Genomic DNA, 49,930 nt, shown 5'->3' on the forward strand with positions numbered 1-49,930 from the left:
AGCCGGTCTACCGCGGGCGTGCGGCCACCACCCTGGCGGCCGAAGGGGCCACCCTCGAAGACGTGGCGCGGCTGTTGTGGCAGTTCGGCCCGAGCGACCCGTTCGCCGGCCCGGCGCCGGAACTGGGCCCACCATGGCTCGACGGTGTGCACCACACCGCCGCATGGCCGCTGTCGGATCGCGTGCTCGCGCGATGGGGTGCCGCCCTCGGCGGCCTGCATGGCCCCGCCTGGCTGCCGGATGGCGAAACACTCGCCCGAGCCTGTGGCCAGCACCTGCGTGCCGCCCTCGCCTGTTTCGTGGGCGTGGCGCCGTCGGCGCTGCCGGCGCACGAACTACTGGCCCGCCATTGGGCGTTGCCAGAGGGGGCGGCCGATCTGGTGCGCCAGGCCATGGTGCTGACCGCGGACCACGAGATGAACCTGATCGGGTTGTCGAGCCGGCAGTTGGCCTCCGTCGGTGCGACCTTGGGCTCAGCCCTGATGGCCGCGCTGTGCTACGTGAGCGCTGCGTTCAACGGCGGTGACTGTGCCCGCGTCGAGGCCTTGTGGGACGAGGTGACGGCGCAGCCCGATGAGGCCGCTGCCCTGAGCGCCCGGCTCGACCGTGGGGAAACCTTGCCCGGCTTCGACCACCTGTACTACCCGGCCGGTGATCCACGGGCGATGGCCTTGCTGGCGCTCGTCGAGCGATGGGGCGCCGCGGCGCCGATGGTGGCCACCGTCGACCGGCTGACCGGCTGGAAGCCGTCATTGGACTTCGGCCTGGTGGCCTTGCGCCGGGCGATCGGTGCTCCCCGCGAAGCCGCGACGGTGCTGTTGATGGCGCCGCGCTGCGTCGGCTTCCTGGCGCACGCGCTCGAGCAGCGGCGCAGTGGCGAGCGCATGTGGGTGCGCTCGCGCTACGTGGGGCCCTGACAGCCAGGGCCGCTGAGCTCAGGCGGGCACGGGCGTGCGGATCAGGTGGTCGAATGCACCCAGGGCCGCCTTCGCGCCATCGCCAGTGGCGATGATGATCTGCTTGAAGGGCACCGTCGTCACGTCGCCCGCGGCGAACACGCCCGGCACGCTCGTCTGGCCCTTGGCGTCGACCACGATCTCGCCGAAGCGGCTCAGTTCGATCACGCCTTTGAGCCACTCGGTGTTGGGCACCAAGCCGATCTGGACGAACACGCCTTCCAGCGCCACATGGTGCTTCTCGCCCGTGGCCCGATCGGTGTAGCTCAGGCCGTTGACCTTCTGCCCGTCGCCGGTGATCTCGGTCGTCTGGGCCCGCGTGTGCACCACCACGTTGGGCAGGCTGTTGAGCTTGTTGACGAGCACCGCATCGGCGCGCAGCGCATCGGCGAACTCGAGCAGGGTGACGTGTTCGACGACGCCGGCCAGGTCGATCGCGGCCTCGACCCCCGAGTTGCCGCCACCGATCACCGCCACGCGCTTGCCCTTGAACAACGGGCCGTCGCAGTGGGGGCAATAGGCCACGCCCTTGTTCTTGTACTCGGCCTCGCCGGGCACGTTGACATTGCGCCAGCGGGCGCCGGTGGAGATGACGATCGAGCGGCTCTTGAGCGACGCGCCGTTGGCCAGTTGCACCTCGACCAGGCCCCCGGGCTGGCTGGCGGGCACGAGCTTCTCGGCCCGCTGGTTGTTCATGATGTCGACGTCGTAGGTGCGCACGTGCTGCTCGAGTGCGGCCGCGAACTTCGGCCCCTCGGTCTCCTTGACCGAGATGAAGTTCTCGATGGCCAGCGTGTCCAGCACCTGGCCGCCGAAGCGTTCGGCCACCACGCCGGTGCGGATGCCCTTGCGCGCCGCGTAGATCGCCGCCGCCGCGCCCGCCGGGCCGCCGCCGATCACCAGCATGTCGTACGGGGCCTTGTCGGCCAGCCGCGCCGCGTCGCGCGCCGCGGCACCGGTGTCCACCTTGGCCAGGATCTCGGCCAGTTCCATGCGGCCGGTGCCAAAGGGCTGGCCGTTGAGGTAGACCGACGGCACACCCATGATCTGGCGCTCTTCGATCTCCGCCTGGTAGAGCCCGCCATCGATCGCCACGTGGCGCACCCGCGGGTTCAACACCGCCATCAGGTTGAGCGCCTGCACCACGTCAGGGCAGTTGTGGCAGGTCAAGGACATGTACGTCTCGAAGACGAAGTCCCCTTCCAGCGCCTGGATCTGCTCGATCACCTCGGCCTCCACCTTCGGCGGGTGGCCCCCGGCCTGCAGCAGGGCCAGCACGAGCGAGGTGAATTCATGGCCCATGGGGATGGCGGCAAAGCGCACGCCCAGGTCCACGCCGACGGGCTGAACGGAGAACGACGGCCGGCGCGTGTCCTGGCCGTCATGACGCACGTGGATCTTGCTCGGCGCCAGTTCGGCCAGCTCGTCGAGCAGCTCACGCATCTCGGCCGAGGCCGGACGGTCGTCCAGGCTGGCCACCAGCTCGATGGGGCGGGTGATGCGCTCGAAATAGGCCCGCAGCTGGGATTGGGTGGCAACGTCCAACATGGTCGATTCCTCGTGTTCGGGCAAGGCTGCGCCCAGGCCACCCATGGTAGGGCGGCATTCGGTTCGCAGTGGGGGGAGATCAGGGCCCGCGACAGGCAGCGCGGGCCGGAGAGAGAAAGGAGGAAAGGCTTAGATCTTGCCGACCAGGTCCAGCGACGGGGTCAGCGTCTTCGCGCCTTCGTTCCACTTGGCCGGGCAGACCTGGCCCGGGTTCTTGGCGACGAACTGGGCGGCCTTCAGCTTGCGCAGCGTTTCCTTCACGTCGCGGGCGATGGCGTTGTCGTGCACTTCCAGCGTCTTGATCGTGCCTTCCGGATCGATGATGAAGGTGCCGCGCAGGGCCAGGCCTTCTTCGGGGATGTGCACGCCGAAGGCGTTGGTCAGCGCGTGGGTCGGGTCACCCACCAGCGGGAACCTGGCCTTGCCGACGGCCGGCGAGGTTTCATGCCACACCTTGTGCGAGAAGTGGGTGTCGGTGGTCACGATGTAGACCTCGGCACCGGCCTTCTGGAACTCGGCATAGTTGTCGGCGGCGTCTTCCACTTCGGTGGGGCAGTTGAAGGTGAAGGCGGCCGGCATGAAGATCAGCACGGACCACTTGCCCAGCAGCGACTGCTCGCTCACGTCGATGAACTTGCCGTTGTGGAAAGCCTGGGCCTTGAACGGTTGGACCTTGGTGTTGATCAGCGACATCACGTGTTTCCTTCTAGAAGAAAGGGTGGTTGAGTGGATGGGTTGAATGTTAGATGCGCCGCAGCATTTAGATGATTGATTGATCCGATTTCCCTTATTGAGTGCCTCTATTGAGCCCCGATCCTGTCCCCGGTCTCGACCGCTGCCCTCGCTGCGGCGGCGGCTTCCATTGCGGCGCAGCCGGCCCCGCCCCCTGTCCCTGCGGCACGTTGAAGCTGAGTGAGGGCTTACAGTCCGCCCTTCGGCAGCGTTACACCGGCTGCCTCTGCCTGCCTTGCCTGCAGGCGCTCAGCCTGGGCGCGCCCATCGATCCCCCGATCGATCCCCCCGTCGGCGAAGCCTGGGCGTCACCTTCTGCACGCTGAAGCGGGTCAAGGCCCGGCGCGTGGCGTCGATAAGCCGACCAGCAGCACCGGCGACGGTGGTGCTCGTCTGCCCGCCCACCGACCCGATGCCCCGCCCCTCACCCCAAGACCACGCCGACCCGCGCGGCGCGGTCTCCGCCAACGAAGCCCTGGCTGCCGCCCTGGAGCGGCTGCCGCATGCCAGCGGCGCGGTGTGGCTACGCGGTCTGCTGGGCGTGGTGATCACCGTGCTGATGCTGGCCGCGTGGGCCTTCGTCAACACGGCGGACGGCCTGGCCGTCTCCAGCGCAGGCGACGCCGAGGCTCTGCATCTGGCGGGCCGCCAGGTCTTCCTCGCCGAACGACTCGCCGCGCGCGCCCTGTCGGCCGGCAACGGCATCGACGACACCGCCCCGCTGAACGACACCCTGAAGGACATGGTGGCCGACGCAGGGCGGCTTCATGAGCTGAGTGGCGTGTGGGGCGACGCAGAGGACGACCGCGGGCATTGGACCCATCGCCGCGAGCAGCTCTGGGGCGCCACCCGATCGTTGTTGATGGCAAGAGAGCGCGGCGAAACGGCCCTCGAGCCCTTCGTGGGCCAGGTGCAGGCCGAGGCCCGGCAGTTCATTTCGGCCATGGAGCCGGCAGCGAAAGACCTGCAACATCGCGCAGAAGAACGTCACGCCGCGAGCCGTGAGGCCCACGCCGTGTTGGTGGGCCTGCTGGCGCTCGGCGTCACCGTGTTGCTGCTCGGCCTGGGCGAGCCACTGGCGCGCCGGATGCGGCAGCACCACCAACGCCTGTGCGACCAGACCGAGCAGTTGCAGCGCCTGGCCCTGGTGGCAGACCGCACCCAGAACGCGGTCGTGCTGACGGACGCGCAGGCGCGCATCGTCTGGGTCAACGCCGCCTTCACCCGCATGACCGGCTACACGCTGGCCGAGGCGGAGCAGCAGCGCATCGACACCCTCACCGCCAGCCACGATGGCGACGCTGCCGGCCCGGTGGGCGACGAAGCCCAGCGAGCCGCACTCAGCCAGGCCCTGGCCCAGGGCACGCCGCTGCGCGCCGAGATGCTCAACCGCTGTCGCGAGGGCCGCAGCTACTGGGTGGACGTGGACGTGCAGCCGCTGCGCCAGCCCGATGGCACCCTCACCGGCTTCGTGATCGTTCAGAACGACATCACCGCCCAGGTAGAGCGACGCGATTACCTCGGCGCGATCCTGCGCGCTCTGCCCGCCGGGCTCATGGTGCAAGACGCGGAAGGCCGCATCGTCGATGCCAACCTGAAGGCCGAGCAACTCACGGGCATCCCGCGCGAGCAGATGATCGGGCGCCGTTCGGTCGACCCGCAATGGGCCATCGTCAACGCGGCGGGCGCACCGCTGCAACCCGAAGAGCTGCCCTCGGTGATCACGCTGCGCACCGGCGAGCCGCAAGTCGATCAACCGATCGGCGTGCACACCGCCGACGGCCAACGACGTTGGCTGCGCGTCAATACCCAGACCCTGCCCGGCCCGGGCGGGACATTGCAAGGCGTGGTCACCTGCTTCCTCGACGAAACCGAGGTGCGCGCCCAACGGAACCTGCTGCAGACGACGATCGACGGTGCCGGCGTGGGCACCTGGGACTGGAACATGCAGACCGGCCGCATCGACTACAACGATCGCTGGGCCCGCATGTTCGGCTTTGCCGCCGACGAGCTGCCGCGCACGCTCGACGAATGGCAGGCCCTCGTCCATCCGGAAGATGCCAGCGCCAGCCGCGCGGCCCTCAAAGCCCACCTGGCCGACGACAACGTGCCCTACCGCACCGAATTCCGGATGCGCCACCGTGGCGGCGAGTGGCGCTGGGTGATGGCTGCGGGCGCCGTGATCGAACGCGGGCCGGACGGCCGCGGCCGACGCATGGCCGGGGTGAACGTGGACATCCACGCCCGCAAACGGCTCGAGCAGGCGCTGAGCGACGCGGCCCTCACCGACACGCTGACCAAGCTGCCCAACCGCGCCGGCATCCAGCAGGCGCTGGCCCGCTGCGTCGAGCGGGTGCAGGCGGTGCCCGGCGCGATGTTCGCCGTGCTGTTCATGGACTTCGACCGCTTCAAGCTGGTGAACGACAGCCTGGGCCATGACGCGGGAGACGAGTTGCTGCGCCAGATCGCCGCCCGCGTGAAACAGACGCTTCGCAACAGCGACGACGTGGTGCGCGCCACCGAGTTGCCCGAGATCGCAGGGCGACTGGGCGGCGATGAATTCGTGGTGCTGCTGGACCGCATCTCCCGGCCGGCCGATGCCACCCGCGTGGCGGGGCGCCTGCTCGAAGCGCTGGCGGCGCCCTACCAAGTGGCCGGCCGCGCGGTCCAGTCGACCGCCAGCATCGGCATCGTGACCAGCGATGTGTCATCGGCGAATGTCGAGTCGGTGCTGCGCGATGCCGACACGGCCATGTACGAAGCCAAGCGGCGCGGCCGAGGTCGCTACGAGGTGTTCGACCCGGAGATGCACCGGCGCATCCGCCATGTGCTGGAGCTGGAGGCCGATCTGCGCCTGGCCTTGCAGCAAGAACAGCTGTACGTCGTCTACCAGCCGATCGTCGATCTCGTCACCCACCAGCCCGTCGGGCTCGAAGCGCTCGCCCGCTGGCACCACCCGCAGCGCGGCCCGGTGTCGCCGGCCGAATTCGTGCCCATCGCCGAAGAAGCCGGCCTGATCGAACAACTGGGTGAGCAGGTGCTGCGCCGAGCCTGCGCCGATCTCGCTGCATGGCAGCGAACGATGGACGCGGGTGCGCCCGAATCGGTGGCGGTGAACCTGAGCCGCGCCCAGCTGCGGCCGGGTCATCTGGCGGCGGCCGTGAGTGCGGCCTTGCAAGACAGTGGCCTGGGCGCCCAGGCCCTGCGGCTGGAGATCACCGAGACGCTGGCCATGCAGGGTGAATCGGCCCATGGCGTGCTGGCCGAACTGCGTGAGATGGGGGTGAGCCTCGCCCTCGACGACTTCGGCACCGGCTACTCGTCGCTCGCCTCGCTCGATCAACTGCCGATCGACACGGTGAAGATCGATCGGGCCTTCGTGGCCAAGATGGTCCACAACCCATACCAGACCGCCCTGGTGAAATCGACGGTGCAGGTGGCCGACGCGCTGGCGCTGCGGGTCGTGGCAGAAGGTGTCGAAACCGAGGCACAGGCCGACGCGCTCGCCGCGCTGGGTTGCCACGCCGCCCAGGGCTACCTCTTCGGCCGGCCGATGTCGGCCGCCGATTTCGCTGCGTGGTGGACAACACACCAGAGCGCAGTGCGCACGCGCCCGGCCGCCTCGCTGCCAGCCGCCGCAGCTGAGCCTTCGGCCGCGGGGATCGCGGGGCACGCATCCGCCGCCAGCGCCCCGCCCGCCAGCACCCAGCCCGCCGAGACCGGCGCGGCCGATGCCGTCGGTGCAGCCAGCCAGTCGGTGCCCGCCTGAAGCACCCGAGCGCGGCAGCGGTTCGACGCTGGTTCAACGGCTGGTGCGGCCCTCGACAAGCGCTCCGACGTCTGACGACACGTCTGAAGGCCCCGGTGAAGGCGTCTTCTTGCCGTGCCCATAGTTCACCAGGCCCGATTGACCCGCGTTGACGCGCTTGCCATTGCGCTCGGCGTAGCCGCTGTAAGGCTGGCTGCCTTCATGCCAGACCCAGCCACCGATCAGCTTGTTGTCGACCGCCTCCGCGGCACCGCTGTCGCGCCACAGCGTCCAGTGGACGTGGTCACCGCTCGCGCTGCCGCCGCAGGGCAGCTCGACACCGTTTTGGCCGATGAACTGCCCCTCGGTCATCGACTGGCCGTTGCTGATGTTGGCCTGGTTGCGGGTGTGGTAGTAGCCGGTGGACCAGCCGTTCTTGTGCATCACCTTGATGTAGGGCCAGCGCGCGTTGGTGCAGTACTTGTAGGCGGTTCCCTTGCGTGAGGTGAGCACCCGGGCGTCGCCACCCCAGAAGTCGATCGCGTTGTAGGGGCGGCTCGATCCGCTGTCACCGTGCACGCCGGAGGTGCCCCACACCGGCCCCATGTACTTGAAGGGCAAGGACAACCCCACATCGACCGCCAGCGTGGACTCGCCCGTCGCGAAGGCGCCGGTACGGCGCGCCTGGATGGCGCTCAGCCGCTGGGCGAACAGTTCGCGCTCGTCGCGGCTCACGATCCCCACCGGCGCCGACTGCGCCAGCGCGTTGAAGCGAACGCTGTCCTCCAACGCCACCTCCCAGCCGCCCGCCGAATGCCGCGCGATGAAAAGCACCGCCACCGGGCCCGCATGCAGCCCATCCGGGATCGGAAAGTACGCGCCGCCGAACAGCCAGCGCCCATCGGCCGACTGACGGTGCGGCTCAACCACCGGCGTCGTCAACGCGCCATAGGCCTCGCGCGCCTGCTCGCCATGACGGCTCAGCACCGCCTGGCGAATCGCAGCCTCCCAGCCCGCCAGGCGTGGCGTGACGATCGCTTCGGCATTGGTGCGTCCGTCGTCCGCTTCGGGCCCGCCGCCTGCCACGGTGGGGGACACGCTGTCGTGTGCGAAGGTGGCCGTGCACATGGCGATGAGCGCCATGGCGGCGGCATGGCGAGCGAGGCGGTGAGCGGGGCGGTGATAGCGCCCGGGCCCTGGCCATGTTGATGGGGGTTGCATGACTGTCTCCTGAAGTGTTTGCAATCGCAGCGCGACCATAGCGGCATGCCGACGGCCGGCGCGTGACCTTCGGTTTCGTGGGCTCTCCAGGTGTTGCAGGCGTCTGCGGCCCCAGCCCGCTCGCCCCGCCGCGATCAGTTGTCGGCGCGGAGGAACCGGCGCAGATCGGCGCCCAGGCGCGCCAGGTTCAGCGGCTTGGTCCAGTACTCCACCGCACCGGCCGCCAACGCGGCATCGACCGCATCGGGCATCGCACTGGCGGACAGGGCCACCACCGGCGCCATGTTGAGCAGCGCCTGCTGGCGCAGTTGCAGCAACAGGTCAATGCCGTGCATGTCCGGCAACTGCATGTCCAGCAGCACCAGGTCGACGCCCTGGCCGCGGGCGCGAAAGCCGGCCAACTGCTCCACGCCATGGGCACCGGTGGACGCGCTGCTCAATTGCACCCCCGGCCAGCGCAGAAGAAACTGCTCGACCAACATCAGGTTGACCGGGTTGTCTTCGACGTAGAGGATGTGCCCTTCCAGCGCACCGTCGCTGCCCGGTGTCAAGCCTGCGGCGCCCCCGACCACCACGGCAGCATCTTCGTCGAGGCGGGCGCGCGGCAGCCGCACGCTCATTCGGGTGCCGAGGCCCGCCGCACTCTCGGCGGTGATCGTGCCGCCCATCTTCAGCACCAGTTGGCGGGTCAGGTGCAGGCCGATGCCGGTGCCTTCGACAGGGCCGCGCTCACGGCCGAGGCGGTTGAAGGGTTCGAACAGGTGGGCCTGCTGCGACTCGTCCATGCCGAGGCCGTTGTCCACCACGTCCAGACGCACCGTCTCGCCATCGACCGCGACCTGCACCACCACTTCACCACCCGCACGGTTGTACTTGCAGCCGTTCGACAGCAGGTTCAGCACCACCTGCCGCAGCCGCGTGGCATCCGCGCGCACCGCCAGGTCCTGCAGATCGCCATCGAGGGTGTGACGCAGTTGAACCTGGGCCCGCGCCGCCAAGGTGGCCGACACCGACAGTGCCGACTCGACCATCGGCCGCAGCGCCACCGGCTCCAGCTGCATGTCCAGCTCGCCGGCCTCGATGCGGGAGACATCCAGCACATCGTCGATCAGGGCCAGCAGGTGCCAGCCTGCCTCACGCATGAGGCCCAGGTGCCGCAGTTGCCTTGGGCTCATCGGCTCGCGCGGGTCGTCGCTCAGCAACTGCGCAAATCCCAACATGGCGTTCAGCGGCGTGCGCAGCTCATGGCTCATGCGCGACAAGAACTCGGTCTTCGCCTGGCTGGCCACCTCGGCCAGAAGACGCGCTTCCCGCGCGGCCTCGGCGGCGATGCGCTCGGTGAGGTCGTGGATCACCGCGGTCATCGTCATCTCGTCGCCGTCGCCCTGGCGCGTGATGGCGGCCTCGAAGGCGAAGCGCTCGCCGTCCGCGCGCACGCCATGGAGCCGGCGCTCCCGACCCAGCGTGACCTGCTCGCGGCCGCCGTCGACAAAGGCCTGCATGCCGTGCTGGTGCCGCGTCAGCAGATCGCGCGGCACGAAGGCATCGAGCGGCCGCCCCAGCACGTCTTCAGCGCTGACCCGGAACATCTCGCACGCGGCGCGATTGAACATCAATACCCGCTGGGACGCGTCGACGGTGATGATCGCGTCCATCGCCGATTCGACGATGCCGGCCAGTTGCCGCTCACGCGCCTGCAGCGCTTGCTCGGCGCGGCGGCGCTCGGTGATGTCGTGGCTGATCGTCAGCACGGCGGGCTGGCCGTCGTAGTCGATCAACTCGCCATTGATGAGCACGATGCGCTCGGCCCCGTCGGCGCCGCGCACCCGGGCCTCGAAATCGCGCACGCCGGCGTTCTGCTGCATCGCCGCCATCAACCGCTCATGGTCGTCGAGCGACATGCCCAGTCGGTCCTCGTGCAGTTTGCGGCCGATCAGCGCCTCTCGCGGGCGCCCCACGCGCTTCGCGAAGACCGCGTTCACATCAAGCAGGCGGCCTTCGTGCAGGGTGCGCACGGCCATGCCGGTGGGCGAGGCATCGAAGATGGTCTTGAAGCGGCGATGGTCGGTGGCGGCCTGGCGCTGCGCCTGCAGTCGGGCCTGCTCGCGCTGCAGGTTGTCGAGCGCGAAGGCCAGGTCGTCGGTCAGCTGGTGCAGCAGCTCCACCAACGCATCGTCGAACCAGTTCGGCTCGTCCATGTGCAGCAGCAGCACCCCCACGATCTCGCCTGCGCAACGCAGCGGGAACACCGCCTGCGCCCGCACACCCGCTTCGTCGGCATGGCGCCGCCAATCGGCGGCCCGGGGGTCGTGCACGATGTCGTTGCACACGCCGGTCAGACCGGCATGCAATGCACGCCCGGTCAGCGTGTGGACAAAGCCCTCGGCGCGCAGGTCGCAGTGGGCCGGCATCCCGCCAAAGAGCCGCTCTGCCGGCCCGGACCAGGCCACCGCCACCAACTCGTGCTCAGCCTTCAGCCACGCGCTGGCAATGCGCGCCTGGCCTGCGCCCACGCAGGCCTCGCAGGCCTCGCGCAGCAGTTGGTCGCGCGGAGCCCGGTGGATGATGGCGCGCTGGGTGCGTGACAAGGCCGTCAGGAAGCCCTGCAAGCGCAGCACCTGCCGCTCTGCCAGGCGCTGCTCGGTGATGTCTTCGCCGATGCTGGCGCGCCCGAGCACCAGGCCACGCTCGTCGCGCAGCACCGTGCTGCTCCAGCGCACCCATCGCGGCTCGCCCCCGCGGCTGAGCAGCGGCGCCTCGTTGTGCGCGGGCAGCGTGCCGTCTCGCAGGGCGCGCAGCCAGGCATCACGCTCCCCGTCCAGACCCGGCGGCATGCAATGGTCGCACCAGCTCGCACCGATCAGCTCATCCAGGGGCCAGCGGGTGCGCTGCAGAAAGAATCCGTTCGCATAGGTGATGCGACCCTCTCGGTCTACGGCCATCGCGAACAGCTCCACCGTGTCGAGCATTTCGCGAAAGCGGCGCTCCGACTCGGCCAGCCTCGCCTGCGCACGGTCGCGCCCGTCGAGCATGCGGTTGAACTCGATCGCCACGGTGCGGAACTCACCGGGCAGGTTCTCGTCGGCCCGAGCCTGCGGATGGCCCTCGGCCACGGCCCGCGCCGTGCCGGCCAGGTGAGCCAGCGGCGCCACCAGGCGTTGCGACAGGCGCCAGGCGAGCCACAGCACCAGGGCGGACAAGGCGACCAGCGCCAGCAGGGCACGGCGCACCTGCTGCCGCACGGGGGCCAGCACGGCTTCTTCCGGCAACCCCGCGATGACCACAAGCCCTTGCGCCTGGACTGGCGCCAGCGCGTAGAAGCGCCGCACCCCATCGACGCCGCCTCCGACGCCACGCCCCTCCGGCCAGCGCTGCCTGAACGCCAGCAGCCGCTCGGACTCGTCGCGCCCAATCCACGTGGCCGCGTCAGGGTGACGCGCCAGCACGATCCCCTCGCGATCCTGCAACGCTACCGTGCTGCCTTCCGGATCGGCATAGCGCCGCCAGCCTTCCGACCACTGCACCAGGTCGAGGGTCACCAACAGCACCCCGACGACTTGGCCGTCCGGCGCATGGACGCGGCGAAGCAAGGGCAGCACCAACCGCTGCGCGACCGGCCCCCAGCGCGGTCGGCCATAAACCAAAGCGTCGGTCGTCAAGGCCTCGCGGAACTCGGGGTAGTCAGCCACGGTGGCGGGCATCCGGGGTGAGTCGACCGACACGCACAGCGGTCGCCCTTCGGGGCTCAGCATCGCGACATTCATCAGCAAGGGATCGATCGTCACCATGCCCACCATCAGCAGGCGGCAGGTCTCACCGTCGGCGCGGCGGATCTCGGGCCGGGTGCTGAGAAAGTCCAGCAGGCGCCGGTTTCGCTGCAGCGTGATGTCGACTTCCCAGGCGACCAGCTCGGCGCGGCGTTGCGCGCGGTCGAGCACGCGCTGCTCGGCGACGCGTTGCTCCTGCATGATGTCGAGCACCCACGCCAGGACCCAGGGCAGTGTGACCACCCCGACCAGCAAGAGCAGTCTTCCCAGGAAGGTGCGCGCGGGTTTCATGGAACGCTGAGGCTCGCCGGGCGTGAAGCCGCCCGTTCGGTCCGCAGCCGGGCAAGGGTAGTGCACGCCGGGCGCGACGACAAGGCTGCCCCTCGCGCGGTGAGGTTCTCAGGTTCTCCGGGGGCGTTGGGCGGCGTGCACCAGCGGGGCGAACTGGACGGCCATCCAGTATGCTGGCGGGGTGTCTGCCATCACCACGCCCGCCACCCACGCCGCCGCCGCGTCGGTGGCCGCGCGTGTCGACCCGCTGGCCAGCCTGAACGAGCCGCAGCGTGAAGCTGCCGAGCATGGCGACGGGCCGCTGCTGGTGATCGCCGGGGCGGGGGCCGGCAAGACGATGACCCTGGCCGCCCGCGTGGCGCGGCTGGTGCTGGGCGGCGCGGACCCGAACCGCCTGATGCTGCTGACCTTCTCGCGGCGGGCTGCGGTGGAGATGCAACAGCGCGTGGCGGGGCTGCTGCAGGCCTCGCTGGGCCTGCCCGCAGGTGCGGCGCCGGTGCTGCCTTGGGCCGGCACCTTCCACGCCATCGGCGCCCGGCTGCTGCGCGAGCAGGCCGGAAGGCTGGGGCTGTCGGACGACTTCACCATCCTCGACCGCGCGGATGCCGAAGACCTGATGGGTTGGGTGCGCGAGGCCCAGGGCCTCGCCCGTGCGGCCGAGACGGGCTCGGCGCGCTTTCCGCTGAAGGGAACCTGTCTGGCGATCTATTCGCGTGCCGTGAACAGCCAGGCGCAGCTCTCTGACGTGCTGCGCCAGGCCTTCCCCTGGTGCGCACACGCCGAGGAGGGCCTGCGGGGCCTGTTTCGAGCGTACGAGGCCACCAAACGGGATCAGCACGCGCTGGACTACGACGACCTGCTGCTGTGGTGGGCCGAGTTGATGCGCGAGCCCGATGTGGCCGCCTGGCTGGGCGAACGCTTCACCCATGTGCTGGTCGACGAGTACCAGGACACCAACCGCTTGCAAGCCGCGATCCTGTTGGCGCTTAAGCCCCAGGGCCGGGGCCTCACCGTGGTCGGCGACGATGCGCAGGCGATCTATTCGTTCCGGGCCGCCGAGGTGCGCAACATCCTCGACTTTCCGGGCGCGTTCTCGCCCCCCGCCCGGGTGGTCACCCTCGATCGCAACTACCGCTCGACGACGCCGCTGCTGACGGCGGCCAACGCGGTGATCGCACTGGCGCCGGAGCGCTTCAAGAAGGCGTTATGGACCGATCGTGCCGGCACCGCACGGCCTCAGCTGGTGGCGGTGGATGACGAGACCGCGCAGGCTCGATGGGTGGTGGACCATATCCTCGCGCGGCGCGAAGGCGGCCTGAAGCTGAAGTCGCAGGCGGTGCTGTTCCGTACCTCGTCTCACAGCGCGGCGCTCGAGCTGGAACTGGCGCGGCGGCAGATCCCGTACGTCAAGTACGGCGGATTGAAGTTCCTGGAGGCGGCGCACGTGAAGGACGTGCTGTCGATCCTGCGCTGGGCCAGCAACCCGAGGCTGCGCCTGGCGGGCTTTCGGGTGGCCCAGCTGGTGCCGGGCATCGGCCCCGCAACGGCACGCCGCCTTCTGGACGCGATGGACGCCCACGCGGACCCGGCCGCGGTCTTGCAGGCCTTCGAACCTCCCGCCGCGGTACGCGGCGAGTGGGAGGGGCTCGCCGCCCTGATGCAGCGGCTGTCGGCCCACAGCGAGTGGCCCGGTGACATGGCCCTGGTGGCCGACTGGTACGGGCCACATCTGGAGCGGCTGCACGACCACCCGGTGCCACGGCGTGCCGATATCGAGCAATTGGCCCGCCTGGCCGCGGGCCACGCCAGCCGTGAGCGGTTCCTCACGGAGCTGACGTTGGACCCGCCCCAGGCCACCAGCGACGAAGCCGGCGACCCGCACCTGGACGAGGACTACCTCATCCTCTCCACCATCCATGCGGCCAAGGGCCAGGAGTGGTCAGCCGTGAGCGTGCTCAACGTGATCGACGGCTGCATACCGGGCGATCTGTCGACCGCCACCCCCGCGCAGCTTGAAGAAGAGCGCCGGCTTCTCTACGTGGCCATGACTCGCGCACGCCACCACCTGTCGTTGATGGTGCCGCAGCGCTTCTATGTGACGCAGCAGCGCCGCTTCGGTGACCGCCATCTCTACGGGGGGCTGTCCCGGTTCATCACGCCGGAGGTGGCCGAGCACTTCGACAGCATCGGGCCGGCCACGCCGAACTGGGCTATCGGGCCACCCACCCCGCCACCCGGCGCCGTGCTGGACCTGGCCCGCCGGCTGCGCGAGCGCTGGTGAAACGCCAGACGCCGGCACCGCCCCATCGGTGCCGGCGGGCACTGCCGCGTGGGCGGCCGTGCCAGCGGCCTCGCAGCGCAAGCGCTATCGGCCGCGGCTCAAGGCGTCCACCAGTTGCCCGAGACGGTGATCAACACATGCATGCGGATCGCATCGCCGAAGTAGTCGACCTTGGTGCCGTAGTCGCCACCGGTGATCGACGACCACAGGCTGTTGAGCCAGCTTTGGGCGCCGGAGCCACCGAGCATGGCATTGACGGCCATCGGGGCGGTGAACGAGAGATCGTCGTAGTTGACGTAAGAGCTGCCGTTGGTGCCGTTCTTCACGTAGTAGCCGGCGCGGATGCCGGTGGGCGAGCCGGCCTTCGACTTGATCCACGAGGCCATTTTTTGCTGCGGCGCCAACATGTCGGTCTTGCCGTTGTTCAACCAGCTCATCGCCAGGCGCCACGGCGTGCGGCACGAGTTGTAGTTGAAGTCACCGTCGTGCTTGCTCTCGAGGTAGGTGCCCGACACCGGCACCCAGTTTGAGCCCGAGCGGACCATGAAGTCAGGCATCAGGCCGGTCGAGCCGCTGCCGTGGGTGTACTGGTAGTTCACCGCCTGCGAGATCGTGTCGTAGACCTTGTTCCACTTGGTGGTGTTCGCGGTGTCGTACTTCGCGAAGGCGAGGATGTGACCGGTCATGAAATCCGACGGCCGGGTGTGGTTGGCATCGCTGCCGGAAGCCCAATCGCCTGGCGTGAGGTTCCAGTAGGTCTGGTTGACGTCGTAGTCGAGGATGTCGTGCATCACCTCCAGCGCGCGCGCCTTGTAGTTGATGCTGCCCGACGAGCCCCACTGCACATGGGCCAGCAGCAGCGAATACGCGATGTCCAGGTCACCATCGGTGGCCGAGTCATTGCCCTCGACGTTCTTCATCACGCCGCCCGAGTACGTCTGCTTCCACGACATCAGGTGCGGGCCCGCCCCGCTGTAGTGCTTGGTGAAGTAGCCATACATCGAATCGAAGGTCGACTTGTCGGCCATGTAGGCGGCCAGCACCATGCCGTAGCCGTGCGCCTCGGACACGGTGGAGTTGCTGCCGTCGTACTTCACCCAGGTGCCCTGGCCGCCGAGCGTGCGCAGGTAGTTGGTCTTCCAGGCGTTGTAGTGCGCCGTCACCTTCGAATCCATCGCCGATTGGCTGACGTTGTTGGGCTTGATGGCGCCGGCGGTGTAGGTTACGTGGTAAGGGAACGGGCGTGCAGCCGCCTGCGGCGCCACGCGGTCGACCGTCTCGTCCACGGCAGCGGCCTGCTGATCGCTTGCGTCGGCGCCTTCCGCCCCTTGAGCCCGCGCGCCGGGTGTGCTGAGGCCATGCTCGGGGCGCAGGCCGACGCGGGCGCTGGTCTCCACCCCGTCGGCGGCCAGGGTGTCTTCTTCTCCGCCGCCGCAGGCGACCAGCAACGAGGCACTGAGTACCGCCAGCGCCATGCCGGCCACCGACTGTGATCGAACCGTCTTCATGATGCGCTCTCCTCGACGTGGGTGTTGATGGGTGGAGCCGATCTTCGGCGGAGCCACGCTCGGCGTGAATACGGCAGCTTGCTGTATCGGCTCGGGCGATCTACCTAGGGGCAAACGCTTCCGAGGCAACCAGACGTTTCCGCGTCGGCGTTTCCGCGTCTGTAGGGCCCGGCCGTCCGCGGCCCCTATGACAAAGGCCGCACACCTTACGATGTGCGGCCTCTGGTGCGCCACTCGTCAGCGTCTTCGCGGGGCCGCCGGTGCGGCCGCCACCACGATCAGGCCACGTTGGGCCGCTCGTAGCCGAAGCGCTGGATGATGAACTTTTCGCGCCGCGCGACGATGTCGATGCTCTCGACGTCGTAGTAGTGGGCGAACGGGAACGGGCGAACCGACTTGTTGGTCGGCTTGGCTTCGTAGATCTTGGCGCGCTGCTGGTCGGTCAGCACGATGTTGCAGTTGTCCAGCGCATGCACCAGGTCATCGGCCAGCGTGTGCTGGCGAACAATGTGCTTGACCGCGACCCGCTCCGCCTCGAAGGCGCGCAGCTGCTTCAGGGTGTTGATCGTCGGCGGGATCTGCTCCGAGCCCGGCACGAACAGGTTGAAGTAACGGAAGGTCATCAGCCCGCCGAGCTTGCCGATCGGCGACTTGGAGAAACCGTCTTCGACCAGGCGGCGGGCCGCTGGTGAGCACACCAGGCGCAACCACTCGCGGAAGGCCTCCGCATCGCCCGGGTCCTTGTAGTAGAAACCTTTGGCGCGATCGACCCCCAGGCGGTCGGGAATGAGGATCGGCTTCCACTTCTTGTCGCTGCCCTCACCGCGGCCCGCGGCAAGCGCCTTCATCTTTTCCTTCTGGGTCTTGCGCACCTCGACGAGCTTGTCGTGCACGCGGTCCCAGCGCTTCGGGTTCGTCAGGCGTTGGTAGAGCTTGCCCTGCTGCTGGCAGCCGTATGACCACAGCGACAGGTACCAGCCCCACGGGTCGCGCACCGAGCCGAGGAAGGTGCGCCCGCTGGCCAACAGCTCCGGCGTGGGCACGTTGTGCTTGCCGTCGCTCTTGCCACCCACCGTCTCCTTCAACAGGTTCTTGATGTGCGTGGAACCAGTCTTTTGCAGTTCGACGAAAACGACTTTGTCGGAGATCAACACGGTGGGCCTCGACGATGCGGTGGATGGGGCGGACGCAAGTGTCCTCCGCGTGCGCGAAGACATGTAACTGATGAATATGGGGGGCAATCCCCCCTACCGGGTTTGCCCCAAGAGTCCGGGTCCGTCGCCTATCTCTATGATGTCGCGTCGTGTAAACGTTTCCACGGAAGAAAAAGCCGGCTACATGTCTTCATCAATCTTCACACCTGTCGAGTTTCCCGTTGACTTTTTGTGGGGAGCTGCGACAGCTGCTTACCAAGTTGAGGGTTCTCCCCTGGCGGATGGGGCGGGCGTGAGCAGCTGGCACCGCTTTGTCCGCACTCCCGGAAGGGTCCGCGATGGAGATACCGGTGACGTGGCGTGCGATCACTACCGGCGCTGGCCTGAGGATCTGCAGTGGATGCGACGCATCGGCCTGGGCAGCTACCGCTTCAGCATCTCGTGGTCGCGCATCCTGCCCGAAGGCCGGGGCCGCGTGAACCCTGCCGGCCTGGCCCACTACGAGCGGAAGGTCGACGCCCTGCTCGAAGCCGGCATCCAGCCCAACATCACCCTGTACCACTGGGACTTGCCCGCCGCGCTCGACGACCGCGGCGGCTGGCTGAACCCGGACATCGCCGACTGGTTCGCCGATTACGCCAGCGTGTTGTTCAAGGCACTCGGTGACCGCGTGCCGATGTGGGCGACCTTGAATGAACCGTGGGTCATCACCGATGGCGGCTTTCTGCACGGCACGCTGGCGCCCGGGCACCGCAGCGCCTACGAGGCGGCGATCGCGGCGCGCCAGCTGATGCGAGCGCACGGTCGCGCGGTGCAGGCCTTTCGCGCCCTGGTGCCGGCGGCGCCCGATCGGCGCATCGGGCTGGTGGTCAACATCGAGCCGAAGTACCCCGCCAGCCATGGCGCGGCCGACCTCGCGGCCACGGCGCGCGCCGACGCCTACATGAACCGGCAGTACCTCGACCCCGCGCTGCGCGGCACGACACCCGCCGAGCTGCCCGAGGTCTTCGGCGAGGCGTGGGTGGATTGGCCGGCAGAGGAACTGGCGCTGGCCCACCAGCCGCTGGACTTCATCGGCATCAACTACTACACCCGGGCCGTGGTGCGCGACGACCCGGCCGCCTGGCCGCTGCGCGCTTCGGCCGTGCGCCAAACGCAGGCCACGCACACCGAAACGGCGTGGGAGGTGTACCCGCCCGGGCTCACCGACACGCTGCTGTGGTTCAAGCAGCACTATGGCGACCTGCCGATCTACATCACCGAGAACGGCTCGGCCTTCTACGACCCGCCGAGCGTGGAAGCGCCGGTGCTCGACGACCCTCTTCGCACGGACTACCTGCGCCGCCATCTGCGGGCGGTGCATGCCGCCCGCGAGGCGGGCGTCAATGTGCGTGGTTATTACGCCTGGTCACTGTTGGACAACCTCGAATGGGCGCTCGGGTATTCCAAGCGCTTCGGTCTGCTGCACGTGAACTACGCGACGCAAAAACGCACGCCGAAAGCCACTTGCGCGCTCTATTCGCAGGTGATCTCGACGCGTGGGCGTTGCCTGAACGACACAGCATCGGCGCCCACGGATGGGCTGCCTCGCCTGTCGAGCTGACAACAGTCGCCGAAGGGGATGATCGATGGCGTCTAATGCCATGAACGTAAAACTCCGGGGCCTCGTGGTCGCCTCGCGAGCCGGGGCGAAGCGGGCGGCATCACCGCTTGCCGACGCGCCGGCGCGCGGGCGGCAACATGCCCTGCCATCGCATCCATAGCCCCATGGCCACCACCATCAAAGACGTCGCCCGCGAAGCCGGTGTATCGGTCGCCACCGTGTCGCGGGTCATGAACGGCCACGCCGCCGTCACCCCCGAAACGCGCGAACGAATCCAGCGCATCGCCAAGGAACTTCGGTTCACGCCATCGAGCGCGGCCCGCAGCCTCATCACCCGGCGCACCCACACGGTGGGCGCGCTGCTGCCGGATCTGCACGGCGAATTCTTCTCCGAGCTGATCCGCGGCATCGACGTGGCGGCGCGTTCGCGCGGCCTGCACCTGCTCGTTTCCAGCTCGCATGGCAACACCGCCGAGGCCACCTCGGCGCTGCGTGCGATGCACGGCCGCGTCGACGGCCTGCTGGTGATGTCGCCGCACATGGACCCGGAAGAACTCGTGGGCGCCATGCCCCCGGGGGTGCCGGCCGTGATCATGAACGCGGGCCGCGAAGACGCCCCGCACGCCAGCTTCCGGGTCGACAACTTCGGCGGCGCCCAGGCGATGGTGCGCCACCTGGCCGACGTGGGCCACCGTAGCATCGCGTTCATCGCCGGCCCAGACGGCAACCATGAAGCGCAAGAGCGGCTGCGCGGCTACCGGGCCGCCCTGGCCGAGGTGCTGCCCGGCACGCCCGAGCTGGTGCTGCCCGGCGACTTCACCGAACAAAGCGGCCAGCGTGCAGGGCAAGAGCTGCTGGCGCTGTCGCAACGCCCGAGCGCCGTCTTCGCCGGCAACGACATGATGGCACTGGGCTGCCTGTCGGTGTTCCTGCAGCGCGGCGTCGCCGTGCCGAAGGACATCGCGCTGGCCGGCTTCGACGACATCCCGATCTGCCGTTATGTGCAACCCGCATTGACCACCGTGCGGGTGCCCATCGTCGAACTCGGCGCCCTGGCGCTGGCCGAGCTGGCCTCGGCCATCGAGGTGCCCGAACGACCACCGGCTGGCGCCCGCACTTTGCGGGCCGAGCTGGTGGTGCGCCAGTCGAGTCTTCGCCCGGCCTGAGCCGGGCGGTGCCGACGGCTCTCTCGCTTCCGCAGGAAACAACGCCAAACCGAACACGGAGACAGTCCATGATCACATCGCGTAAACGTTTTCAACGACATGCACTGGCGGCCGCCGCGGCTTGGCTGCTGGTGGCCGGCAGCACGCCGCTGCACGCCCAGGTCAGCACCGCCACCCTGCGCGGCGTGATCAACTCCGGCAGCGCCGCCGCCCAGGCCGGCACCCCCGTGCAGGCGGTCAACAAGGACAACGGCACCACCTACCGCACCACCACCGCCAGCGATGGCAGCTACTCGCTGGTGGGGCTGGCGCCAGGGCGCTATGAGTTGCGCGTGGGCGGCGCAGCCAGCGAGGTGGTGACGCTGCAGGTCGGCGAAACCGCGACGCTCGATCTCGCGGTGGGCACGGCCCAGCAGGTGACGATCGTCGGCTCGCTGAACCGCAAAGACGTGAAGGATTCGCAGCTCGGCACCAGCGTGACACGGCGCCAGATCGAGAGCCTGCCGCAGAGCACCCGCAACTTCCTGAGCTCGGTCGACCTGGCGCCCGGCGTGGCCTACAACGAATCGGCCAACACCGGCCAGGTGAACCTGCAAAGCGGCGGGCAGGACCGCAACAACATCAACGTCTACATCGACGGCGTCGGGCAGAAGAACAACATCCTGCGCAACGGCGCATCCGGCATGGATTCGAGCCGCGGCAACCCGTTCCCGCAGTCGGCGATCGCCGAATACAAGGTGCTGACGCAGAACTACAAGGCGGAGTTCGACCAGGTCAGCGGCGCGGCCATCACCGCCATCACCAAGTCCGGCACCAATGAATTCCATGGCGAGGTCTACGTCGACCGCACCGGCACCAACTGGACCGAGAAGAACCCGTTCCAGGAAGAAGCCGAACGCAGCGGCGTGCCCCGCCCGTCGTCCACGCAGATCCAGGCCGGGGTCGCGGTGGGCGGCCCGATCGTGAAGGACCAGATCCACTTCTTCGCGGCCTACGACGGCAAGCAGATCGACAGCTCGCGCCAGGTGATCGCGCAGAACACCAACCTGCTGCCGGCGGACAAAGGCATCGTGCCGGCGCTGCTGGCCGAGGCCGGCGCCACGGTCGACAAGTTCCACGAAGACCTGTTCCTCGGCAAGATCGATGCGCAGCTCAACGAAGACCAGCGCCTGACGTTCAGCGCCAAGATCCGCACCGAGACCGACCGCGTGCCGGAAGACACGCGGTTGAGCGTGCCCGGCAACGACAAGGCTCGCAAGAACGACGAGACCCGCATCGACCTGAAGCACGAGTGGACGTGGGGCAACCTGCTCAGCGAGGCGCGCATCGGCTGGGAGGAGTACACCTACAACCCGAAATCCGCTGCGACGACGCCGTTCATCAAGTACAAGGGCTCGACCTCGGGCACCAAGGACGGCTGGCAGGACGTGCTGTTCGACGGCGGCTCGCCCGACGCGCAGTTCCGCCGGCAGCAGGGCACCTTCATCTCCGAGGAGCTGACCTGGACCGGCGCCAAGGGCCACGTCGTCAAGGGTGGTTTCAAGCTCAAGGACATGAAGTACCGCCTGTCGGGCACCTCGCGCAGCGTCGACGTCGTGCAGGCGCTGATCGACCCGACCGCCGGCTTCCTCTACTACGACGGCAGCAACTGCACGGGCACCAACGTCTCCAACACCGGCGACAGCTCGGACCAGTGCCAGATCGACCGCGCCCTCGCGCCCGCCTCGGTGGGCTACAGCAACCAGCAGTACGGCCTCTACCTGCAGGATGACTGGGCGGTGTCCAAGCAGCTCGAAGTCAACGTCGGCATCCGTTGGGACTACGAGACCAACATGCTGAACAACGACTACGTCACTCCCGAGGACCGCGTGACGGCGCTCTACGCCGAAGACGGCCGCACCATCGCCGGCATCACCGCGCCCGCCGGTCAGACGTATGCCGAGTCGCTGGCGCTGGGCGGCATCAACATTGCCGACTACATCGCCGACGGCCGATCCCGCAAAGCCTACAAACAGGCCTTCGCACCGCGGGTCGGCGCGTCCTATGACCTCTTCGGTGACCGCGCCTCGGTCATCTTCGGTGGCTGGGGCCGTTCGTACGACCGCACGATGGCCAACCACGCGCTGGACGAGCGCCAGAAGAACGCGCAGGCTGGCGGCGAGATCTGGCTCATCAAGAACGACTTCAAGATGCCGTTCGCCGACCAGTTCACCCTCGGGCTGCGGCAGGCGCTGGGCACCTGGAACGCCGAGATCGCATACAGCCACGTGCACGCCAAGAACCAGTTCATCTGGTTCGGCGGCAACCGCGACCCGCAAGGCGGCTACGGCAACCAGAGCCCGATCGATCCGCTGTGGGGCGGCCCGAACGGATACGGCACCCTCGTGCTGGGTGACTTCGTCGGCGAGAACAAGACCGGCTCCGTCTTCGTCAAGGCCGACAAGCCGTACAGCAGCGAATCGGGCTGGGGCCTCACCGTGGCCTACACCTACACCGACGCGCAGACCAACGCCCGGAACTGGGACGACGACATCTTCAACTGGACCTACGGCCGCGACACCGCCGGCTTCAACACCTCGCGCCTGGTGGACAAGCACCGCGTGGTGGCCGCGCTCGTCACCGACGGCCTGCTGCCCTGGGGCATCCAGGTGTCGGCCAAGGCGGTGTGGGCCAGCGGCAAACCGCGCCAGATCACCGACTGCCGCGCCGGCTGGGACCAATGCGTCTACGTCGAAGGCAAGAGCCGCGACTTCAGCCAGTTCGACCTCGGCCTCGCCAAGGACTGGAGCGTCGCCTTCGGCAAGGTCAACACCCGGCTCGATGTGCTGAACCTGTTCGACACCAAGAACTACGGCGGCTACAACGACTGGGCGGGTGGACAGGGCGAGCCCCTCAACCCCGACCTGGGCAAGCCCAACTCGATGCGCGGCCCGATGCGCACGCTGCGCGTGGTGCTCGGCTACAAGTTCTGATTCAGCGCGCCGACGCTGCTCCGCGTCAGCCCCCTGCCACGGCCCGCCCGGTCGTGGCAGGCTGCGGCCTTCACGACCCATGCCACCACCGGCGGGCCCACCGCCGGGCCCGCCGGCGGCCTCGCCCCTGACCACCTTCTCTGCCGCGCTGCCCTTCTGCCATGACGCTTCTGACGCACCGCCTGCGCCGCCGCCACCTGCTGGCGGCAGGCCTCGGCACCGCGCTCGCCACCGGCCTGCCCGGCTGCAGCCGCATGGCGCCCCGGCCCATGGCCTTTGGCGACGGTCGCCCGCCCGCACCGCTCAGCGACACCGGCTTGCTCGACGACCTCGAGGCCCGCACCTTCCGCTTCTTCTGGGACACCGCGCATCCGCAGACCGGCCTGGTGCCCGACCGCTGGCCAGCCTCGCCGACGATGGCGAGCGTGGCGTCGGTGGGCTTCGGCCTCACCGCCTACATCGTGGGCGCCGAGCGGCAGTTCGTCACCCGGGCCGAAGCCGCCGAGCGCGTCCAGCGCACGCTCGACTTTCTGCTCCACGCGCCGCAAGGTGATGCCCAGCGGGGCATGGCCGGGTACCGCGGCTTTTTCTACCATTTCCTGCACATGGCCACGGGCGAGCGGTTCGACGATCGCGTCGAGCTGTCGACGATCGACACCGCCTTGCTGATGGGTGGCGTGCTGGCCGTGCAGTCGTTCTTCAACGGCACCGGCGCCGTCGAGACCCGTATCCGTGAACTGGCCGAAACGCTCTACACCCGGGTCGACTGGCGCTGGGCCCAGGTGAGGGGCGGCCACATCGTGATGGGCTGGGTGCCCGGCGCGGGCTTCGGCCCCTTCATCGATTACCACGGCTATGACGAGGCGATGCTGCTGTACCTGCTGGCCCTCGGCTCGCCCACCCACCCGGCGCTCGACGACAGCTGGATTGCCTTCTGCAGCAGCTACCCGCGCACCTGGGGCTCGTTCATGGGCCAGCTCCACCTGGGCGGCGCGCCGCTATTCTGGCACCAGTACTCGCACGTCTGGGTCGACTTCCGCGGCCTGCAGGACGCCTTCATGCGCGAGCGGCAGCTCGACTACTTCGAGAACAGCCGGCGCGCCACGCTGGCCCAGCGGGCCTACGCCATCGCCAACCCCGCCGGGTGGAAAGACCACGGCGACAACATCTGGGGCCTGACCGCCTCCGACGGCCCGGGCACGATGCGCACCCCCGACCACAGTGGCCGGCCGCGCGAGTTTTTCGACTACCGGGCACGGGGCGCCGGCCTGGTCGACCTGCTCGACGACGGCACCATCGCCCCCACCGCCGCCGCGGCCTCGCTGCCGTTTGCGCCGGTGGAGGTGACCGCCGCCGTACAGGCCATGCACCAGCGATTCGGCGAGCACCTCTACGGCCGCTATGGCTTCCTCGACGCGTTCAACACCAGCTTCGTCGACAGCAGCGCGACGCTGTCGAACGGCCGTGTGGTGCCGGGCTTCGGCTGGGTCGACACCGACTACCTCGGCATCGACCAGGGCCCGATCGTCGCGATGATCGCCAACCACCGGCAAGACCTCGTGTGGCGCACGATGCGCAGCAACCCGCACCTGCGCCGCGGCCTGCAGCGCGCGGGCTTCCAGGGGGGCTGGTTGTCGTGAAGCCCCCCGTCGCTGGGCGCAGGCGGCTGTTGGCGGGTGCCGTGGCAGCGGCCGCCTGGCCGCTGGCCGCTTGTGACCGTTCGGGCGGCCGGCGGCCGCTGCGCTTCTGGGCGATGGGACGCGAAGGCGAAGTGGCGCATGCGCTGCTCGCCGGCTTTCGCGCAGAACACCCGGACATCGACCTGCGCATCGAGCAGTTGCCCTGGACAGCCGCCCACGAGAAGCTGCTGACCGCCTTTGCCGGCGACGCGACGCCCGACGTGGCCCAGATCGGCAACACCTGGCTGCCAGAGATGGTGGCGCTCGGCGCGGTGCAGCCGCTGGATGCACGGTTGCCACAGAGCCCCACCATCCGCCCCGACGACTATTTCGACGGCATCTGGCGCACCAACGTGATCGATGGCCAGGTGCAAGGGCTGCCGTGGTACGTGGACACCCGGCTGCTGTACCTGCGAACCGACCTGCTGGAGCGCGCCGGTTTCACCGAGATGCCGACCACCTGGGCCGGCTGGCAGCAGGCGATGGAGGGCCTGCAGCGCATCGGCGTCGCCCACCCTCAACTGCTGCCGCTCAACGAGTTTGAACCGCTGTTGGCGCTGGCACTGCAGCAAGACAGCCCGCTGCTGCGCGAGGGCGGGCGATTCGGCCACTTCGCCAGCCCCGGATTCGAGCGCGCGCTCGGCTTCTACCTGCGCATGTTCGAACGAGGCTTCGCGCCGAGCCTGACGAACAACCAGGTCGCCAACCTGTGGCAAGAGTTCGGGCGCGGCACCTTCGCGCTGTACATCTCGGGCCCGTGGAACCTGGGCGAGTTCCGTCGCCGCCTCCCGGCCGAGCTGCAAGGCCGCTGGACGACCGCGCCGCTGCCCGGCCCGGAAGGCCCGGGCGCGTCGATCGCCGGGGGATCGAGCCTGGTGATGTTCCGCCGTTCGCACGCGCAGGCCGAAGCCTGGGCGCTGATCGACTACCTCGCCCGCCCCGCCGTTCAGCAGCACTTCTACCGCCTGACCGGCAACCTGCCGCCCCGCCGCGAAAGCTGGGCCGAGCCCGCCTTGCGCCAGGACGCCCAGGCCCAGGCCTTTGCCCGCCAGCTCGAGCGGGTTCAACCCACACCTGCGGTGCCCGAGTGGGAGCGCATCGCCCAGGAGATGCAGCTGATGGCCGCGCGCGCCGTGCACGAGCGCACCGCCCCCGCAACGATGGCCCGGGCGCTCGATGCGCGCGTCGACGGCTTCCTCGCCAAACGCCGCTGGATGCTCGACCGCGCCTCACGAAAGGGCGCTGCATGACGCGCCCGTCCGTCGCCTGGGCCTTCGTGCTGCCAGCCCTGTCGGTCATCGGCCTGTTCTTTGTCGTGCCGGTGCTGGCCGGCCTGTTGCTGAGCTTCACCGACTTCGACCTCTACGCCCTGGCCTCGCTGGACAACCTGCGCTTCGTCGGTCTGCAGAACTACCGCGACACGCTGACCCGCCCGCTGTTCTGGCAGGCGCTGGGCAACACCGCGTACTTCGTGGTGCTGGGGGTGCCGCTGTCGATCGCGCTGTCACTGGGCTGCGCGGTGTTGCTGCAATCGAAGCTGGTGCGCTTCAAGCCGCTGTGGCGTACCGCCCTCTTCGCGCCGGTGGTGACGACGCTGGTCGCGGTCGCCGTCGTGTGGCGCTACCTGTTCCATGTGCGCTATGGCTGGATCAACCAGTGGCTGGGTTCCATCGGCATCGAGCCGATCGACTGGCTCGGCGATCCGCACTGGGCCATGCCAGCCATCATCGTGTTCGCCGCCTGGAAGAACTTCGGCGGCAACATGATCATCTTCATCGCCGCGTTGCAGGCCATTCCAGACGACCTGTACGAAGCAGCGCGCCTCGACGGCGCGCGCGCCTGGCAGCAGTTCCTGCATGTGACCTTGCCGATGCTCGGGCCCACCTTGCTGATGGTGAGCATCCTCACCATCACCGGCTACTTCCAGCTGTTCGCCGAGCCGTATGTGATGACGCAGGGCGGCCCCCTGCAATCCACCGTCAGCGTGCTCTATCTGATGTACGAAGAAGGCTTCCGCTGGTGGAACCTCGGCGCGGCCTCGGCGGTGGCCTTCGTGCTGTTCGCGATCATCATCGTCGTGACGCGCGGCCTGCTGCGGCTCACCCGCGCGCGAGGTGAGGCATGAAGGGGCAAGGCCTGAAGGCCATCGCGCTGCACATGGCGCTCGGGCTGGTCACGCTGCTCACGGTCGCACCGCTGGTGTGGATGGTCTCGGCGTCGCTGATGCGCAGCGGCGAGGCCAGCAGCTACCCGCCGCCCTGGTGGCCGAGCGCGCCCACGCTCGACCACTACCGGGCGCTGCTCACCCAGGGCGGCCTGGGCCGGCAGTTCTTCAACAGCCTAGGGCTGGCGATCGCGGCAACGCTGCTGTCGACCACCTTCAACACGCTGGCCGGCTACGCGTTCGCGAAGCTGCGCTTCAAGGGCCGCGATGCGATCTTCGCGGCGCTGATCGGCGCGCTCGTGATCCCCGGCCAGGTGGCGATGCTGCCGCTGTTCCTGATGCTCAAGGGCATGGGGCTGGTGAACAGCTACGTCGGCGTGCTGGTGCCCTCGCTGGCCGGCATCTTCGGCATCTTCCTGGTGCGCCAGTACGCCCGCGGCATCCCCGACGAGCTGATCGAGGCCGCGCGCATCGACGGGGCCGGCGAATTCCGCATCTTCTTCTCGATCGTGCTGCCGCTGCTCAAACCGGTGCTGGCCACCCTGGCGGTGTTCGCCTTCCTCGGCAGCTGGAACGATTTCATGTGGCCGCTGATCGTGCTCACCGATGGCGAGCTGCACACGCTGCCGGTGGCCCTGGCCAGCCTGAGCCGCGAGCATGTGCAAGACAGCGAGCTGATGATGGCCGGCGCGGTGATCACGGTGCTGCCGGTGCTGGGCCTGTTCCTCATGCTGCAGCGCTACTACCTGCAGGGCCTGACCCTGGGCGGGGTGAAGCAATGAAGGCCCTGTTCTGCGTTGCGCTCGCCTGGCTCGCCGCTTCGGCAATGGCCGCCCCAGGCGACACCCGACTGATCGACGGCTTCCAGTCCGGCGAGGGCTGGGTCACCAGCGCCTCCGACCAGGTCAGCGCCCGTTGGCGGGCCGACGCGCGCGGCGGCCATTGCCTGGACTACGACTTCCACCACGTCTCCGGCTATGCCGTGGCACGCCGGCACTTGCCACCGCTGGATCTGCCGGCGAACTACGAGTTCCGGCTGCGCTGGCGTGGCGAAGGGCCACCCAACCACTTTCAGTTCAAGCTCACCGACGCCAGCGGCGAGAACGTCTGGTGGGCCCAGCAGCGCGACGTGAAGCCCCCCCACGAGACCCGCGAATGGCGCATCAAGCAACGGCAGATCGAGTTCGCCTGGGGCCCGACCACCCAGACCACCCTCACGTCACCCGCCGCATTGGAGCTGGTGATGGCCAGCGGCACGGGCGGCGGCCGGGGCTCGGTGTGCTTCGAACGCCTGGACCTGGTGGAGCGGGCGCCGCCACCGGCGACCTGGCCCGCCCCGCAGTGGCGGCAGTCCACCTCGGCCGCGGGCGCCGCGCCCTGGGTCGAAGTGGATTGGGGCCTGACGCGTGAGTTCAGCGGCTTGGTGCTGCAGTGGCCACCGGGCACGCCCCGGCCGCGCGACTACCAGATCCGGGCGCAAGGTGACGATGGCCGCTGGCGGACGCTCAAGCAGGTGCGCCGTGCCGCCGGGCCGGTGGACGCGCTGGTGCTGCCCGACGAAGAGGCCCGCCGCCTGCGCCTGCAGGCGCCCGCTGGCTCCCCGGCCTTCCCCCTGCCCACGCTGGAGCCGGTGGCGGCCGGGCGCTGGCGCCAAGCCGACGACGCCACGACCGCCCGCGCCGCCCAGCTGCCGCGTGGCCTGTTCCCCCGCACCTACCTGGGCGAGCAGAACTACTGGACCTTGTTCGGCGTCGATGGCGGCGGCGGGCACGCCGCGCTGCTGTCGGAAGATGGCGCCATCGAGCCCCTGCCCGGCAGCCCGAGCATCGAGCCCTTCGTGCTGTTGGAGACCGGGCCGTCGGGCCGACTGCAGTTGGTGAGCTGGGCCGATGTGCGCCTCGAACACGCGCTGCCCGACGGGTATTTGCCGCAGCCGCGGGTGCGCTGGATTCACCCGGCCTTCACGCTGGACATCGAAGCCGGCGCCTCGGGCGACACCCGGCACGCCGTGGGGCTGGCGCGCTACACGCTGCGTGGCCGCGGCAGCGCGCCGCTGAAGGCCCGCCTGCTGCTGGCGGCGCGCCCGTGGCAGGTGAATCCGCCGCAGCAGTTCCTCAACCTCGCCGGCGGCACCAGCCCGTTGAGCGAGGTGGCGTGGCAACAGGGCACCTGGCGGTGGAACGGCCGCCTTGGCCTGCGCCCGTCTCCCGCACCATCGCAGGTGCTGGCCGGCGGCGGCGCCGACTGGCCCCTGGCGCAGGCGCTGGCCCAAAGCGCGGCGGTGTCCACGCTGTCGGCACGCGGTGCCGGCGCCGCCTGGCGCGACCCCGATGGTCAAGCCGAGAGCGTGCTGGTGTACCCGGTGGCGTCGCCGGCAGGCGGGCGTACAGGCCCAGGTGCGGGCCCTGGATCAAGCGAGACCTCGGACGGCCCGCTCTTGTCGGTGGCGTTGAGCTGGCCACTCACCGGCCAGCCTCGCCTGCCGGGCAGTGTGGCGGCCGTGGACCGCGCCCTCGCCGACAGCGCAGCGAGCTGGCGGGCTCGGCTCAACCGCGTGGGGTTCGAGCTGCCGGCCGCGGCGCAGCCGGTGCACGACACGCTGCGCAGCGCGCTCGCCCAGATCCTGCTGTCACGCCGCGGGCCGGCGCTGCAGCCTGGCACCCGCTCCTACGCCCGCAGCTGGGTGCGCGACGGCGCGATGATGGTCGCGGGGCTGCTGCGCCTGGGCGAGACCGAGGCCGCCACCGAGTTCGTCGATTGGTATGCGACACAGCTGTTCGACAACGGCAAGGTGCCCTGCTGCGTCGATGCCCGCGGCGCCGACCCGGTGCCCGAGAACGACAGCCACGGCCAGTTCATCTACGCGGTGGCCGAGCTTTGGCGCTTCACGCATGACCGCGCGCGGCTCGAACGCCACTGGCCCGCCGTGCAACGGGCGGTGCGCTACATGGAGCAACTGCGGCAGAGCGAACGCCTGGCCACGCCACGACCACCGGGCACCGAGGCCTTCCACGGGTTGATGCCGGCCTCCATCAGCCACGAGGGCTATTCGGCGAAGCCCATGCACTCGTACTGGGACGATTTCTGGGCCCTGCGCGGCTACAAGGATGCGGTGCTGCTGGCGCAGGCCCTGCGCGACGACACGCAGGCGCGCACCTTCGCCACCTGGCGCGACGAATTCAGCGCCGACCTGAGTGCCTCGGTTCGCGCCGCCACCGCGTGGCATCGGATCAACCACATGCCTGGTGCCGCGGAGCTGGGCGATTTCGATCCCACCTCCACCACCGTGGCCCTCAACCCGGCGCAGGCGCAATCCCTGCTGCCAGCAGGCCTGCTGGAGGCCACCTTCGAGCGCTATGTGCGCGAGTCGCTGCAGCGCCGCGATGGGCAGCGTGACTGGCGCGACTACACCCCGTATGAGTTGCGCGGCGTGGGGGCGCTGGTGCGGCTGCACCGCCCCGAAGACGCACGCGCACTGCTGAATTTCTTCTTCGCTGACCAACGCCCCGCCGGCTGGAACCAGTGGGCCGAGGTGGTGATGCGCGATGCGCGCGAGAAGCACTTCCTCGGCGACATGCCGCACGCCTGGGTCGCCTCGGACGCGATCCGCTCGCTGCTCGACCTGTTCGTGCACGACGAAGACGACGGCCAGACGCTGGTGCTGGCCGCCGGGCTGTCGGACGACTGGCTGCGCGATGGCGTCGCCGTGCGCGACCTGCCCACGCCGTTCGGCCGGATCAGCTACCGCGCTCGGCGCGAAAGCGGCGGCCTGCGGGTCGAGATCGGCGACAGCCTCGCGCTGCCGCCGGGCGGGCTGAAGATCCGCTGGCGCCACGCCGATCAGCGGGTCGAAGCACTGCCCGCTCGCCTCTGGATCCCGGATCGCCCATGATGCAACTCGCTGCCGCTGATCGCACCCCGTCCTGGCCACCACCTCCGCCCCACCACCCCCTGCCGCGCATGACCACGCCGTCCCATCCGGCCGATCCCGGCCGCCGACTGCTGATGAGCCTGCCCTTGTCCCTGCCTCTGGCCATGGCCGCGCCCCCGTTGGCGGCGGCCCCGTTGGCGGCGGCCACTTCGGCGAGCACCACGACAACGCCGCCGGCCGACGGCCAACAGGCCGCCTGGGCCACCAGCGGCAGCATCACGTTGCAGGCCACATTGCGGCACTGGCTGTATCTGCCCCAGGGCTATCACGAGCAACGCGACCAGGCCTGGCCGCTGATCGTGTTCTTGCACGGTTCAGGCGAGCGCGGCCAGGATCTGCACAAGGTGAAGGCTCATGGCCTGCCCAAGCTGATCGCCGCCGGACAGTCGGTGCCGGCGATCGTCGTCTCGCCGCAGTGCGATGACGATCTCGATTGGGACCCTCACCTGTTGCATGCGATGCTGCTCGCGCTTCGCGCCCAGTGGCGCATCGATCCACGGCGGGTCACGGCCACCGGTCTGAGCATGGGCGGCGGCGGTTGCTGGGACTGGGCCACCGCCTACCCGGACGACCTGGCCGGCATCGCCCCGGTGTGCGGCTACGGCCGCTCGCTGCGGCTGGCGCGCATGCGGGCCGTGCCCGTGCGCGCCTACCACGGTGCGGCCGACACGGTGGTGCCACTCGATGCGCAGCAATCGTTGGTGCGCACGCTGCGTGAGTTGGGTGGCCAGGCCGATCTCACGGTCTACCCCGACGTGGGCCACGACGCCTGGAACCCGGCCTACGCCGACGCCGGGCTGGTGCCTTGGCTGCTCAACCGCCAGCGTCCCACCACATGACCGCCCCAACCGGCCCCCACCTTCACCGCATCGCCAGCCCCAGCGGCTTGGCGGCCTGCTTCAATGCCAACGGCAGCCTGCGGGAGCTGCGCTGGGGCGACGATCTGTGCGTGCACCTGTTCCCGGGCAACGCGCTGGAAGCCGGCAGCACCCAGGTCGTGCTGCGGCGCTGGCCCGGCACCCAGCCCGAAGGCGAACCGCAGCACGTGGCCCTGCTCGGGCCCGACAGCCCGGCGCGCTGGCATGCCGAAGACGATCGACTGGTTGCACGCGGTGAGTGGCAAGGCCTGGCCTTCGAGCTGACCTTCGTGCTGGCGGCCAACGAGCCGGCGTGGTTCTGGCACCTGGCGGTGCACCACCTGCACGGCAGCGAGCCCTGCACGATCGATGCGATCTGCCAGCACGACATCGGGCTGGCGCCGCACGCCGCGCTGCGCTTGAACGAGTACTACGTCAGCCACTACCTGGACTTCACGCCGCTCGACCACCCCGCGCGCGGCCGCTTGCTGGCGGTGCGGCAGAACCTGCCCGTCGCAGGCCGGCACCCCTGGGCACTGCTGGGCTCGCTGCGGCATGCCAGTGCCTATGCCACCGATGCGATGCAGGTGCTGGGCACGGCGCACCGCTGGGGCGCGGCGCCCGTCGGCTGGCGGCACGGCCTGCCCGACGACCGGCTGCAACAAGAGCACGCGATGGCGGCCTTGCAAGACACTCCGTTGAGCCTGGCGCCTGGCGAGCGCGCCACGCTCGGCTTCTTCGGTGGCCTGCAGGCCCACCACCCCCAGGCCAGTGGCACGAGCGACGCCGAATGGGCCGACCGCTTGCTGGCCCTGCCCGAGGCCCAGCCCCCCCAAGCCTTGCCGGCGGCCGTGCTGCAAGCGGTGTGGCAACCGCCCCGGCCCAGCCTCTTCACGCAGGCCCCCCGCGTGGTAGCCGAGCCCTTGATCGAGGCCGAGCTCGATGCCGTGTTCGGCGCGCGGCGCCTGCTGGAAGAGCACGGCCCGGACGGGGCGTTGTGGTCGTTCTTCACCCCCGATGGCGAGCACGTGGTGCTGCCGGCCAAAGAGCACGCGGTGCAGCGCCCGCATGGCCACCTGCTGCGCAGCGGCGAGCACCTGGTGCCCGACGAATCGTCGATGACCTCGACCTGCTGGATGGCCGGCGTCTTCCACTCGATGGTCACCCAGGGCCATGTGAGCATCAACCGCCTTCTGTCGACGGTGCATGGTGCGCTGGGCCAGTATCGCTCGCAAGGCCAGCGCATCTTCGTTCGCCTGGGCGGACGTTGGCAACTGCTGGCGCAACCCTCGGCCTTTGCCATGGGCGAGCGGCGCGCGCGCTGGTGGTACCGCACGGGCGACAGCCTGATCGAGGTCGTCGCGGCAGCAGCGGCCGATGCGCCCGAGCTGACGCTGGACCTGCGCTTCATCGATGGCTCGCCAGTCGAATGCCTGGTCACCCACCATGTCGCCCTGGCCGGCGACGATGGGGAAGTGCCCGGTCGCTGCGAGGTTCACCACCGGCCCGATGGCAGCCTGTGGCTCGCCCCGCCCGAGGGCAGCGCGCTGCACCAGCGCTTCCCGACCGGCGGGTTCTCGATCAGCCCGCAAGATGCCGACACCCGGGTGCTGGAGGTCGCTGGCGACGAACTGCTGTTCGACGATGGCGAAGACCACGGCGTGCCGATGCTGTGCCTGCACCTCGCCGCCTCGCCATCGCTGGGCCTGCGGCTGCGGGGCGAGCTGGTGGAGCCGGCCCATTCCGTTGGCCCCACCCTGGCCACCCTGCAACCACCCAGCCTGTCATCGCCCGGTGGCGAGGCGCAGGCGCTGTCCGCCGTGCTGCCCTGGTTCCAGCACAACGCACTGGTGCACTACCTGTCACCCCGCGGGCTCGAGCAGTATTCGGGCGGCGGCTGGGGCACCCGCGACGTGTGCCAGGGCCCTGCCGAACTGCTGCTCGCCCAGAGCAGCCTGGTGCCCCTGCGTGATCTGCTGCGGCGGGTCTTCAGCGCGCAGAACCCGGACGGCGACTGGCCGCAGTGGTTCATGTTCTTCGAACGCGAGCGGGCCATCCGGGCAGATGATTCGCATGGCGACATCGTGCTGTGGCCGCTGCTGGCGCTGGGCGACTATCTGCGGGCCAGCGGTGACGACAGCCTGCTCAGCGAGCACCTGCCGTTTCACAGCGCCAGCGCGATACCGGCGGACGAAGCGCCCACGGCCACGCTCTGGCAGCACGTGGAGCGCGCGCTCGCGTTGATCGCGCAGCGGCGCATTGCCGGCACCTCACTGATGGCCTATGGCCATGGCGACTGGAACGACTCGCTTCAGCCGGCCGACCCCCGGTTGCGTGAGCACCTGTGCAGCACCTGGACGGTGACGCTGCAAGCGCAGGTGCTGTCCACGCTCGCCGAGGCGCTGGCCCTGCTCGGCCACACCGAACGGGCCGAGACCTTGCACCAGCAGCGCCTGCAGGTCCAAGCCGACCTGCGACGCTGGCTGATGCCCGCCGAATCGATCGCCCCCGACGCCGCGCCGGTGCTGGCGGGTTACGTGCTGTTCGAGCCGACCGAAACGGCGGAGCCGCAGCCGCTGTTGCACCCGAACGACCGCCGCACCGGCGTGCACTACAGCTTGCTGCCGATGGTGCACGCCGTGCTGGCCGACCTGCTTTCAGCCGACGAGGCCGAGGCCCACTTCGCGCTGATCGAGCAGCATCTGCTGGGCCCCGACGGCGCGCGCTTGTTCGATGTACCGCTGCCCTACCGCGGCGGGCCGCAGCAGCTTTTCCAGCGGGCCGAGAGCAGCAGCTACTTCGGCCGCGAGATCGGGCTGATGTACACCCACGCCCACCTGCGCTACGCCGAGGCCCTGGCCCACCTCGGGCGGGCGGAGGCCTTCTGGCAGGCGCTCAACCTGGCCCACCCGGTGGACCTGCGGCGCCGCCTGCCTTGCGCCGCACCCCGTCAGGCCAACTGCTACTACTCCAGTTCTGACGCGGCCTTCGCCGACCGGTACGAAGCGGCCGACCACTACGAGCGGGCCATGGCGGGCGAGGTGGCCTTCGAGGGCGGGTGGCGCGTCTACTCCAGCGGCGCGGGCATCGCGCTGGCGCTGGTCCAGCGTTCGCTGCTGGGCTTGAGGCCCCGGTCTGATGGCTGCCTGATCGATCCGGTCATCGCGCCGTCGCTCGGCGCCTTGCAGGCGCAGACGCTGCTGGCGGGGCGCCGCGTTACGATCGACTACCAGCTCGGCCCCCGGGGACACGGGGTGCGCGAGGTGCTGTTGAACGGCACACCGCTCGCGCTGGCCGCCGAGGCACAGGCGTACCGCGAAGGCGGCGTCCGCGTCGCCTGGGCCGAGATGGCGCCGTGCTGGCGCGCGGAAGGCAACCGGCTGCAGGTTCGTACGGGGTGAATAGGGCCCCCAGGGCCGGGCTGCGCCCCGCCCGCCCCCCAAGGGGAGCATGAGAAGCCTGGCAGAGCCAGTTCTTCTCATGGGAGCCCCCAGTGCCGGGCTGCGTCCCGCCCGCCCCCACGGGGGACATGAGAAACCTGGCAGAGCCAGTTCTTCTCATGGGAGCCCCTACGCCGGGCTGCGCCGTCCGCACCCAAGGGCTGATGAGATACCAGTTCCCCGAGGTGAGGGCCGTTTGAAACGATCCGATTCTGAGGTAACCGACGTCAAAACTCGCGCCGACGTGTGGCAATTGGTCTTACTGGTCTTATAGTGGTTTTCTCTCGTGACGGCGGCGACGGGCCGCCGGATAGTGGGGCCCGAGGGGCGTGGCATCACGCCCTGTGGTCCTTCTGAAGAGCAAACCCAAGGAGTTGGAACCATGTCCGACCAGCATCCGCCGCGTCGTGCGCGGCTCGACTGGCTGATGGCCCTGTCCGCGGCGGTCGCCGTGGCGGCCGGCACCGCGCCGGTGGCTGCCGAGGCCGCCGGCATCAAGGCCGCAGCACCCGCTTGCCAGCCGTGGTCGGCCGACATCGCCTACCTGCAAGGCGACACGGCCACCCGCAACGGCCTGACCTACCGCGCCAATTGGTGGACCAAGGGCGAGGACCCCGCCACCCACAACGGCGGTGATGGCACCGGCCAACCTTGGACACAGGTGTCGAGCTGCGGCACACCGCCGCCTCCGCCCCCGCCACCACCTCCCCCGCCGCCCCCTCCGCCGCCGCCTCCCCCACCGCCCCCGCCGGCCGACTGCGACCCGTGGAAGGCCGACATCCGATATCAGAAGGGCGCGCTGGTGCTCGACGATGGCGTCGGCTACAAGGCGGTGCTGAAGAGCCTGAACCAGGATCCGTCGGAGAACAACGGGCCCAAGGGCAGTGGCGAGCCGTGGCGCAAGACCAAGGCGTGTGACAACAACCCGCCCCCACCCCCGCCGCCTCCGCCCCCGCCCGATGGCAGCCACCACCTGATCGGGTACTGGCACAACTTCACCAACCCGTCGGGCAACACTTTCCCGATCTCCCAGGTCAGCAACGACTGGGACGTGATCGTCGTCGCCTTCGCCGACAACGCCGGCAATGGCAACGTGAGCTTCACGCTCGACCCGAACGCTGGGAGCGAAGCGCAGTTCATCGCCGACATCAAGGCGAAGAAGGCCGCCGGCAAGAAGGTGGTGCTGTCGTTCGGTGGCCAGAACGGCACCGTGACGCTCGACAACGACGAGCAGGTGAACAACTTCGTCAACAGCACCTATGCGCTGCTGGTGAAGTACGGGTTCGACGGCATCGACCTCGACATCGAGCATGGCGTCTACAAGGACGCGCCGATCCAGGCCAACCTGGTCAAGGCGGTGAAGATGCTCAAGGCGAAGGTCGGCTCAAGCTTCTACCTGTCGATGGCCCCCGAGCACCCGTATGTGCAGGGCGGGCTGATCACACTGTCAGGCATCTGGGGCGCCTACCTGCCGATCATCGACGGGCTGCGCAACGAGCTGAACGTGATCCACGTCCAGTTCTACAACAACGGTGGCTTCACCTACAACGATCCGCCGAAGTACACGATGGTGCAAGAAGGCACGGTCGATGGCCTGGTGGCCGGCAGCCTGATGCTGATCGAAGGCTTCACCACCGACTACAACACCGGTTGGAAGTTCGTCGGCCTGCGGCCGGACCAGGTGGCGTTCGGCGTGCCCTCGGGCCCCAGCTCGGCCAACACCGGCTTCGTGACCCCGGCCACCGTGTCCGCGGCGTTGAACTGCCTGACCCGGCAGACCAACTGCGGCACGATCAAGGGCAAGCAAGCCTATCCGACCTACCGCGGGGCGATGACCTGGTCGATCAACTGGGACAAGCACGACGGCTTCAACTTCTCGAAGCCGACGCGCGCTGCGCTCGACAGCCTGCCCTGAGCGGCACATTCTCCGGGGGCCTGGCCCCTTTGGGTGGCCGGGCCGGCGGGTCCGGTGCACCGCGCCCCGGCTGCGCACGCACCTGTGCAGCCGGGGCGGCTTTTTATTCACCGCCCGGGCCGGATGGCGGCCCGGCCAGTGTCAGAGGCTGAGAGTCTTTCGGCGGTGCCAGAAAGGCGCACCCAGGCGACCTGGATCGAGGCGCAAAGCACAGCCATAGCTCGGGCTATGGCGAGCATTTGCAACAAAGAGCCGGGGCGTTTGGGGGTTCAAGACGGGCATCGGCGAAAGACTCTCAGCCTTTCAGACTTGCGGTAGCAGGTAGCGCCGCTCCCAGGCGCTGATCTCGCGGTCGTAGTGGTCGAACTCGACCTCCTTGACCGCGAGGTAGCCGGTGACGAAATCGTCGCCCAGCAGACGGCGAGCGTGCGGGCTGTCGGCCAGACGCTGCCAGGCCTCACGCGGCGAGCGCGGCAGGCCATGGTCGTGCGCGTAGCCATCGCCGGCGATCGGCGGCGTGGCCGTCAGGCCCTCTTCGATGCCGGCCAGGCCAGCGGCCAAGGTGGCGGCGATCGCGAGGTAGGGGTTGGCATCGGCCCCCGCCACGCGCTGCTCGACGCGACGTGCGGCCGGGCCGCTCTGCGGCACCCGCAGGCCGGCGGTGCGGTTGTCGAAACCCCATTGCAGATGGATGGGTGCCTGGCTGCCCTTGACGAAGCGGCGGTACGAGTTGACGTGCGGCGCCAGCAGCAGCATCAAGTCCGGCAGGTAGGTCTGCAGGCCGGCGATGAACTGGCGAAAGCGCGGCTGCTCGCCGCCGTCCGCGGCGCTGAACACATTGGCGCCCGCGCCATCGACCACGCTCACATGCAGGTGCATCGAGCTGCCCGCCTCGCCCGCCAAGGGCTTCGCCAGGAACACCGCGTTGATGCCGTGCGCAATCGCGATCTCGCGCGCCGCGTGCTTGAAGAGAAAGGCCTGGTCCGCCACCGACACCGCATCGCCATGCCAGAGGTTGATCTCGTACTGCGAGCAACCCACTTCGTGGATCCAGGTGTCGGCCCGGATGCCCAGCGTCTGCACCGCGTGCTCGAAGGCGCCCCAGAACGGCGCGAGCTCGTTGAGCATGTTCAGGCTGAAGGCCGACTGACCCACCTCGGCCCGTCCCAGGCGACCCACTGGCGGCCGAAGCGGCTCGCTCGGGTCCACACTCGGCGCGCAAAGGTAAAACTCGATTTCCGGGGCCACGACGGGCGTCAAACCCAGGGCCGCGTAGCGAGCCAGCACGGTCTGCAGCAACGAGCGCGGTGCGAAGGCGCAGGGGCGGCCATCGAGCTCGACACAATCGTGGATGGCGAGCGCACGCGGCTGATCGGCCGGCGCCCATGGCGCGAGACGAACGGTGGCGAGGTCCGGCACCAGTCGCACATCGGGATCATCTTCCGGGAAGATCGGGTCGTCCGAGTACTCGCCGGTCACCGCCTGCATCGGAATGGCCTGCGCGATGCGCAACTCCTGGCCCGCCAGGAAAGCGGCCGCGGGCATCAGCTTGCCTCGCGGGTAGCCGGTCGCGTCGGGGAACAGGCATTCGACCTGGCGCACGCCGCCTTGTTGGAACAGCTCGGCGATCGGGGCGGGCATGGGGGCACTCATGAAACGGGCAGCCTCGAAGAAAGACGCGAGATCTTCGCCGCGCCAAGCGCGGATTGATCACGCCAGCACAAAAACATTGTTCAAAGCATCAAACAGTGGCAGAAGGCTCGACGAGCAGCCTGCGCAGCAGCGGCGGCAGTTGCTCAAGCGTGAACTCTTTCTGCATGACGCTGCGCACGCCGATGCGCTGGGCGGCGTCCAGCAAGGCCTCGGTGACGTAGCCGGAGCTGATCACCACCGGCAGATCGGGTCGCAGCGAGGCCAGCTCGCCTGCCACCGCCAGCCCCGACAGGCCCGGCATGTTGAAGTCGGTGACCACCAGATCGGCCTCCGCCACATGCGCGCGCAGCCAAGCCAGCGCCTCGCGCGGGTGTTCGAACGTTCGCACCCGGTAACCGGCGTGACGCAGCAGGCCTTCGACCATCACCACCATCACCGGGTCGTCGTCGATGTAGACCACCTGCCTGCTGATGGGCGCCGCCGCCTCGCGCGCGCTCGGTTCCGCCACGATGTCGGCCGCGGGCGGTTCGGGCTCGAGCGGGAAGTAGAGGTCGAAGCAGGTGCCCTCACCCCGCGCACTTCGCACGCTGATGGCGCCGTGGTGCGCCGAGACGATGCCATGCACGACCGCCAGGCCCAGGCCCGTGCCCTGCCCGACCGGCTTGGTGGTGAAAAAGGGTTCGAACAGGCGCTGCCGTGTCGCCTCGTCCATGCCGGTGCCGTTGTCGGCGACCGCCAAGTGCGCGTAGGCCCCGGCCTGCATGCCGAGGCGCTGTGCGGCATGGGTGTCGAATGAACGGGTGTCCAGGCGGATGTCGATCCGCCCCGCCAGGCCCTCCATCGCATGCCAGGCGTTGGTGCACAGGTTCATCAGCACCTGGTGCAGCTGTGTCGCATCGGCCCGCACGGTGATCGGCTGGGCCGGCGCGGTGAACTCCAACTGCACCATCGCCGGCAGCAACGGCCGCAGCAGCCGCACCGACTCTTCGATCACCGGGGCCAGCGCCTGGCTCTTCAGGCTGTGAGGCTGACGCCGACTGAACGCCAGGATCTGCTGCACCAGGCTCCGGGCACGCTCGGCCGACTGGGTGACCAGCGACAGGCGACCGCGCACCGTGGGCTCCAGCGGCTCTTGCTGTGCGAGCGCGACATTGCCCAGGATGGCGGCCAGGATGTTGTTGAAGTCGTGCGCGATGCCGCCGGCCAGCGTGCCAATGGCCTCCATCTTCTGCGACGCCCGCAACTGCACTTCGATCTCGGCGTGCGCCACCTCGGCCTGCTTCTGGGCGCTGATGTCGGTGACCATGGCCAAGGTGCCGCCGAACCGGCCCCGGTCGTCGACGATCGGCGTGGTGGCGATCAAGGCCCACAGCTTCGTGCCATCGGCCCGGCACAGGCGCCGCTCGCGCGATGCGCCCCCGGCGTCTTGGGCAGGCGCTGAGCCCACCGTCTGGCCATTGACGCGGCCCATGGCCTTGGCGACGACGGCGCCAGCCACGTTGTCGGGCTCGAAGAATTCGGCCATCGGCCGGCCGATCAGCGCCGTGGCCGTCACACCCAGCAGGTGTGCCATCTTCCGGTTCGCGAAGGTGGTGAGGCCATCGGCATCGGCGACCCAGATGCCCTCGTCGGCGGTTTCGACGATGCGGCGATAGCGCTCTTCGCTGGCGCGCAAAGCCATCGTCATGCGGCGCGCCAGTTCGTGGGCGCGCTGCCGGCCGGTGACCAGCTGGTGCGTGATCACGCCGAGCATCAGGCTCAGTACCATGCCGGCGAGCGCGATCACTGTCGCCGCATTGGCGGGCTGTCGGCGTTCGAACTCGGGCAGGGCCTGGACATCGAGCGTCCACGAATGTCCGGCGAAGCCGAGGTACTCGCGCGCCGACAGCTGCACCACCTCGGGACGCTCGGGCTCGCTGGCGTACATCAGGTTGTCTTCACCGGCGGTCACGCCATCATGGACATGGATGCTCAGCCCGTGCGCCGACTCGCCATAGAGGCTGGACATCAGGTCGTCCATGCGCACCGACGCCAGCACCCACCCCTGCAGCGCGGCCCGTCGCGCGGCCGCCGAATCGGTGGGCTGGCCGCGGCGATACACCGGCAAGACCATGAAGAAGCCCGGCTCTCGCGCCCCGGAGGCATCGGCCGGCAGCAGCAGCCGGGGGGTGATGGCCAGGCCGCCGGCGTCGCGCGCGGTCTGCAGCGCCGCCCGGCGTTGGGGATCGGCGAACACGTCGTCACCGAGGGCCCGCAAATGCAGGCCGGCGGCGGGCGCTATCTCGATCAACGGCGCCCGGCCCTCGGCCCCGGCGCCCGGCACGCCATCGGCCGAGGCGGCGGGCTGCCAGGGCGCGAACGCGAACCACTGGACACCCGACGCGTCGGCACCGGCAAGCAGCGTGTCGACATACATCGCCAGTTCGCGACGGCCCTCCACCTCTTCAGACAAGTACAGGCCCTGCACGCCGCGCAGCATCTGCTCGAAGCTGGCCATGCGCTGTTCGATGCGTGATGCGGTCTGGCGCACCTGCGCATCGAAGTCCGATCGCAGGGCCCTTTCAGCCGTCAGGCGCTCGTGGCTCCACAAGCCGAGCGTGACCGCCAGCGCCACGGCGCCGACGCCCAAAGGCAGCATCAGCGGCAGCGCGAGACGGCGAACCATGGGCCACTCAGAACTGCGTCATGGCGCGAGCCAGTTCGCGGTTGAAGTACTTCTCGAAGATTCGCTGCGTGGTGCCGTCCGCGCGCATGCCATCGATCAGTGCGCGCCAGGCCTGCTGCTGCGCAGGCGACAGCGCCTTCTTCGACATGATCAGGCCGTGCGGCACGGAGGGGTCGTCGAACTCGACGATCATGGTGTGTTCGCGCACCTTGGCGCTCTCGATCGCCGGGTAATCGAAGGGCTCGATGATCATCGCCTGAACCTGGTTGTCCAGCAGGATCTGGTAGAGCGGATCCAGGCTCGTCGAATAGATCACCCGGTGCGCACTCTCCAGCGCATCCACCAGGCGGTTGGCGGTGGCGCTGTAGCGAAAGCCCCGGATCACGCCCAGCTTCAGCCCGGGCTGGCGTTCGAAGTCGGCCACGTTCTGCACGCCGGCATCCTTGCGCACCAGCAGGTAGTACTTGTTCGAGAAGTACCAGCCAAAGGCGGCGAAGCGGTCGCGCACTTCGTTGGTGATGCCGGACAGGCTGAAGTCCAGCGCCCCAGATTCGACCAATTGCCAGATGCGGGCGCGCGGCATCACGCTGATGCTGATCTTGCAGCCGCTGCGACGTGCCAGCTCGTCGGCGACGTCCTTGTCGATGCCCTCGCCGGTCTGCGTCGAATACAGCAGGCCGTGGTCGTGCAAGGCCAGGGTGAAGGGCCGGTCGCACTCCGGCCGCTCGGCCGCCCACGCGGGCGCCCAGCCCAGACAGGCCCAGACCAGTACCAGGAACAACGCGGCGCCGCGCATGAAACCCCTCCGGATGGGAGCGCTGGCAGCAGCTTATCCCAGCGCGGGGTGGGTGCGAAGCATCGGCAGCACGTCAACAGGCCTTTCATCCAGCGCGCCCCGCACGGCCGCGGCAAGCCCCTCCCACGAGGGCACGTAAAGTCAGGGCCATGCCGCGCTTTGCCGCCAACCTGAGCCTGCTGTACCCGGATTTGAGCTTTCCGCAACGCATCGCGGCGGCGGCGGCCGATGGCTTTGACGGGGTCGAATGCCAATTCCCGTACGACTGGCCGGCCGCCGAGCTGGCGGCGCGCGCCACTGAATCGGGCCTGCCATGGGTGCTGATCAACACCCCCGCGGGCGATTGGCAGCACGGCGAGCGCGGCTTGGCGGCCTTGCCCGGGCGAGAAGCCGAGTTCCGCCGCGGGGTGGACACGGCCCTCGCCTACGCCCACACGCTCGGTTGCCGCCGGCTGCATGTGCTGGCCGGGCTCCAGCCGCCGGGTGTGGACCGCTCGCGCTGCCTGGCCACCTACGCCGACAACCTGGCCTGGGCCGCCCGGCAGGCGGCGGACGCCCAAGCCACGCTGCTGATCGAGCCACTCAACGCCCGCGACGTGCCGGGCTACCTGCTGCGCACCCAGGCCGAAGCGCACCGCTGGGTGCAGACGCTGGGCATTCCCCAGCTCAAGGTGCAGATGGACCTCTACCACTGCCAGATCAGCGAGGGCGACCTGACCCGGCGGCTGCAACATGACCTGCCCACCGGCCGCGTCGGCCACCTTCAAATCGCCGGTGTCCCCGACCGCCACGAGCCCGACGACGGTGAACTGAACGCCCCGTACCTCTTCACGCTCATCGACACGCTCGCCGCCACCGCCGGCCAGGCCTCCCCCTGGATCGGCGCCGAATACCTCCCACGCCGCGGCACCGAACCCGGCGGCACCTCGGCCGGATTGGGTTGGCTGCGTGCGGCGCGGGAAGCGCTGGCATCGCGACCGGTCTTGTAAGCTCTTGCCGCGCCACTCCACCTGTTCCTTCTCGACACCATGGCGAACACCCTTCGACGCCCGCCGACCCTCGCCAGCTTGGCGGCCTGCCTGCTGATCGGTCTCGCGCTGCCCGCATTCGGCGCGGAGGTATCGCCAGGGGACGGCGCCCGATCCCGCGAGGCCTATCGCGCGTGTCTGGACGAGGAAGCGGCGCTGCGGGCGAAACGCAATGCGATTCACAAGGACCTGCAGCGGCACAACGCCGAACTGAAGGCGCTCCAGGCGGAGATCGATGCCCACGTGGCCACGCAAGACCAGGCCCTGGAGGCGGGTGGTGAGGCCATCCGCAGCTACAACGCGAAGCTCACCGCACTGAATGACCGTGCCAGCGACATGAACCGGCGCGGCGATGAGCTGGAGCGATCGCAGGCCGACTTCAATGCCCGGACCCAGGCCGCCCGCGGGCAATGCGGCAACCTCTCGGTCGGCGGCAAGGATCGCGCCGCCGTGTTCAACGAGCGGGCCGCCGAGGCCGGAAGCGCACCGAGGCCGGCGCAGACCTTGAAGCTGAACCAAGACCCGCCTCGCTGACGATCGCGCTCTGGATGCGCCTGCTGCTGCTCGCCCTGATCCGCTTCTACAAGCGCTTCATTTCCCCGCACAAGGGCTTCGACTGCCCCTACCGCGTCTACACCGGGCGCGCGAGCTGCTCGACCCTCGGCTACCGCGCCATTCGCCGCCACGGGGTGGTGCCCGGCCTGCGGCTGCTGCAGCGGCGTTGCCAGCGGTGTGGCGTGGCGCAACGCCGCTATGCGCCGGTCTACCGCAAACCCGCCGCGCAACGCGGCGACTGCGACATGGATCCAGGCTGTGACGGCGATGGCTGCGAGATACCGGGGCCGGATTGTGACGGCCGGCCGAGCTGGTCGCGCTGCTGCGGTTTGGTGGATTGCTGCGGTGATGTCGGCGACTGCGGTGGTTCGGATCGCCAGAAGCGCCGGCGCCGAGAGAAAGACCGCCGCACCCACCTGCCGCCTCGCCGCCCCCGAGCAGATTGGCCGGAAGACGCGCGGCGCTGACCGCGTGACGGGCAGATACACAACGCGCACCCCATCGGGGGCTTCGCCCCATTGAAATGACCGGGCGCGCTCCCAGTTGACGGGTTTGCCCCACTGGGGCGGCTGGAAGGATGGGCGTGCCGTCGGTTGATGCCTTGACGTTGCTGTTGGGTGGGCTGGTGTTCGTCGCGGCTTTGCTGGCGGGCCTGTGGGGCCCCAAGGCGTGGCGAAGCTGGCGCCGCCGCCGCGTGGCGCAGCGCCCCTTTCCACCCGCGTGGCGGAGCATCCTGCGGCGGCGCATGCCGATGCTGCAGCGCATGCCGGTGGACCTGCAGTTGCAGCTCAAGCGACACATGCAGGTGTTTCTCGCCGAAAAGCCGTTCATCGGATGCCAGGGCCTGGTGGTGACGGACGAGATGCGGGTCCTCGTGGCGGCCCAGGCCTGCCTGTTGATCCTCAATCGACCGAGCGAGTACTTTCCGAACCTGCGCCAGGTGCTGATGTACCCCTCGGCCTACTGGGCCGATCGCCGAGAAAACGACGGCACCGGGGTGCAACACGAACGCCGCGAGGTGCGCAGTGGCGAATCGTGGGTGCAGGGCCAGGTGATCCTGTCATGGCCAGACGTGCTGGCCGGCGCGGCCGATCCGACCGACGGCCAGAACCTGGTGATCCACGAGTTCGCCCACCAACTCGACCAGGAGCGCGGTCGCGCCACCGGCGCGCCGTTCCTGGGCCATCGCAGCCGCTATGCACGATGGGCTGCGGTGATGAGCAGCGAGTTCCAGCAACTCAGGCAGCAACTGGCCCGCGGCGAAGAGACCTTGTTGTCGCCCTACGCGGCCACCGAGCCGGCCGAATTCTTCGCGGTGGCCTCGGAAGTCTTCTTCGAGCAGCCGCGCGACATGGCCGAGCGCCACGGCGCGCTGTACGGCGAGTTGGCGCGCTACTACGCGGTCAATCCGCTGGCTTGGGCTTGACTGGCTTGGGCTTGAGAGAGTTCGTGCGCCGCGGCACGGCCGTCCACCCTCAAGGAACAGGCCCCACCAGCATTCCCCTCTGGCCGGGCCCCAGGATGCGGCCCCGCCGCAGAACGCATTGGGGGCGTGGGGGGCGTGGGGGCTGAAGCGTGGCGCCGCATCACTTGACCTTGAGCTTCACCGTGGCCGGCGGGCTGTCCGCCAGGTCGTCGCGAGCCACATAGCGGAAGCTGTCCCCGCCCACGTATCCCGCCGCGGGCTCATACACGAAGCTCCCATTCGCGTTGAACTGCAGGGTGCCGTGCGACGGGCCGCTGATCAGCCGCGCCGACAGCGGGTCGCCGTTGCCGTCGCTGTCGTTGAGCAACACGCCTCGGTCCACGCCCACCACCATGCGCTTGCCTGCGCGCGTGGCGAAGGTGTCGGCCACCGCCAGTGGAGCCAGGTTGGCCTGACCGGACAGGCAGTACAACCCGCCCTTCTGGGTGGGGCCCAATCCGCCCCAGATGATCATCTGGTTGCCGGTCCACACGGTCGACCAGCGGCCGCCCCACAGCGCGGCAGGTGCCCGCAACGTGCTGGTGGGCGTCCATTGATCCGTGCTCAGCCGATAGCGACCGCCCGTGGGCGCGTTGTCGCCGCCCCAAACCACCATGTCCGCCCCGGTCCAAACGCCTTGCGCCACGCGAGGCGATGGCGCGCCGCTCAACGACGTGGGGGTCCACTGTCCCGTCGCTGGGTTGTAGCGCCCGCCGTCATTGAAGTAGCGGGTGTACAGCTGGTCGTATCCACCCCAGAAGACCGCCTCGGTGCCGGTCCACACCGCCACCGGCCACATGCGCGCCTCAGGCTGCCCCACAGAGCGGTTGATCTGCACCCACTTGTTGGTGCTGGGGTTGTAGCGGCCACCTCGTGGGCCCAACTCGCCGCTGTCGATCGAACCACCCCACACCACCATCTCGGCGCCGGTCCACACGGCGCCGTGGTGGTCGCGGTGACCCGGGTCATTGGTCATCGTGGCGTTGGTCCATTTGTTGGTGGCCGGGTTGTAGCGCTTGGCACCCTCGTTCGAGCTGATGCCGCCGAAGGTGATCATTTCGCTGCCCGTCCAGACGGCGGTGTGGCCGTAGGTGACGAGCGGCGCATTGGTGCGCGACACCGGCTTCCAGCTGTCGATGGCGGGGTTGTAGCGCCCGCCTGAATCGGGGGTGAATGGGTCGTGCGGCCCGGCGCCCCAAAAGATGATCTCCTGGCCCGTCCACACAGATGCCGCGTTGTTGCGCGGCGCGGGTTGCCCCACGGTGGTGATGGGCGACCAGGCATTGGTGGCCGGGTCGTAGCGTGCCCCGGCGTCTGGCAGGCTGTAGCCATAGCCGCCCCAGACGATCATCTCGGCGCCGGTCCATTCCGCGTTGTGCATGGCGCGTGCGGCCGGCACATTCATCGTCGTCATCGGTCGCCACTGATCCGCGGCCGGGTTGTAGCGTCCGCCGTCGCCGTGGAAGGCGAAGTCTTCGTCCAAGCCGCCCCAAAGCAAGGCCTCCTGCCCCGTCCAGACCATGGTGCTGGCCTGCCCGGTCGTGGGCGCATTCAACGTGGCCATCAGGGCCCAAGTGTCCGTGGCCGGATCGTAGCGCCCGCCCGGGCCACGCGATGGATAGCCGCCGTGAACGAGCATTTCACGGCCCGTCCACACCGCGTTGTGCAGATAGCGCCAGCTGGGCGCACCGGTGGTGGTGACGGGGGCCCAGGTGTCGGTAGCGGGATCGTAGCGGCCGTTGCCTTCGTCTCCCATCACGCCGCCCCAAGTCACCACCTGGCGCCCGGTCCAGACGGCCGAATTGAAGTAGGTGGCCTGTGGCGCACCGTCCGTGGACATCAAGGTCCAACGGTCGGTCTTCGGGTTGTAGCGGGCACCATCGCGATAGAGCCTGCCCTGTTGCACGTCATAGCCCGACCAGACCACCATCTCGCTGCCCGTCCACACGCCGGGCATGTACGAACGGCCTGCGAGCGCAACGGCGGGCAGAGTGGCCCAGGTGTCGGTCTTGGGGTTGTAGCGGGCGCCGGTGTTGACCGCCACATCGTAGATGCCACCCCAGGTGATGAACTCCTTGCCCGTCCAGACCGACGCCGCCCATTGCTGGCCCACCGGTGCCCCCACCGTGGACATGGCGCGCCAGGTGTCGGTGACCGGGTCGTAGCGTCCCCCTGTTCGGCTGCCGTCGCCGCCGAAGACGATCATCTCGTCGCCGGTCCACACCGCCGAATGTGCATGGCGGGGGCCGGGCGCGCCAGTGCCACTCACGGGCGCCCAGGTGTCGGTGGCAGGGTTGTAGCGTGCGCCATCGCCGTAGTACGCCCCCACGGCCTCCATGCCGCCCCAGACGATCATTTCCTGGCCGGTCCACACGGCCGTGTGCTCGTACCGCCCATCGAGACCCGCCAGCGTGGGGCGCCAGCTGTCGTCGCGGCAGTTGGCATTCGGCACCAACGCCGGCAGGCGATACGCGGCCACGGGCTGCGCCACCTGCGGGTTGAGGCCCTCGCGCTGGCGGGCCCACCATCGGTCGAAATCGGGCTTCGGCCAGGAGACGGTGCGCACCTGCACCCGGTCGGCGTCCAGGCGGTCGACCGCCACCGCGTACAGGCGACGGGCCTCTTCGCGCAGCGGGCCAAAGCGCCCCAGGGTCAGGGTGCCGTGGCGCCCGGCCTCGCTGCGGCGCAGCGACCTGACGCGGTCTTCGAAGGCTTCCGGCGTCAGCAGCCGGGCGCCCGGCGAAGCGAGCGCCGCAGCGCGGTCGTGCACCCACTGCACCTCGTGCCGGGTGGCGGTGGCCATCTGGCCGGTGGCGAGTTCTCGCCGGGCCTGGCGCCGCACCTCGCCGTGGATGCGATCATCCGCCGCGAAGTAGGACTGCACCAGCCGATCCACCAGCACCGGCCGAGCGATGCACTCGGCTGCCAGAACAGGGTCATGGCCCAAGGCAGCGAAGAGCTCTGCCAACACCTGGGGCGACTGGCTGGACGCGGCCATGCGATCCAGTTCCGCCTGCAACTGCTCGGCGGTGATCTCCGTGTGCCACCAGTGGGCCAGCGCCGCGGTCTTGCGCAAGGCATCTTCCGCCTTGCGACGGATCACCGCCGAAGGCACCGCCTGCTCGAAAGGCTGGCCCGGCTCGACCTGGCCCGGCACGACCCGGTGTCGCCAATACACCTGCTCGACAGCGGTGTGGCAGGCCCATCGATCTTCCAGGCTCAACGAACGCGGCGCGGCCACGGCACCATGCCAGGCCGACCAGGCCATGACCGCGGTCAACAAAAGGCGAGATGGGCTTTTCAAGGGAACTCCTCCGGTCGGATTCAAAGGCACGGGGTGTGCCTCACCACAGAGTGGAATGAGCCGGCCTTGATACCCGACCAACCCCGAAACATCCCCTCTGCTCCGACCTTGCTCCTTGAAGAGCGCCTCTTGCTTGACCTACCTCAATGCCGCAGAACTGCCGCCCGCGTCGCCTTGCGTGCCGCCGGTCGGCGGGAACAGCGTCGGCACCTGCCTGTCACGCCACCGCATCACCGGCTTCTCGACCACGCGGTACAGCACCCATCCGGCGAACACGCAGGCCAGCGAGACCAGCACGATCACCACGGGTTGTGGCAAGGACCAACTCGCCAATGACTGGGCCACGTTCACCGCGACCGCCTTGTGGGTGAGGTAGATCGAGTACGACCACGCGGCCAATGCACCGGCGCCGGGCACACGCCACTGGCGCAGCGGCGAATCGCTGCACAGCGCGGCCACCACCAGCGCGGCGTAACCCCAGGCGATCAGCGAATAGCCGGCCACGGTCATGAATCGACCGTAGCCGTAGCCGTCGATGTAGTAGTGCTGGGCCACGCCATACCAGACGAGCGCCACCACCGCGCACGCGCCCGCAAACCAAATCCGCCCGCGCGCCATGGCTGTCGCCCAACGGGCGGGGTGCGCATGGCGCCACAGCGCCACGGCAATGCCCGGAATGAATTCGTCGATGCGCGACAAGGTGGCGTAGTACACCGCCGGGTAGTAGCCCTGCGTGCCGACGCCCCCCGCTTCGACCTCGCGGCCGAACTGATCCCACAACGACGCGCGCCATGCCATGGCCATCAGCGTGAGTGCCGCCAGCACGCCCCACAGCGTGGACACGCGCAGGTGCCAGGCGGCCGCCGCCCGCAGCCCCAGCCACACCAGCAGGGGCAGCACCAGGTAGAACTGCTCTTCAATGCACAGCGACCAGGCGTGCGAAAAGGCGGTGCCCGGCTGCAGGTTCCAGTTTTGCGTGAAGCTGAGAAAGCGCCAAAGCGGCGGCGGCGTCTTGCCCCCCATCACAGCGGGGAACAGGAAGTACAGCGCCAACACCACCCAGAACGCCGGCATGGTGCGCAGCAGGCGGCGCGCGTAGAACGCCGGCACCGACAACGTCTGGCCACGCGCCACCCCGGCGAACACCTGGTGGCCGATGAGGTAGCCACTCAGCACGAAAAACAGGTCCACACCCGTCCAGCCGATGTTGCCCAGCCAGCCGAACGTGGGCGCCTTGCTGACGAAGACCTGGTAGTGGTAGAGAAACACCAAGCCGATGGCCAAGGCGCGCAAGAGGTCGAGACCCGGTTGCCGCGGCGGCAGACCCGCACCCGCCGAAGCGTCGGGCACCGATGGAGAGGACGTGGAGGCAGCGTTCATCGGGCGGCATCATCCCACCGATCACCGAGGTTAGGGCGTGTTCACACTACGCAGCCCCGTGCGAACGGGTCGTCCAGGGATGCAGGGCAAGGCGCCCGACGCCGCCCAGGCTGGTGCCTGGGCAAGTTGGGCAACGCCGCCATGCGCCCTG

30 protein-coding genes (1 of these 30 running past the window's edge) are annotated in these 49,930 nt (G+C 69.1%); 19 read left to right on the forward strand and 11 right to left on the reverse strand.

Annotated features, from left to right (window positions below; all coding sequences use genetic code 11):
• Nucleotides 1-917, forward strand: partial view of a citrate/2-methylcitrate synthase gene (locus AACH06_RS15655; protein ID WP_341426675.1) — the 3' portion only. It extends 295 nt beyond the left edge of the window; the window shows 917 of its 1,212 coding nt (coding positions 296-1,212); the start codon falls outside the window, past its left edge; the stop codon is at nt 915-917.
• Nucleotides 918-935: 18 nt separating this feature from the next.
• Here AACH06_RS15655 and ahpF read toward each other — a convergent pair whose 3' ends face one another.
• Together ahpF and ahpC are read right to left on the reverse strand one after the other, a co-directional pair.
• Nucleotides 936-2,504 carry an alkyl hydroperoxide reductase subunit F gene (gene ahpF / locus AACH06_RS15660; protein ID WP_341426676.1) on the reverse strand — a complete coding sequence of 523 codons (1,569 nt, stop codon included), beginning with the start codon at nt 2,502-2,504 and terminating at the stop codon, nt 936-938.
• Nucleotides 2,505-2,633: 129 nt separating this feature from the next.
• The gene (gene ahpC / locus AACH06_RS15665) at nt 2,634-3,197 is read right to left on the reverse strand and encodes an alkyl hydroperoxide reductase subunit C (RefSeq protein WP_341426677.1); all 564 of its coding nucleotides are present in this window, start codon (nt 3,195-3,197) and stop codon (nt 2,634-2,636) included.
• Nucleotides 3,198-3,298: 101 nt separating this feature from the next.
• Here ahpC and AACH06_RS15670 point away from each other — a divergent pair, with 101 nt between their 5' ends.
• Both AACH06_RS15670 and AACH06_RS15675 read left to right on the forward strand, forming a co-directional pair.
• Nucleotides 3,299-3,562: a cysteine-rich CWC family protein gene (locus tag AACH06_RS15670; RefSeq protein WP_341426678.1), complete on the forward strand. Its 264-nt coding sequence runs from the start codon at nt 3,299-3,301 to the stop codon at nt 3,560-3,562.
• A gap of 86 nt (nt 3,563-3,648) precedes the next feature.
• Nucleotides 3,649-7,005 carry a sensor domain-containing protein gene (locus tag AACH06_RS15675; RefSeq protein ID WP_341426679.1) on the forward strand — a complete coding sequence of 1,119 codons (3,357 nt, stop codon included), beginning with the start codon at nt 3,649-3,651 and terminating at the stop codon, nt 7,003-7,005.
• A 33-nt stretch (nt 7,006-7,038) separates the two neighbouring features.
• Here AACH06_RS15675 and AACH06_RS15680 read toward each other — a convergent pair whose 3' ends face one another.
• On the reverse strand, nt 7,039-8,205 hold the full coding sequence (locus AACH06_RS15680; RefSeq protein WP_341426680.1) for a M23 family metallopeptidase: 1,167 nt from the start codon (nt 8,203-8,205) through the stop codon (nt 7,039-7,041).
• Between the two features lie 134 nt (nt 8,206-8,339).
• Nucleotides 8,340-12,263 carry a PAS domain S-box protein gene (locus AACH06_RS15685; RefSeq protein WP_341426681.1) on the reverse strand — a complete coding sequence of 1,308 codons (3,924 nt, stop codon included), beginning with the start codon at nt 12,261-12,263 and terminating at the stop codon, nt 8,340-8,342.
• A gap of 190 nt (nt 12,264-12,453) precedes the next feature.
• Between AACH06_RS15685 and AACH06_RS15690 the strand changes: the two genes are divergently transcribed.
• The gene (locus AACH06_RS15690; RefSeq protein WP_423222041.1) at nt 12,454-14,544 is read left to right on the forward strand and encodes an ATP-dependent helicase; all 2,091 of its coding nucleotides are present in this window, start codon (nt 12,454-12,456) and stop codon (nt 14,542-14,544) included.
• 98 nt (nt 14,545-14,642) lie between these two features.
• On the opposite strand, the gene AACH06_RS15695 is transcribed toward AACH06_RS15690, so the two are convergent.
• Together AACH06_RS15695 and AACH06_RS15700 are read right to left on the reverse strand one after the other, a co-directional pair.
• Entirely contained in the window at nt 14,643-16,052 is a 1,410-nt protein-coding gene (locus AACH06_RS15695; protein WP_341426683.1) for a family 8 glycosyl hydrolase, read from the reverse strand.
• A gap of 278 nt (nt 16,053-16,330) precedes the next feature.
• A complete protein-coding gene (locus AACH06_RS15700; protein WP_341426684.1) occupies nt 16,331-17,206 on the reverse strand; it encodes a hypothetical protein in 876 nt (291 codons plus the stop codon).
• Nucleotides 17,207-17,390: 184 nt separating this feature from the next.
• On the opposite strand from AACH06_RS15700, the gene AACH06_RS15705 reads away from it, so the two are divergent.
• The 11 genes from AACH06_RS15705 to AACH06_RS15755 all read left to right on the forward strand — a co-directional run bounded on the left by AACH06_RS15705 (nt 17,391) and on the right by AACH06_RS15755 (nt 36,933).
• Nucleotides 17,391-18,809: a GH1 family beta-glucosidase gene (locus AACH06_RS15705; RefSeq protein ID WP_341426685.1), complete on the forward strand. Its 1,419-nt coding sequence runs from the start codon at nt 17,391-17,393 to the stop codon at nt 18,807-18,809.
• A 164-nt stretch (nt 18,810-18,973) separates the two neighbouring features.
• Nucleotides 18,974-19,975 (forward strand): LacI family DNA-binding transcriptional regulator, encoded by a 1,002-nt coding sequence (locus AACH06_RS15710; protein WP_341426686.1) that lies wholly within the window; start codon nt 18,974-18,976, stop codon nt 19,973-19,975.
• A 68-nt stretch (nt 19,976-20,043) separates the two neighbouring features.
• Nucleotides 20,044-22,947, forward strand: a complete 2,904-nt coding sequence (locus tag AACH06_RS15715) for a TonB-dependent receptor (protein WP_341426687.1) — start codon at nt 20,044-20,046, stop codon at nt 22,945-22,947.
• A 161-nt stretch (nt 22,948-23,108) separates the two neighbouring features.
• Nucleotides 23,109-24,587, forward strand: coding sequence for a glucoamylase family protein (locus tag AACH06_RS15720; protein WP_341426688.1), 1,479 nt, complete (start codon nt 23,109-23,111; stop codon nt 24,585-24,587).
• On the forward strand, nt 24,584-25,876 hold the full coding sequence (locus AACH06_RS15725; RefSeq protein ID WP_341426689.1) for a sugar ABC transporter substrate-binding protein: 1,293 nt from the start codon (nt 24,584-24,586) through the stop codon (nt 25,874-25,876). Before AACH06_RS15720 ends, AACH06_RS15725 begins: the two co-directional genes overlap by 4 nt.
• Nucleotides 25,873-26,751, forward strand: a complete 879-nt coding sequence (locus tag AACH06_RS15730; RefSeq protein ID WP_341426690.1) for a carbohydrate ABC transporter permease — start codon at nt 25,873-25,875, stop codon at nt 26,749-26,751. The genes AACH06_RS15725 and AACH06_RS15730 overlap by 4 nt, the downstream gene beginning before the upstream one ends.
• Nucleotides 26,748-27,572 (forward strand): carbohydrate ABC transporter permease, encoded by an 825-nt coding sequence (locus AACH06_RS15735; protein WP_341426691.1) that lies wholly within the window; start codon nt 26,748-26,750, stop codon nt 27,570-27,572. The genes AACH06_RS15730 and AACH06_RS15735 overlap by 4 nt, the downstream gene beginning before the upstream one ends.
• Nucleotides 27,569-30,682 (forward strand): discoidin domain-containing protein, encoded by a 3,114-nt coding sequence (locus AACH06_RS15740; protein ID WP_341426692.1) that lies wholly within the window; start codon nt 27,569-27,571, stop codon nt 30,680-30,682. The genes AACH06_RS15735 and AACH06_RS15740 overlap by 4 nt, the downstream gene beginning before the upstream one ends.
• A 68-nt stretch (nt 30,683-30,750) precedes the next feature.
• On the forward strand, nt 30,751-31,560 hold the full coding sequence (locus AACH06_RS15745) for a carboxylesterase family protein (protein WP_341426693.1): 810 nt from the start codon (nt 30,751-30,753) through the stop codon (nt 31,558-31,560).
• The gene (locus AACH06_RS15750) at nt 31,557-34,979 is read left to right on the forward strand and encodes a hypothetical protein (RefSeq protein ID WP_341426694.1); all 3,423 of its coding nucleotides are present in this window, start codon (nt 31,557-31,559) and stop codon (nt 34,977-34,979) included. The genes AACH06_RS15745 and AACH06_RS15750 overlap by 4 nt, the downstream gene beginning before the upstream one ends.
• Nucleotides 34,980-35,400: 421 nt before the next feature.
• Complete coding sequence (locus AACH06_RS15755; protein WP_341426695.1) at nt 35,401-36,933, forward strand: glycosyl hydrolase family 18 protein; 1,533 nt, start codon at nt 35,401-35,403, stop codon at nt 36,931-36,933.
• 303 nt (nt 36,934-37,236) lie between these two features.
• Here the strand turns inward: AACH06_RS15755 and AACH06_RS15760 are convergent, their stop codons facing one another.
• The 3 genes from AACH06_RS15760 to AACH06_RS15770 all read right to left on the reverse strand — a co-directional run bounded on the left by AACH06_RS15760 (nt 37,237) and on the right by AACH06_RS15770 (nt 42,047).
• Nucleotides 37,237-38,574 (reverse strand): glutamine synthetase family protein, encoded by a 1,338-nt coding sequence (locus tag AACH06_RS15760; RefSeq protein ID WP_341426696.1) that lies wholly within the window; start codon nt 38,572-38,574, stop codon nt 37,237-37,239.
• Nucleotides 38,575-38,674: 100 nt separating this feature from the next.
• Nucleotides 38,675-41,251 (reverse strand): CHASE domain-containing protein, encoded by a 2,577-nt coding sequence (locus AACH06_RS15765; RefSeq protein WP_341426697.1) that lies wholly within the window; start codon nt 41,249-41,251, stop codon nt 38,675-38,677.
• A 7-nt stretch (nt 41,252-41,258) separates the two neighbouring features.
• The gene (locus tag AACH06_RS15770; RefSeq protein ID WP_341426698.1) at nt 41,259-42,047 is read right to left on the reverse strand and encodes a substrate-binding periplasmic protein; all 789 of its coding nucleotides are present in this window, start codon (nt 42,045-42,047) and stop codon (nt 41,259-41,261) included.
• A gap of 149 nt (nt 42,048-42,196) precedes the next feature.
• Here AACH06_RS15770 and AACH06_RS15775 point away from each other — a divergent pair, with 149 nt between their 5' ends.
• From AACH06_RS15775 to AACH06_RS15790, 4 genes are all read left to right on the forward strand, one after another.
• The gene (locus AACH06_RS15775) at nt 42,197-43,036 is read left to right on the forward strand and encodes a hydroxypyruvate isomerase family protein (protein WP_341426699.1); all 840 of its coding nucleotides are present in this window, start codon (nt 42,197-42,199) and stop codon (nt 43,034-43,036) included.
• A 39-nt stretch (nt 43,037-43,075) separates the two neighbouring features.
• On the forward strand, nt 43,076-43,609 hold the full coding sequence (locus tag AACH06_RS15780) for a hypothetical protein (RefSeq protein ID WP_341426700.1): 534 nt from the start codon (nt 43,076-43,078) through the stop codon (nt 43,607-43,609).
• A gap of 14 nt (nt 43,610-43,623) precedes the next feature.
• Nucleotides 43,624-44,097 carry a membrane protein insertion efficiency factor YidD gene (yidD, locus tag AACH06_RS15785; protein ID WP_341426702.1) on the forward strand — a complete coding sequence of 158 codons (474 nt, stop codon included), beginning with the start codon at nt 43,624-43,626 and terminating at the stop codon, nt 44,095-44,097.
• A gap of 134 nt (nt 44,098-44,231) precedes the next feature.
• Nucleotides 44,232-45,056 (forward strand): M90 family metallopeptidase, encoded by an 825-nt coding sequence (locus AACH06_RS15790; protein WP_341426703.1) that lies wholly within the window; start codon nt 44,232-44,234, stop codon nt 45,054-45,056.
• Nucleotides 45,057-45,216: 160 nt separating this feature from the next.
• Here AACH06_RS15790 and AACH06_RS15795 read toward each other — a convergent pair whose 3' ends face one another.
• On the reverse strand, nt 45,217-48,399 hold the full coding sequence (locus AACH06_RS15795) for a Kelch repeat-containing protein (RefSeq protein WP_341426704.1): 3,183 nt from the start codon (nt 48,397-48,399) through the stop codon (nt 45,217-45,219).
• A gap of 138 nt (nt 48,400-48,537) precedes the next feature.
• Nucleotides 48,538-49,779, reverse strand: a complete 1,242-nt coding sequence (locus AACH06_RS15800; protein ID WP_341426705.1) for an acyltransferase family protein — start codon at nt 49,777-49,779, stop codon at nt 48,538-48,540.
• Nucleotides 49,780-49,930: the final 151 nt, after the last annotated feature.

This window comes from Ideonella lacteola (genome assembly GCF_038066555.1).
Lineage (GTDB): Bacteria > Pseudomonadota > Gammaproteobacteria > Burkholderiales > Burkholderiaceae_C > Ideonella > Ideonella lacteola.

What these genes read in the sequence shown, in the direction of transcription:
- AACH06_RS15695 (WP_341426683.1), bottom strand. Translation starts at nt 16,052, where the DNA reads ATGAAGACGGTTCGATCACAGTCGGTGGCCGGCATGGCGCTGGCGGTA.
- AACH06_RS15760 (WP_341426696.1), bottom strand. Translation starts at nt 38,574, where the DNA reads ATGCCCGCCCCGATCGCCGAGCTGTTCCAACAAGGCGGCGTGCGCCAG.
- AACH06_RS15685 (WP_341426681.1), bottom strand. Translation starts at nt 12,263, where the DNA reads ATGAAACCCGCGCGCACCTTCCTGGGAAGACTGCTCTTGCTGGTCGGG.
- AACH06_RS15675 (WP_341426679.1), top strand. Translation starts at nt 3,649, where the DNA reads ATGCCCCGCCCCTCACCCCAAGACCACGCCGACCCGCGCGGCGCGGTC.
- AACH06_RS15800 (WP_341426705.1), bottom strand. Translation starts at nt 49,779, where the DNA reads ATGAACGCTGCCTCCACGTCCTCTCCATCGGTGCCCGACGCTTCGGCG.
- AACH06_RS15680 (WP_341426680.1), bottom strand. Translation starts at nt 8,205, where the DNA reads ATGCAACCCCCATCAACATGGCCAGGGCCCGGGCGCTATCACCGCCCC.
- AACH06_RS15745 (WP_341426693.1), top strand. Translation starts at nt 30,751, where the DNA reads ATGACCACGCCGTCCCATCCGGCCGATCCCGGCCGCCGACTGCTGATG.
- AACH06_RS15770 (WP_341426698.1), bottom strand. Translation starts at nt 42,047, where the DNA reads ATGCGCGGCGCCGCGTTGTTCCTGGTACTGGTCTGGGCCTGTCTGGGC.
- AACH06_RS15705 (WP_341426685.1), top strand. Translation starts at nt 17,391, where the DNA reads ATGTCTTCATCAATCTTCACACCTGTCGAGTTTCCCGTTGACTTTTTG.
- AACH06_RS15730 (WP_341426690.1), top strand. Translation starts at nt 25,873, where the DNA reads ATGACGCGCCCGTCCGTCGCCTGGGCCTTCGTGCTGCCAGCCCTGTCG.
- AACH06_RS15765 (WP_341426697.1), bottom strand. Translation starts at nt 41,251, where the DNA reads ATGGTTCGCCGTCTCGCGCTGCCGCTGATGCTGCCTTTGGGCGTCGGC.
- AACH06_RS15735 (WP_341426691.1), top strand. Translation starts at nt 26,748, where the DNA reads ATGAAGGGGCAAGGCCTGAAGGCCATCGCGCTGCACATGGCGCTCGGG.
- AACH06_RS15740 (WP_341426692.1), top strand. Translation starts at nt 27,569, where the DNA reads ATGAAGGCCCTGTTCTGCGTTGCGCTCGCCTGGCTCGCCGCTTCGGCA.
- AACH06_RS15750 (WP_341426694.1), top strand. Translation starts at nt 31,557, where the DNA reads ATGACCGCCCCAACCGGCCCCCACCTTCACCGCATCGCCAGCCCCAGC.
- AACH06_RS15715 (WP_341426687.1), top strand. Translation starts at nt 20,044, where the DNA reads ATGATCACATCGCGTAAACGTTTTCAACGACATGCACTGGCGGCCGCC.
- AACH06_RS15775 (WP_341426699.1), top strand. Translation starts at nt 42,197, where the DNA reads ATGCCGCGCTTTGCCGCCAACCTGAGCCTGCTGTACCCGGATTTGAGC.
- ahpC (WP_341426677.1), bottom strand. Translation starts at nt 3,197, where the DNA reads ATGTCGCTGATCAACACCAAGGTCCAACCGTTCAAGGCCCAGGCTTTC.
- AACH06_RS15710 (WP_341426686.1), top strand. Translation starts at nt 18,974, where the DNA reads ATGGCCACCACCATCAAAGACGTCGCCCGCGAAGCCGGTGTATCGGTC.
- AACH06_RS15720 (WP_341426688.1), top strand. Translation starts at nt 23,109, where the DNA reads ATGACGCTTCTGACGCACCGCCTGCGCCGCCGCCACCTGCTGGCGGCA.
- yidD (WP_341426702.1), top strand. Translation starts at nt 43,624, where the DNA reads ATGCGCCTGCTGCTGCTCGCCCTGATCCGCTTCTACAAGCGCTTCATT.
- ahpF (WP_341426676.1), bottom strand. Translation starts at nt 2,504, where the DNA reads ATGTTGGACGTTGCCACCCAATCCCAGCTGCGGGCCTATTTCGAGCGC.
- AACH06_RS15755 (WP_341426695.1), top strand. Translation starts at nt 35,401, where the DNA reads ATGTCCGACCAGCATCCGCCGCGTCGTGCGCGGCTCGACTGGCTGATG.
- AACH06_RS15780 (WP_341426700.1), top strand. Translation starts at nt 43,076, where the DNA reads ATGGCGAACACCCTTCGACGCCCGCCGACCCTCGCCAGCTTGGCGGCC.